The sequence below is a fragment of the Runella defluvii genome (assembly GCF_014195535.1).
GTDB classification, from domain to species: domain Bacteria; phylum Bacteroidota; class Bacteroidia; order Cytophagales; family Spirosomataceae; genus Runella; species Runella defluvii.
On sequence record NZ_JACIBY010000004.1, the window covers coordinates 188,522 to 246,192 of the forward strand.

A 57,671-nucleotide genomic window follows, 5' to 3' on the forward strand; every position below is an offset into this window, starting at 1 on the left:
AAATAGTGTTTCTTCTCATGGAGGGACAATATTCTTTAACGCAGGAAGTTCAGCTTCGACTTTGGAGTATGTTTCGATTGACAGTATGGGAGACATATGGGCTTCAGGTAAGGCTGTTGAAATAAATGCAGAGGGGGTTCGTATTGAGAAATCTACAATAAGTAACAGTGAGGCAACGGGAATTTATAATAATGCCAGTTCTTTGACGATTACTGACTCGAATATCTTTGGAAACTTAACGGGGATTTACAATAATAACGGTAAGCCGACACTTCAGGATAATAAAATTTATAGCAATGTAAATTTTGGAATTAATAATAATGGTAAAGAAACCATTGATGCCCGAAACACCTACTGGGGAACACCCACGGGACCTCTGCACCCAACGCTTAACCCTAATGGGAAAGGAAACAAAGTATCAGATAGAGTGCTATTTTCACCATGGATTGAGCAAATAACCCAAGTAGATCAAACCATCACTTTTACAGAAATTCCAAATAAATATGTGGATGACACGCTGACCTTGACGGCAACCGCTACATCCGCACTACCAGTAAGCTTTTCGATTGTTACCCAACCCGTTTCGGGGGTAGCATTACTCTCTGGAAATACGATTACTTTTCTTGGTACGGTTGGTCAAGTAACTGTGACAGCAAGCCAGCCTGGTAATCAATTCTTCAAATCGGCACAATTACAGCGTACGTTTACAGTTTCGAAACGTAATCAGAGTATTACCTTTAATGCTATCTCTGCTAAATCATTAGAAGATGCACCGTTTAGTTTGAAGGCAATAGCAACATCAGGCTTGGCGGTTAGTTTTAGCGTAGTCTCTGGACCTGCCACATTGAACGGCAATACTCTCACACTTACTGCGGTAGGTACAGTCGTTGTTGAGGCACGGCAAACTGGAGATAAAGTGTATAACCCAGCGCCTTCAGTTAGACAAAGTTTTGTGGTAGTTGAGAGTTTGAAAAAGCCAGATTTACAGATTTCACAAGTAAAGCTCGTTTCTGACAAAGTACAAGCAGGTGATGATGTCAACTATCAGGTATCCATTAAAAATACTGGGGGGACAACTGCTCCTAGCGGAACATTACTTCGGGGGTATCTGTCATCAGATAACGTCATTGATGAATCTGATATACTATTTTCTATAGACACACTTAGTGATGCCCTCCCTGCCGATCAGACAAAAATACTCACTAAATCAGTGAAAGCTCCTAGCAAACTGGGGTCGTTTAACCTGTTGTTTTGGGTGAATCCTAACGCAACGCTGGGCGAGCTCCTGTTCACCAACAATATATCAGCACCAGTCCGCATCACGATAGAACCGAGCTATACAGCTACGGCCTCAGTAGGTCCGACGTATTTTCTGCAAGGTAGTAATATTCCTGTCATAGGTTCGGCCACTAAATCGAATGGTTCGGCTGTGGCGAACGTTCCTGTGGAGGTGTACATAATTACGAAAGGAATTAGAAGAACTGTATTAGACACAACAGATGCGTCTGGTAAGTTTTCGACCTCGTTTGTACCGCTGTCAACAGAATCCGGTCACTATATTGTCGGAGCCGCTTTTCCTGGCTTAAATCAGACAACCGAACAGGATAAGTTTGATATTCTGGGAGTTCGCATTAATAAGGGGAATAACATTCTTTTTACAGTTACCCAAAATCAAACCCTGAGTGGTTCTCTGCCAGTAGAAAATTTGAGTGGTAAGAGCCTGACCAACTTTACACTGGCTCCTATCACCTTGCCAATTGGAGCTACAGTTGAGTTCTCGGTGCTGCCAAATTTAGCTGGTAACGCATCAGCTACAATTGGTTACTCGATTAAAGGTTCTGTGCTGACAAACGGAAATAATTGCGAAGAGATTAGTTTTCAGGCAAAATCAGAAGAGGGTGTTATCCAGAAGATAAATACCTATTACTACTGCCGGGCAGCCAATGCTGATATTATAGCCGATATATCGCACATTCAGGCCAATGTTTCGCAGTCCGTAGGGGAACGCCGAATCGAAGTGAAATTGATTAACAGAGGTCAAGCAGCAACGGGTGCTATTACAATCAATCTGCCTGACGTAAAATGGCTGACAAGCGTTACACCCAAGACATTGCCTTCATTGGTACCAGGAGATACAACTGTTGCCGTATTTAACTTTTTGGCCTTGACTGAAGTGCCTGTTAATAATCTTATTAAAGGAACCATTGGAATCAACGCAGCTAATGGGAACTCGCTCTCTATTCCCTTCACTTTTCAGAAAGTTTCACAAGCGACAGGAACGGCGAGAATTGTGGTTACCAACCAATATACATACAACACAAATAACGGCAATGGGCCAAAAGTAAAGGATGCGGTTGTTAAAATTACGAACTACTTCACTGGTGAAGTGTATGTGAACGGGAAGACCTCAGAAGACGGAGTTTTTACAAAAGCAGATCTACCAGAAGGAAAACATCGTATTACCGTAGAAAAAGAAAAACATTTACCGTACGAAGCTATCATTGAAATCAACCCTGGAGCGATAACAGAATCAACCGTATTTCTGAATTATCAGGCTATAACTTTTAGCTGGAATGTAGTGCCTACAACCGTACAGGATGAATACGAAACCGTGCTTGAGGCCAAATTTGAAACCAACGTTCCAATGCCAGTAGTGACGATAGAAATGCCTAAAACAATGCCTCAACTTTCAGAGGGGCAATCGTATCAGTTTATGGTTACACTCACAAATCATGGACTTATCACGGCTCTGGAAGTGGCGTTGAATTTGCCTACAACAGATAGCGAATACGAATTTATAACTAATTATACTCCCGCTGATTTGCCAGCTAAAAATAGTATTCAAATTCCAGTCATCATGCGTAGGCGAAGTGGAGTAGAGGGCGGACGTTTAAGTGCTACATCTGCTAATGCCCCTTGTACAGATTTTGTAGGTGCTTTATATTTTTATATCTGTGACTCGAAGGAATTGGGGCAAAATACTGGTGCTACTTTTAATTACACAGGCCGATCATGTCCTGGAGGGGGATTTTGTTACGGTTGTTATCCATTAGGCGGCGGAGAAGCTGTTGGTGGAATTATTCCGATTTCATTTAAGCAGGAGAAAGTAAGTTGTGTGGCCTGTATTTCAGATATAGCCCAGGCTGTATTAGGCTGTATTCCAATAGATGTTCTTGCATTCGAATTAGTAGCTGAATATACTGGCTTGCTAATATGTTATAGCGGCGAACTGATTGAGGCATCCAATACACAGGATTTGGATGCTTTTGGAAGAGGATTACAAAAATGTGCTATTGACGCAGCAGTGGAATTAAACTTAGGCCTGGCTATTAAGCAGATACCAAAAAGAATTGTAAAAAAATTGCCGATAATTAATCAGATCTTCTGTATAAAAGGAGTGTATGAGGCTATAGTAAGCTGTACTGGTATTAAAGGAAAAAGAGATGGAAGAATGAGAGCTAACGAATTACCCAATGCTGTTCTTAAAGAAGCTGCTGATAATTTATTGGCTGTGATAAATGGGTATGAAGCAAACAGAAACTGGATGGCTGAATGCTATGGTGAGCTGATTGACCGGGAAAGTTGGCCTATTTTATTTACTCTGGTTGTCAATCCTTTTTTTACCAAGCAGGAGCATATTCCTACAAATATTCAAAATGATATCATCGAATTAATGGCTGGATATGATATAAGCTCATCCGAACTCTCTGCATTTTTCACCCGATGGAACACTTCACTGGATGCTAAGTCAAAAAATATACTTGCACCTAATACTGATTACCCAAATATTATTAACTGGAATAAGGTTAAAAATTACGTGGCTACTTTAATTCAGGCACATAATTATGCGGTTAAAAAACAATTTAAAACCATTGATGAGATGTACCTAGAATCAATAAAATCTCTGAACGAAATCATCGATGGTGAACAAAAAGGTGTTTGTGCTTCAGTAACTGTTCAATTCAGTCAGCAACTGACGATGACACGGGAGGCTTTTGAAGGTACGCTGGAAATCTTCAACGGCCATCCGACGGATGCTATGGAGAAGATTTCTGTTGATATTCAAATCAAAGACGAAAATGGTGCACCTGCTAATGGGCTTTTTGAGATTCAGCCGCAAAACCCTGCCAGCCTTTCCGATATCGGTGCTGAACAGAAAGGTTCTCTCAAATTCCTGTTTATCCCGCAGGTCAACGCTGCACCCCAAACATCAAAGGTGTATAAATTTGGCGGTTCTGTAAATTATTGGGATCCTTATGCACAAGCAATGGTAACGATGCCTTTAACTACAGTCCCCATAACGGTTAACCCCAGTCCCAATCTGATGCTTCATTATTTTATGGAGCGAAATATATTGGGTGATGATGCTCTTACTTCTCAGGAGGTTGAGCCTTCTGTACCTGCTGAGTTGGCAGTTATGATTGAAAATCAGGGTTACGGATATGCGCGCGACATGACCATATCATCGGCTCAACCGAAAATTGTTGAAAATGAGAAAGGTTTAGCTATAGATTTCAACCTAATCGGTTCTAACCTGCAAGGTAAACCAATGCAATTGGGGCTGACGAATATCAATTTTGGCACGATTGAACCTTTAAAGACAAAAATCGGCCAGTGGTACTTTACAAGTTCACTACTTGGAAAATTCGTCAGTTACGATGCAAAGGTTCTTCACAAGAGCAGTTTTGGCAATCAGAATCTAAGCTTAGTGCAAGGTGTCAAACTCCATGAATTGACAAAAAGTATCCGATTGTATGGGGAACTTGAAGATGGGATAACCGACTTTCTTGTCAATGATGTTTTCGACGTCAATGACCGACCTGATATAATTTACTTCTCGCAGGGGAACAAAACAGCAAAAGTTAGCCAGGCTTCTAATGGAAGTTTCAATATCCCCATCTCGGGGCCGACGTACACCAATAAGTTGACAGTAACTCCATCAGAGGCTGGATTCAATTACATTAATCTACCTGATCCTGGGAACAAGCTTTATGAATTAGTTAGCGTTACCCGTAGTGATGGGCAGGTAATTCCTCTGAATAATGTATGGCTCACCTTTGTCACATTACCCGTTAGCCGTTCGCCGATTTATGAAAACAAATTCCATATGGTAGATAACTTTGCTACAACTGCCGCTGTTACTTATACAATTGTTTGGAAACCGAAGGATAATGGCCCCAAAATTGATAGAATCGAAGGCGCTCCAACTCAGGTATCGTCAACACAGGTAAAGAATTTAAAGGTTTACTTTAATAAGAGAATTGATCCAGCAACCTTTACCTTTGAGGACCTAAATCTTTCCTTACAGGGTGGCTTCAATATCATCAATTCGTCTGTTGTCATTACCAGAATGGACTCTGTTTCTTTTAACATAGACCTTACAGCAATCACTACCGGAAACGGGCTTTATGTATTTACTGCACAGGCTGCTAATGTTAAAGACATGTCCGGCGCTTCTGGAACGGGTGGCAAACAGGTAAGTTGGTCACAGTTTTTAACAGAGATGAGCATCCAGGGTCTGCAAAACAGCTACTGTAGCAATGCAACATCACAAGCTCTCGTTGGGGTACCTTCAGGTGGAATATTCACGGGGGCTGGCATTACAGGAAATGTTTTTGACCCTACAAAGGCAGGTGTTGGTTCTCATGTCATTACTTACAGCAAAGATGGAAAGTCGGTTACGGCGAGCGTTACAGTTAATCCTACACCGTCAGTTAGGATAAGTTCAAGCACAAACACACTGACTTGTGCAACGCCAACAGTTGAGTTAACGGCCAGCGGAGGTTTGAATTATCTTTTTGCAGGCCCAGGGATTGTTAAGCAAGGGGGGACGGATGGAAAAGCTGTTATCGATAAGGCTGGTACATATTCCGTCGAAGTAACTGATGCCAACGGCTGTATAGCAAGTGCCAGTATAGTAATTACTGAAAATAACAGCACACCACGCACAAAAATTACCGTGCAGCCCGATAGTGGTTCAGTCGTTGCAGTCGGTGCTTCAGTCAGTATTTCGCTTTCGGCAACTGGTAGTAATCTTACTTATCAATGGACTAAAGATGGGGTTGTCGTGCCAGGGGCAAGTACTAGAGTGCTTAGTCTGACAGGAGTTACGACCAGTCAAAGCGGTACCTATGTTTGTACAGTAAGTGGGGATTGTGGTAATGCCATTTCGCAGCCTTTCATTCTAACTGTAAAAGCCGACCCCATTCTGTCTGTTCAATCAGGAAATACTCCCTTTCAGATAGAGCTTTATCCTAATCCTGCTACCAGTAATAGCGTTTGGATTAAGATTAGTGGTGCAGCGAAGCAATTGGTTCATTTACAGCTGATAGATTTGAAAGGTCGAATAGTTTGGGAGTATTACGTTAATGTAACTACAATGGAATATATCGAACAATTGGATATTAGTAATCTGTCGATGGGGATGCTACTGCTAAAGGCAAGTACAACAGGCCAAATTCAGACTAGAATCCTAATGAAGCCTTAAATAGTTTTGTCTGCGCTACTAGGATGGGAACATTTCTGTTGTCAACTGAAGTTTTTTGCTCAATTGTTTGATAGAAAATGATGTATTTGATGTGTTGGCTTGTTGCCTATTTTGAAATACTTGCGTATGCCGAATATGAGCCTATTCTGAAAAATAGTTTTCAGAATAGGCTCATATTCGGCATTTTTTAAAGTTGTTTTACCGAAAATCATATTTTAAAATGTAAATAACCTACTATTAACACGTTTTAAAATACTAGTATGTTTTCAAAACGGCCGCATGGCCTTCACAAAACGATTTTTGAAGTACTTAGAAAAGAGGTTGTCTTCGCGGACACCTTTGGACGACGAAGCGTGAATGAATAGAATGTCGTTTTTGCCGCGCACTTCGGTTACAATGCCCACGTGCGAAACGTAGCCCGCTTTGCCCGCGTCGGGTACGTAGAAAATCCAGTCGCCAGGACGGATGTCGTGTACTTCCTCGACTTCGGTGCCAAATTCAGCTTGCTGCCACGAAATGCGCGGAACTTTGAGGCCCACTTCGGTATAAACCGAGCAAATCAATCCTGAGCAATCGATGCCGCCTCGGTCGTTACCGCCACTGCGGTAGGGCGTGCCCGTATAAGCACGAGCACTGCGTACAATGTCGCGCACGTAATTTTGGTAAGCACCTTTGGGTTTGGTCAGTAGGGGACGTTTGGTAGCGGGCGTTTTTGTGGTAGTTCTAGCAGGAGGAGGCGATGACTTGAACACGGCACAAGCGCTCACCAACAAACCAAAAAAAACGATTGAAAGTATGCCTACAAAACGCGTCATTCCGTACTGGGTTAGGATTTACAAAAATAACGTAAGAATAAATGAAATAGCGTGAAGATGGGGGAATTAATCAAAACCAATCCTAGCTAATATCCGTCAGGGCGATGATTTTGTCGTTTTTAAATTGGAAAATAGAGCGGCCTTCCAGCTGAATTCGGTCGTCTTTTTTGAGTCCCATTGGCAAATCCATGGCTAAAACGGCTTCGTAATCTACCTCGATTTCACAAAGGTCGTTTTCGTGTTTGAACGACGTGATGGTTTGGCAACGTTCTGAAAAATAGCCTTTTGACTGCTCCGCTTGCTGGCGAATGGCCTCTTTGCCTTCTAAATGAAGGTTGACTTCGCCATTGGCAATGTTCTCAAACTGTACATTTTCGTCGAGGTGAGCCAACATGCCTTCTACGTCAAATCGGTTGTAGGCTTCGACGTACGCTTGTATGATTTGTTCGCGTTCTTGCATAGAAATTAGGGGTAATATGAGTGCAATTTTACGTTTTTTTCAAAATTTCGTCCGTAAAATGGGCACGTAGTTTTGGTTGGGAGAATTTTTCTTGGTTAAAATCACTCGATTTTCCGCGCGGTACCGAAAGGGAAGTCCACTGCGTAGCAAGCATTTTACCGATAAATACCAGTTGGCCCACGTGGTAAGGATAATGCGCCAATTGCCGATGAATGGCTTCCGTTACGGTATGGCCTTGGTTACGGATGTAAATAATTCTAGTGAGGTCGTCAGAACTCAGAGCATCAAGGGCTTGGAAAAGACAGGTCCAGCCTTCTTCCCATTGCTCAAGTACTTCTTGGCGGGTGGTGGCATCGTTGATAAATTCAGCATCGCGGTTACGGCTTTCCTTTTCCCCATCAGTGGTCAAAAAATCGGTCCAACGCGAAAGCATGTTGCCCCAGAGGTGTTTTACAATGGTGGCTATGCTGTTACTTTCTTCGTTGTAGCTCCAAAACAGCTGTTCATCGCTGAGTTGTTGCATGGTTTTATCGCCCAGCAGTTTATAGTATTCAAATTGCTTGCGAGTACTTTCAATAAAATCGTTTTGCATGGTAGAAAGAGGGTTTATCAAACGTGATTCGATAAAAATAATGCTATTTCTGTTTTTTAATACCTTGTTTTTCAAACCATTTGGTGCATTCTAGGAAGAAAGACTGAGGTTGTTCTACAAACGGGAAATGTCCTGCGTCTTTAATGATTACTTCGGTCGATTGAGGAATCTGTTTGGCAATACGATCCGATTGAGAAATTTTGTCGCAAATAAAATCATCGTCTCCTACAACGACGAAAGTGGGGGCGTTGATAGAGGAAAGTTTCGGAAAAAGATACTCCGTTCCAAAATTGGCGGTTTGGGTATATTTGTCCACTTGGTCGTTAAAACTGCCCGCTTTTTTGATAAAAGCCTCTATGTTTTTTTCGTCGTGAAAATAAAATGGAATAATAAACTTCATAGCTTGGGTAAGCGTCATAGTGGGGTCGTAGTTCATAAGCACCTTGACTCCTGCTTCAAAATAGGGTTTTTCCTTACGTTTTAATATGGCTTTTTGAATTTCAGCTTCGTACAAGCTGTCCCGACCCGCCAAAGCACCAATGGCAACAATGCCATTAACATTGTTGGGGTGGCTAATACCGTACGAAAGCACCTGAAACCCACCCATTGAATGGCCTGAAAGCCACACTTTGGGCTGATTGAGGTAGTGCCTTAGGGCATCCATGTCCTCCATAAAAAACGAGGTAGTGTATTGCTTGGGGTCTTCGGGGCCTTTGGATTGTCCACTATGGCGGGTGTCGTAATAAACCATGGTAAAGTACTGCTCAAACGGATGAAAATAGTTTTTGAGGTACTCCATCGAAGCACCCCAGCCTGGGGTTGGGAAGAGCATAACGGGGCCTTTTCCTGCCACATAGTAGTGCAGGGTAGTTCCATTCACAGTAGCAAAGTGGCTTCCTGGCGATAAGCGATTTTGAGCGTAGCTTAGGTGAGCTATGAATAAACAAAAAACGAGTTTGGTGTAACGTGTAAGTGACATGAGTGGTTAAAGAATGTGTTGACCCAAAAATAACCAATTTTTGATAAGATTCTTCGACGTAGTTTCTAAAGTAAAATAAATCGCTCAACCCGTATTTGTTCCAAAAAATGCGCGTCGTGCGAAACCACGAGGAGCGTCCCTTGGTATTCATTGATGGCAGCAGTTAAGATGTCAATGTTTTGAATATCAAGGTTATTGGTGGGCTCGTCTAGCACAATCAGGTCAGGAGCTTGGCTTCCAATTGTGAGGCAACACAGCATCAAGCGCATTCGCTCGCCGCCGCTCAACGCACCGCAAGGCTTGTCCCAGGTTTCTTTGTCAAACAAAAACCGATGCAAGCGTATCTTGATTTCGTGTTCTTGCAGCGCCGCGCTGTTGGCCTGTTGAGCTTGCTGCAAAACGCTTAAACGCGGGTCAATCAACGAATAATCTTGGTCGATATATACCGCTTGCCCCGCCGCTCGATGCAAGGCGCCTGCCGACGGTTGGAGCGATCCCAACAGGAGTTTAATCAAGGTGGTTTTCCCCGAGCCATTCAATCCTTTCAACGCAATGCGCTCACCGCTAGTGATTTGGAAGTTTAAACTTTCCAGCCAAAGTGACTTGTGACCATAGTTGAAATTGAGTTGGTCGGCCGCAAACAAGATTTTTCCTTTGTGCAAAAAAGAGTTGTTAAACCCAAACTTCATCTTGTCGATGTCGGGAAGGGACGAGCGGAGGTCGCGTAATTCTTGGGCCAGGCCGTCAATTTTTTCACCATGAACACTTTTTAGCTTTGAGGTACTGTTTTCGGCATTGTTTCTCAGGGTATTCATCATAATACGCGCCACGCCCGCTTTTTCTTGCTTTTGTTTTCCGCGCGCGTCCAGTTTTTGTTGGCGTTCCAGCGTTTCACGTTCCTTTTCTTTGGCTTTCCGAAGCGCTTTTTCGCGGCTTTGAACGTCGTGTTGGAGGGCATTCGACTGGATTTCTTTTTGTTCGGCGTAAAAATCATAATTGCCTCCATAGACGGTAATCCCTCGCTTTCCAAGTTCGCAGACGGTATCAAGTAAATTGAGTAAGGTGCGGTCGTGGCTGACGACGATGAGCGTTTTGGAGGTGGATTCCATAAAGCCGTAGAGCAACTGCCGCGCCGCCGTATCTAGGTGATTACTAGGCTCATCGAGCAAGATAAAGTCTGGGTTATGAATGTCGATTCCTGCTAAAAATACCTTTGTTTTTTGGCCACCACTCAAAGTTGCTAACGGTTCTGTAAGGTCAATTTCGGTGAGCTGCCAATAGGCAAATGCTTCTTGAATCCGTTCTTCTAGCGTCCAATCGTCATCTAGTACAAGAAGGTTTTCTTCCGTGACGTTGCCTGCCAATATTTCTTGCAAAGCAGTTAGTTTCTGGGCTACTCCAAGTGCCTCCGCGACCGTCAGGTGGTTGAATTGACCTACTACTTGTGGTATATAATAGGGGGTTGCTTGCACCATCCGTTGACCAGTAGAAGGGGATAATTCACCCGCAATGATTTTCAACAACGTCGATTTCCCTGAGCCATTGTTGCCAATTAATGCGATTTTTTCGTGGGTATTTACGGTCAAATGAAGCTCATCAAACAACCGTGATTTGTTGGGATGTGTATAGGAAATATTCTGGAGAATCAGCATGATTTCTTTCTTTAGGAGTGAATAAAAAAGCACGTGCCGCCGCATCGCGACGGGGCTATTTATTGAATCGGAAAGAAAGTGAATCTCACATGGAAGTAATAAATTGGACGCAGAGAGGCTGGTGTATCTGACGCCGAAATGATGCAACAAAGGTAAGGGGAATTTTACTATTTAGGAAGATATCTCAATTTTTTGCCGCCAAACCGCCATCACATAACACCGCGAGTGTGGTTCATTGGGGTTTAATTCAATAAATTCTTTTTGGGTCAAAATCGCGCGATTGTAATCACGGAGAAGTCCGCGTTCATTAAAATCGTCTGGCATGAGCGTGCTTGCCATTCCCGTACAATTGGTTAAAGTACTGATTGAGTAGGCGTCATCCAGTAGGTCATAACCTATAAATTCAAAGCCATCGAGCGGTACTTGATGGCAAGCTTCGGTAGGTTCTTTTACGACTGCAATTAGTTGATAGTGAATAGATTTGGTACGCTGAAGTACGTAGTCAATGGAGCTATAAAAGCCAGTCAACCAGACGCCATCGCAAACAATATATGTCCAGTCCTCACTGCTTTTGTAGTCTGGTTCGACGACAGAGGGGTTGAGCAACGCGTCCAAAGAAACCATTTCTTTCAAATGATGTAACCCGTACCAAGCCGCATAGTCATCCCATGAATGTCCATGAGCGTGGTACTGAGGCGTAAAGGGTGCAATGGCGTTGTACCAAAAAGTCATAAGAATGTTTGTTTACAAACGATAGTCGAAAAACAATCTTACAAGGATAACAAGAAGGCCAAAGACTTTCCAAGTCTGTACTTTTTGGTAAGCCTAAACCTCCAACGTAAGGAGCGCTAAGTAGGGGTCGCCTTCCAGACCCAAGGCCAGGGCAAAGGCAGGCTCGGTCTTGTATCCTTGTCGCTTCAACGAAACAATCTGCTGCCGAAAAGCTTCGCCGTGCTGAGCGAGGAGTTTGTCTTCAACCAGCATATGGCGGTAGGCGTTTTGAGTTTTTGGGGGAATGTTTTGGCCAAATACCTCAATTTCAACCCCATCGACTATAAAATGTGCAACGACGGCTTGATGAGCGGGATTTTCCCAAAAAGTAAAATTGGGGTAATGGCCAAACAATGAATGGAGCGTTGCTGCAAAATCGCTTTTGTCTGACCACTGACAAATGATGTCAAGGTCGCTGCTTTCGATGTCAATATTGATAGGAATCGTACCAACCAACACAGGCGAAAATGGCGCGAGTTGCGTCAAAATTCGGTGGTTGGTCAGTACGTCGTAGGCGCGTTGTTGTCGCTCGTTTCCCGTTTTTAAATAGTCTATGGTGTCAAATTTCATTCAAATGAGGCATTTTACCTTGACGGTATTCGCGGTACAGTCGTACAATGTCTTCCTGCGTATCGCCAATAAATGGCCCGTGGCTGACGATGGGAGCTTGGTGAGGCTGTCCTGCGTATAGGACAAAACGAGCGCCCTGTTTGGTACTTTGAACATGGAGTTCGCTTTCCGTTTCGTTCAATGAATCCAGCCATCCGACTTGGCCTTTTTCTAACTGGCGACCGCCAACGGTTACACTTCCCTCAAGAACGTAAACAAATCCGTTGTAGTGTGCAGGAATCGGTTGGGTTACTTCCGAGGTGGCATTGAGCTGGAAATCGACCAAAGTAAAAGGGGTGTGGTTGCGCAAGGGCGAGGTGAGGCCGTGGCTACTGCCACTATATACCCGAATCGTACCTTGCTCGTTTTGGAGCGTAGGTACATTTTCGAGGGTTAATTTTTGCCAAGAAGGTTCTATCCAGCGTTTTTCGGGCGGCAAGACCAACCACAATTGCAAAATCCGCAGCGTGGTTTGCGCCGTAATCTCTTCGGTGTGAACAATTCCTTTCCCTGCCGTCATGAGTTCGAGGCTTCCTTTTTGCCATTCTTTATCATTTCCATCAACAACAAAAGTGACGGTTTCAAAACCCGCGTGAGGATGCGCCCCTCCTACGGGTGGGCCGCCAGGTAAGTTGAGCTGATCGTCCATGAGTAAAAAAAACGGGTCGGTTTGGGGGAAATGCTGCCCGTCAATGAGTGCCGCAGCGGCGTGCCCTTTTCCTAAAAAACCTTGGTGGAATTTGGGGGTAAAAGCAAATTTAATGGTACGTTGGTTCATAGCTGTAGTTGATTGAAATACTTAATGCGTTGTTAAATTAGGCGAAAATACGCGTTGGAGCAAATCGGGGAAACGCACCGCAATTGTAATCCAGAGAACGACCTGCACGCCGATGGCCATACCGACAGGTTGCTGGTGTTGGAGGTGCGTTGCGATGGCGCCGCCCATGTAGGCGATGAGAAAGAAAGCTCCGATGATGGCCGTTCGTGGAACAAGAAACAATATCAATGACGTAATTTCTACCAATCCGATGAGACGGTACGTATGGGCATTAATGCCAATGGCGCTTGCTTGGGCGATGGCGGCTTCGTTTTGGCTAATTTTTAAGAATGCACTAAACGCAAATAATAGCCCTAAAACAGCGGTTAACGCCCAGCCCGTAATTTTAATTGATTTGGATGACATGGTTTTTAAATTTTTGATTTCGGGGCAAAGTTCTTTTAAAATGCTATACATTTGTAACCTGTTACAAAAAGGATACCGATTACAAAATGGATACCATACACACAAAAGAAGCCTGTCAAAAGTCGATTTTGGCCATTCGAGATACGTTGGATGTGGTAGGGGGAAAGTGGAAACTTATTTTGCTGACCATTCTAATGACGGGGCCGCGGAGGTTTAGAGAACTGTCGCGGGAGGCGGGGATTTCGCCGAGAATATTGTCGAAGGAGTTGCAAGAACTAGAGATGAACGAGTTGGTCAACCGTACTGTCCAAAACACAAAACCGATTACGGTGGAGTATTCGCTTACGCCTTACAGCGAAAGCCTGAATGACGTATTGAGTTCGATGCAGCATTGGGGCGTCGAACATCGGAGGAAGATGATTCGCTAAAAAGCTGGGGGTAGCTTTTTACAATTTAGTGACAATGTTGGTAGCCGATTCGTAGTCCGAATCGAGTACCAACAGTTTAATATTGCCTCTCGGGCGACAAAAAGTAGAACTTGAGCCCATGTTTGGGTCTTTTAGAATGGCTTTGATTTTTACGCTTTCCAAAAGTTTTTTGGCCATTTGGCATTGTATCCAAGTTCCGCTGTAGATTTCGATAAATTCCATTGCCTTTCGATAGATAAACCTTACAAAAGTACTAAAGAGGTATATGTCGAATAACTACTTTTTATCCCTATTCAGTAATTTCAATAAGATTGTTTTCTGGATCTAAAATCACACTTTCATAATAACCATCTCCAGTCATTCTTGGTTCTCCAACTACCTGAAATTCATTTTCTTGTAGCTTTTTAGTTAGCTTGTCCACTTGCTCTTTACTTCCGACCGAAATAGCCAAATGTATAATTCCTAATCGTTGATTTTCAACTGTTTGGGATATGTTGTTTACTTCAGGCTTGTGCATCAATTCGAGGCGTGCTCCTTGCTCGAAAGACAAAAAATACGATTGAAAATTTTTGGTTGGATTGTGGTATTTGGCGCTAGAAATGGCACCAAAATAAGTTTCGTAAAAAGCCCTCATTTGTTCGAGGTTTTGTACCCAAATGGCAATGTGTTCGATTTTCATAGAGTTTGTTTTTTTTGCAATATTTTGCAAATTTGCTTATAATTGCAAAATAATTGAAGTTTTCTACCAAAAAATCTCGTACAAACATGAATTTCCGCGACGATGCCATCGAATTAGATCTGAAAAAAGCACGATTTGCCCTCAAAGCCATTTTTCTGGTGTGCGGTATTGGGATTTCGAGTTGGGCGCCAATGGTTCCTTATACCAAAGACCGACTTGGCCTCGACGACGGTAGGATGGGGGTTTTGTTGTTGTTTTTAGGCGCAGGGGCAATTATCCTGATGCCGATTTCGGGTTGGCTGATTTCCAAAATAGGCTCCCTAAAAACGATGATTGGTTCTGCCATCGTGATGTCGGTGGCGTTGCCGCTGCTGTTGCTTATGGATTCTTCGGTGGCCATGGCGGCCATGCTTTTCGTGTTTGGGGCAGGTCTTGGTAGCATCGATGTCGCCATGAATGCACACGGGGTTCAGATTCAAAATTTGTCGGAAAAACCCATCATGTCGTCTATCCACGGCTTTTTTAGCGTAGGGGGACTGGTAGGGCCGCTGGCCATTGGGCTATTGATAAAGTTGGGTATAACGCCGTTGATGGCGGCCATTTCTGTATCAGGATTAATGATGTTGATTGTACTTACCCAGTTTCGTTTTTTGATGGATGCCGCTACCGAAGTGAAAGTCAATCGCCGATTTGCGCCTGAAAAAAGCGAAGAAAGCTCAGGAGGTGCTTCTTGGCTGAATGCCCAAGTGCTTTTTTTGGGAGCGATGTGTTTTGCGGTGTTTTTGGCCGAAGGAGCCATGCTCGACTGGAGCGCCATTTTTCTCCGCGACAACCGAGGGGTAGAGGAGGCATTGTCGGGAGTAGGCTACGCGGCGTTTTCAGTTGCCATGGCGGTCATGCGTTTGGTGGGCGATAAAGTAGTTTCAAAATTAGATACCAAAACGGTAGTGTCGGGAGGAGCGTTTGTGGGTGTCGCAGGTTTTGCCCTCATTGTCGGAACACCTTGGCTTATTGGCGCTTTTGTAGGGTTTGTTTTGGTGGGAATTGGCGCGGCCAACATCGTCCCTGTGTTTTTCAGCGAAGGTGGACGACTCAAAAATGTACCAAGTTCGGTCGCCCTTGCGGCCATTACGAGCATGGGTTACGCTGGTCAATTGGCAGGCCCAGCTATTTTAGGGTTCATCGCGCAACAAACGTCCTTGTCGATAGCATTCGGTTTCACGGGCTTTTTGCTGCTGTTAGTAGCCATAGCGTATGGCAGGAAGTAGCCGTGCTGAGGGTTGCTCACAACCCGATTTTTGCCCGTGCAAAGGGTTGCTCACAACCCGATTTTGCCCGTGTTGAGGGTTGCTCACAACCCGATTTAACGCACGCCAATATTGGAAAAGGGGCGGGTTGTGAGCAACCCGCTTCACGTTTGGCTTCACGTTTGAAAATATAAAAAACCTCAAAAAATGTTAAAAGAGGAGCGTTTTGACCATATTTTGAAAGTCATAAAAGCGACCAATAAAGCTTCGTTTGAAGAGTTGGCGTTGAGTTTGAACGTCTCAGAAGATACTGTCCGTCGAGACATTGAAGTACTTGCAAAGAGTGGATTGCTAGTGAAAGTAAGAGGCGGAGCCATTAGCCCTTCGGCGAGCCCGCTTTCGTTTCAAGACCGCGCGGATATGTTTCCCGACGCTAAAAAAGTAATTGCGCTCAAAGCCCAACAACAGCTCTTGGGAGCTAAAACCGTGTTTATAGACGGAGGTACGACCATGCTGGCGTTTGTTTCAAGTATTCCGATTGATGCCAGTTTTCGGCTGATAACCAATAACATAGCCTTACTTTCGCTGTTGTCGGCGCACCATGGAATCGAAGTGATTGTATTGGGGGGAAATTATAACCGAAGTACGCAAACCAACGTAGGAGTTCAAACGTGCCTCGAAGCCCAAAAGTACCAAGCCGATGTGTATTTTATGGGAGCGTGTTCGATAGACAGTCGAATCGGAATCACCGCCTCTATCCAAGACGAGGGAGAAGTAAAGAAAATCCTGATGGCATCGGCCCGCAAGACGATTGTGTTGAGCAACAAAGAAAAGCTCGAAACCGTCGATTTTTTTAAGGTATGCGAACTTTCGGCTATCGACACGCTTATCACTGATTTACCCAGCAACGACCCCGCACTCGACAACTACCGAAAATTTGATATTGAGATTTTGTAAACAGAAGGCTGCTTACGTTTGTTGGTTTTGTATGGTTTGTAATAACGTATCAAGCTGGCTGAAACGCGTTTCCCAAATCTCCCTAAACTGCTCAAGCCATTTGTCGATTTCTTTCATTCGTTCTAGCTCAAGCGTATAGTAAATCTCGCGTCCTTTGTGTTCTTGTTTCACCAATTCACACTCGGTCAGGATGCGTAAGTGCTTCGAAACGGCCTGACGTGTGGTGTCAAAATGCTCCGCAATCGAATTGGGGGTCATCGACTGCAACGCAATCAACGCAATAATCGCCCGTCTGGTAGGGTCAGCAATGGCCTGAAACACGTCTCTTCTCATTGTTGTTTTTTATTTATGAAGCCAATTGGTTGCAAATGTAGGCGCAGCTTTTTGGTTTCGCAAGTTCTTTTTGTAAATTTTTTGGTTTTGGGGTTATCGTCCGAAGGTTTAATCCGTGTGAATCTGTTAAATCAGTGTCATCAGTGTGCTAAAATCGTCGATAATAGCATACTGATGACACCTTATTCATCCTCGTAGCCATGATACAAATACAACGCTCCGTACGTCCAATTAGGACCTTCGAGCCTAGGAAAATTGAAGCGATCCATCATCAACGCCACGTACCGAAAAGGGTATCCTTCGGGCAGTTCAACGACGTTGGGCCACACCCTCGTACCCGAAGTAGCGTCCCACGGGGGTAAATCCATTTGTAGGGTACCTATTTTTTGGAGTGTAGGATAGGAGTAAATAAATAGTTGCCGTTCCTGACTTCCCGAAAAACAATAACGTTCGTTTCCAATTTTCTGAATAGACGTTCCCGTCGAATTGTGCTGAACGGGGCCTGCAATGCGCCGATAGCCTTTGTTCCACTCATCCGATTCGAGCATAATGGCCTTGTAACCGTTTTGGTTTTCGCAGGTGAGCATCCGCCACTTACGGGCTGTGGAATCAAAAACAACGTGCGGGTCTTCGATGTCGCCCACGAGGCCAAACGGCGTGGCTTTCATCACCGAAAACCCAAACCGAGGGTCGCGTTGGCTTTCGATGGCCAACAATTGTTTTTTCTCTTCGGGCTTGGCGTAGGCACTAAATCCCGTCGTCAGTCCTCGCCAACTCTTTTCTTTTCGGTCGTAAAACAAGTGAGACGCCACCTCATTGCGGAGCAAACCGTCGTTTCGGTCAAATACAATCACGCCTTCCAATCGGAGGTCGAAGGTGGTGGGGTCGAGGCTAAATACCCCCTGAACGTGATGGGGCAAGGCGCGTCCTCGGATTGTCATGGTGTACCAAAGCCGCCCCTTGTCCAAGAGCGGACTGCCATCTTCGTAGGTGATGGCGCGGATGTCGGCCAGCCCCATGCCGCTACTAAGCACCGATTCCACTTTGTGAATAAGCACTTCTCCTCTCTGAAGCCTCACGTACAAGCGAGCTTGGAACGAATGAAGGTATTTTTTGTGGCGTAAATCTAGGATTTGACCAAAATCAAACTGCCCGATTGGGCGTGGTAAATCACCGTTTTCCAGGAAAAGCGTTAGGCCACTGCCGAGCATTTGGAGGATGATTTTGCCTTTTATTTGGGTGTTTTTGCTGTTTTTTGTGGCAATGGAAGACTCCGTAACTACCTGTGCGTTTTTTACTATTTTTTGGCGTACGTCTAGCAATTGTTCGTCCTTAAAAACCAATTTAACCACAAACTGCTCGCTTTGGGACGCATCCGTAAACTCAAAACCCATCTCACCTTGGCCTTGGCAGCGGGCGAGGTCAAGGATATAGGTAGCAAACGGATTGAAGCCGCCAAACCAAATAGACGTTTGTGTTTCGGACGTTGATTGAATGGATAATTGTTGGGAAAGCACGTTCACTTCCGCAGGCGTTGGTAAAGCATGGCGGACGGGATACATGGCCGATAAGCCGATGATTTCGCGGGGGTGCAGGGCGGCCAACGGTAGTTGCTGCGTTTCATCAAAAATAAACCGACGAACACCTTGCCGAACAAAGTTGATTTTTTCGGGGGTAACTGGCGATTGGGCCGTTAGTTTGCCGAACGAAACAAGCACCAGTACAAAAAAGAAAGGCCGATTAATTAATGATTTCACCTTTGTTGTTGTCCAATTTATCACGAAATGTTTGAATCGCCTGTGGCGTTTGTTTGCCCCATTCGGTTACTTCTCCTACAATTTTTAAAGGTGCTTGTGAGCGATAAGAACGAGTTAGATTGCCTGGGAATTTTTTATCAGTGAGGTTCGGGTCATGCTCAAAACTACCCGTAGGCTCAATGATATACACGCGTTCGGGGCCATCGCCTTTGGCCAATGCTGCCGCAAGACCTGCACCGCTGACCAGCGCCGTGAAATAAATATGATTCATTACCAGTTCAGATTGGTAGTTGGAAAGACCACCTGCTATCAACAAATCACCCAGTTGCAAATCAGCTTTTGTACCATGGTAAAAAGGGCCTTTGTCAGAAGGAGCTGCTCCATATAAAGTACTTAGTTCGTGATTCTTTTTGGCGTTTTCCACATCATCCAAGTCGTCATAGCACGCCGAAATTTGGGAATACAAAGTGGGGAGTGCGCTTTTAGTAGCTTCATTGTCAGCCTTTAAAGCATGTTCTAACGCAATGGTTAGCCAGTGTAAGCGGCCAGCGACGGTAGGTTGATGTCGAGCTACGTAATAGGCAGCAAGAAACTTTTCAAACTCATTGGTAGCTTCCTCCCAGCCTTGTCGAAATAGGTGATTGGCTTCTTCGGGATTGCCCTTGGCCTCCATTTCCATTCCTTGAAGGCAGCGTTTCACAATAGTGTTGAAAGGTGAAAATTCCATTTGCTAGTTTTGGGGGTTTAAATCGATTCTATCGCCGTGGGCTTTGGGTTCGGAGATGACTAAGAAGTGAAGGTCAGTAGCGCCTTCGTTTTTGATTTTGTGCTTTTTGTTGGCTTCTACATGACAACCTTCGTTGGTGTTTACTACAAAAACTTCGTTTTCGATTTCAAATGTGGCTTGTCCTTCCAAAATAAAGAAAAATTGCTGCGCTTTTTGATGGTAATGCAAGGCTTCAGACGTATGGGGTGGCATTCGTTCTTGAATGATACTCAGTGAGTTGGTTTTTAACAAATGCCAACCGTCGCAGTTTTGTCCCCAAGTATAATGTTCGGAGGAGTCTTTACTTCTTTTCATGGATGACTGAAAAATAAACTTTAGAGGATGGTCTGTGTATGTTAGTTTTTCTTAAAAAGTTGCTCGCCAAACATCTCGGTTTTGAAGAGACCAATGGTGTCTCTGGTATGGCCTTCTCCGAACGATTGGGCGACAATCGTTTCGTTGCCCACTTTTAAAACTAGCGAATCGCGGAAGCTATTTTGGGGAACAACATACTTGTTTTTTTGGGTAAAAGATTTATAAACTACTTTGGCTTTGAAGCGAGGTTTTTTTTGGGCGCTGGCGTAGAAAAATGAGCAGGCAAAGAGTAAGAATAACAATGGCTTTAATAGGCTTTTCATTGGTGCTGTGGTTTATAGTCCGTTTTTCATGATGTTATCGGCAAGCTTTGGCAAAAATCGGTGGATGCGCCGTAGCCATTTGGTCTTGCCGATGTAACTCTCAAATTTACCGGCCTTGAAATTACGCAAAAATTCATCGGTTAATTCCTTGGCCGTGATTTTTGATTTTCCGCGCCCTGCGGTCATGGGCGTGTCTATCAAAGCAGGAATGATTTCGAAAACCTTGATGCTCGTTTCTTCCAACTGATACCGTAGAGTTTTGCTAAAACTGTGAAGGGCGGCTTTCGTAGCACAATATACCGAGGCCGATTTTTTGGGAGAAATGAATAATCCACTACTTACATTGATAACGGCGCTGTTTGGGTTTTTGAGTAGCAATGGAAGCAATAAACCAGTCAATTGGAGGGGGGCTGTGAGGTTGGCTGACACTTCGTAGTCGATTTTGTACGTAAGATTAGGTTCATCTATAAAATGGTAATTGTACTGAACGGCGGCATTGTTGACCAAAACGTTCAGGTCGGGGTGCTGCTGCTCGATAAACAATACCAAATCGTCCAAGGAACGCTTGTCGGTGAGGTCGCCCACAAAAATGTCGATGTCGGGGTACGTGGCTTGTATTTCTTCCAATTTTTCTTGGTTGCGGCCAGTGATAATGACTTTGTTGTTGAGGGTCAGAAAACGGGTGGCTAAAGCAAGCCCAATTCCCGAAGAACCGCCCGTGATTAAGATGGTGTTTCCAGAAGTATTCATTGGATGTAAAATGATTAGTAAGATGACGTCACAAAGCTGCGGAATACCTCATCCTTTTTCATTTACATAGGTTGATAAATGCTACTTGCCCGCCATTTTTCGCCGTATTCGACTGAGCTGCGTAGGGGTAATTCCCAAGTAAGAAGCGATGTGGTACTGGGGGATTTGTTGTTCCAACTGCGGAAACTCCTTCTTGAATAGTTGGTAACGCTTGTCGGCGTCCAGCAGTACGATTTCGATTTCCCGTTGTTCTTTTTGCACAAAAAATTGCTCGGCCAATATCCTTGCTCCGCGTTCGATGTCGGGGCACGTAGGGTAGAGGTGCTGAATGTCTCTAAACGACGCCACCTGAAGGGTACAGTCGGTAAGGGCTTGTTGGATAATTTGGTTGGGGCGACCCGTGATGAGCGATGCGTAGCCACCCACGAAGCAAGGATTTACAAAAAAGTGTTTGTTATACTCGACAGCTTCGGCATTTCGGTAAAACGCCCGAAGGATACCTTTTTCCAAAAAACCGATTTCTTTGGCCACCTGCCCATCATCAATGAAATACGCTCCTTTTTGCAATGTTTTGGGGGTAAACAACGCCGCAAATCGCTCCCAACTCTCAGGCGATACAGGAGTGAGTCGCTGGAAGAATGTTTTTAACTCGGTCATGGAAGTGGGTTTCCAAAATGCTTTTTGTGTAAACTATTATCAATAGATTTCACGGCTTAATACCTTGTTTGAAAAGTAATATGATATTTTTTATCCCGCAGATAAACGCAGATTAAAATTCAACGCGGATTGGCGCAGATAAGCTCATTAGCCGAATTAATCACCCAAAATCTGCGGTTATCTGCGGTTTTAGAATCAGCGTAAATCTGCGGGTAAATTATAAAGAAACTTAATAAACAACGTACTAAATAATCGCCGAATTTGTTCTAAAGTCCTCTTTATTAGTAAAATACTCAAATCCGAGCACGAGTAGCATGGAGTAGATTAAGGTTACTTTCTGCATAATCGCCAATAAACCCCAATCGCCAAAGCCGTATAGAAACAAGGTGTAATAAAAGATACCCATACAAAGAATGCAGCCAAATTTAAAGAAATGTAGCTTCGTTTTTAGGCTAAAAACTGTTATGTAAAACAGCCCAAGCAAAGATGACGTACTGGAGAGGGTTACCATAACGTCGTGCAACGGGGTGGCAATGAGGAAGTTGAAGAGGATGTCGCTGAAGCCAACAATCGTTAAGACCAATGAGGCGTGTTTGTTAGACATCTTTTTGGCCATATTGATAAAAAATAGACCAAAGCCCACGGAATTAAAAGCTATGCCAATGGTCGCCCAGACTCTCGACGGGTTTTCGGCGCCATTGAGGGCTTTGGGTTGAAATAAATTGCTGATGAAATTTTGAGTCCAGTCGAATCCCACGGAGTTTTTGTCGTGCAGGGATCCGCCAGGATAAAGATAAGCACCCGTACAAATGAAGCCTACCGAAAGAAGAAGGCACATTAAAACCAAGTGTTTCTTCATTTTTTTGTTTCAAAAGCCTCCAGCCTGTTTAATATCTGAAGAATAAGGTCATTCTGATTTTCCAAATGTTTCAGAATCGCCTCAATTTCACTTTCTGCTTTTTTATTGATGGAAAAATCTTGTTCAGCCCTAAGTTCAGAATGCTTCGACTGCAAGTTTTGCCCAACCATAATAAGGGGCATAAGAAAAATCTGAACCATGTTGGAGATAAACAACCACAAAACAAAAGCTGGGTACGGGTCAAACCGCAAGGTGGTGGGAGCGAGGGTGTTCCAGCCAAGCCATAAGGCTGTCCAGCAGAAGATTATGAGAAAAAATCCCATACTCCCGACATGGTCAGTAATCCACAAAGCAGCCTTGTCGAGGGTAGAAAGCTTTTCTTTATGCTTCAGATTGACGTTATAAATAGGGTGGTAGTTGTTCTTGATTTCCTTAACGGATTGAATATCTTGATGTTTCATGGGCAAATCATGGTAAGTGTCGGACTACATTTTTGACGTGCTTCGGGCGTTGTTTTCGCTTACTCTGAATTTTACAATCCTTTCCATGAGTTGGTAGGGCATAGGTTGGTCAAGCGGAAATTGCACTGACCCTTTTCCTTGCTTATACGTTGAAAGCTCGGCTTGAAATTCGTCGTGCCCCGATGGCGTTGCATAAAATCCGATGTGGTTTTTAAATGCTGCAAAATAAACCAATGGTTTTTTGTGTGTCTTGTAAGCAGGCATTCCGTACGCAAACGATTCCTCTGCTTCGGGGGCATTGTCCTTTATCAATGTTCTAATGTTTCTCAAGATTTCCTGCACATTGTCGGGAAACTGCTGCATGTATGTTTCGATTTCGTTCATTTTATTTATTATGTTATTATTTGCTGGATTTTAGTTGGTTATTTTCTGATAGCGCAAGTGCGGCCGCTTGTGTCATCGAAGTGAGAAAGCTATATCAAAACAACTACAAAAGCAAAAAAGCAGGCCAAAACCTGCTTTTAGAGTAGCGCTATTCAGTCACTTATTTTGAGTACGACATTCCCCTTTTTTCGTCCTTCGTCAACATACCTATGTGCTTCTATTATTTCAGCCATTTGAAAAGTCTTGTCAATTGTCGCCTTAAAAGCTCCTTTTTCAAATAGCTCTTTTAACAGCTCTAATTGTTGTATTGTGTCGGAAGCATATTCATTTACACTCTTATAAATTCCGTTTTCGTTTAAGAGTGTCGCACATTTTTTTCGATTGAATGCCCCAACGGCATCAAAAATTACATCAAACTTTTCGGCTCGATTAGTAAAATCTTCTTTGTCGTATAAAATGATGTTTGTAACGCCTAGTTCGCCAACAAGTTTTTGCCCTCTGGAACTGCAAACAGCAGTTATATCAGCCTGATAATGTTTGGCTATCTGGATGGCTGCCGTTCCTACTGAACCTGTTGCGCCGATAATCAGGATTTTTTTGGTTGGCTTTTCGGCAATTTTTGCTTTTTCTAGAAAATAAATGGCTGTATGTCCACCAAAAACGATGGCTGCGGCTTCTTCGTAGGTAGCATTTTTAGGCATTTTAAGTACATGGCTGTGCTGGTCAACGGCTATATATTCGGCATGAGTTCCCAATTTAAACCCCCTCATCCCGAATACGTTATCACCAACTTTAAATTTGGAAACCTTGTCTCCAACCGCTTCAACAATACCCGAAAAAGTTGTTCCCAAAATCGGTTGTCTAGGTTTTGAAATACCTAAAACCAGCCGCATGATGACCTTCATAAATCCCTTTACACGAAGGCTTCTTACCCTAGCATCGCCAGAGTTGACGGTAGTAGCAACTATTTTGACAAGAATTTGGCGGCCTTTAGGTATTGGTTTGGCAACCTCCTGAAGTTGTAAAACCTCAGGAGGGCCATATTGGGGGCAGATTACAGCTTTCATTTGTTTTTTAACATTAAAAATTAAAACCAAAATCAAACCCAGGTTGAATAAAGTAGTTATTCCATTTTTGTTCTACTGCCTTAAAAGATGCAGGAACATTGGTTCTTATAGGCCAATAGCTAATTCCGATAGCTGGTTCAAAAAAGAAACGGTTTTTAAAAAACTTAAACTGGTACCCCAAATAAGAGTCCACATACAACGTGTAGCCATTTCCAATTTTTTTCCCATTCTTATCCATGTATTTTTCAAAAGCATTCAATGCTTGAACAGACACATAAGCTCCCTTCCACCAAAACCGCTGATAGCCTATGGTAGGTGCCAGTATGCGAGCATGGCCAGGGTAGTTTTCTCCTGGGGCATCAAATGACGATGAACTAAAAGGGATACCTATTGGCCAGGAATAAATGGAGCGTTTGAATCGAAAGGAAATAATATCTTTGGGGGTTATTCGATAGCCAACATTCAATTGGAAATACTCAGGGTTATTTGTTTTATCAAAATTACCCAATAACCACAAAGTGCTGCCAACCCACCATTTTTTATACGTGCTGTCTTTTTTGGCATCTTGTGCACTCATCGGCAAACTGCTTGCCAACATTAAGGTAAGTCCAATCCATAAAATCTTCTTTTGCATCTCTGTTTTCATTCATGTTAAACGATGCTGCAAAGGTAGATTGGGGAAATGTCTGACCTCGTTCACTTAAGTTAAGAAATGCACCTTTTCGGTGTAGAAAGCTATGTTTAATCAAAGTTTTGGGCGCTTCATGGCTTTGCTTTCACAGACTACGAAGGCTTTGTTATTGGGGGGCGTTGCTTTTGATTGACGGTAATGTCAAAATTGTTTCCATTCTTATAAGATGCAACCAATTTCCCAAATGTGTCCAAATGGGTCTTTCAGTTTTCCTATTCTCCAATCATCTTCAGTTGTCATTGGACAAATTTCTGTTGCACCGAACTTTAGTGCATTTTTGAATAATTCGTCAGCATTTTTAGTTTGTAGTATTATTCTAACTGGGCTACTTGAATTCTGGTCGGGGCTTAGATTACCATTGTTCGGTTCTTCGTCGCCAACATAAAATTCTGCTTTGTCAATTTCAATTACCGATGACAGTTTTTTGTCTGGCATTTCAAATCTTTGTTTTTCAATGGCCCCAAAAGCAGAAATATAAAATTCGACAGCTTTTTTTCCATTGTTTACTGTCAAAAAAGGCTTCACTGTTGTCATGTAATTATCTTTCATGAAAAAATTGTTTTTAGGTTTTGTTATCTTAAATACGTTGTTTATTAAGTTTCTTTATAATTTACCCGCAGATTTACGCTGATTCTAAAACCGCAGATAACCGCAGATTTTGGGTGATTAATTCGGCTAATGAGCTTATCTGCGCCAATCCGCGTTGAATTTTAATCTGCGTTTATCTGCGGGATAAAAAATATCATATTACTTTTCAAACAAAGTATTAAATGCTACTCGGGGTGGTAGTTTTATTTTTTATCACAGTAGCCTTTGTTATCTGTTTTCATATTTTCTCGCCCCCAGTTGTACATACTGTCAATGATGGGGAGCAACGTTTTACCATAGTCAGTGATGGTATATTCTACCCTTGGTGGAATTTCTGGAAAAATTATCCTTTCAATGATTCCATCGGTTTCCAATTCTCTTAGCTGGTTCGTCAACGTTTGCTTACTTATTTCAGTAATATTTTTAAGTAAAATACTATAGCGGTTTCTGTCTGTTCTTATCATGTGAAGAATACTTGGTTTCCATTTCCCACCAATAATATTCATACAATACACCACAGGACAATTCCCTGGTGTAAACTCTTTTGTCTTTCTAACGGCCGTATTTTTCATTAGTCTATTATTTTAGCCTATGTACATATTTTTTGTTTATACAGATTATTTAGGCAAAGGTAATAAATTTGCCCCGTTAGTACTTTAAACAGTTTTTATAATGAAAGCAATACAATACCAAACTTTTGGGGCATCAGATGTGATAGCGTTTAGCGAAGTTGCTCAACCAGAAATCAAAACGCAAGACGATATTTTAATTCAGGTAAAAGCCGCGAGTATCAACCCCTTAGATCTCAAAATTCGTATGGGATATATGCAACAAATATATCCTATTCAATTGCCATTTATCCCTGGACTGGATGCTGCGGGCATTGTGGTGGCCGTGGGCGATAAGGTGCAGAATTTTAAAGTAGGCGACGAAGTAATGGCCGTAACTATGGCGAATGCGTATGCCGAATTTGTCGTTGTGCATCAGCAATTTGTTTCTCACAAGCCGAGTAATCTATCTTTTGAAGAAGCGGCCTCTTTGGCGGTAAACATCGGCACCGCAGAAAATATATTGTTTACTGAAGGGAAATTGGAAAAAGGCCAAAAAGTGTTTATACAGGGAGCGGCTGGTGCAGTAGGTGCTACGATGGTGCAATTAGCAAAAAACCAGGGCCTTTATGTGTATGCCACCGCATCAGGAAAAGGTGTGGAAATGGTGAAAGAATTAGGGGCCGATGAAGTTTTTGATTATAAAACAACGGATATAATTGCACAAAATATTGAAGTAGATTTGGTAGCTGATTGTGCTGGAGGACAATCACAAGCCCAATTGTTTGAGTTGCTTAAAAAAGGGGGGAAATTATTGAGTATTGCAGGAATGCCCTCACCAGAACTAGCCCAGCAACATGGCGTAGAAGCCCGATTTGTATCTGCAAACCTCATGGCTAAAAATCTAGAAAATGGATTGCAGCTTGTGAAAGAAGGTAAAATTAAACCCGTTGTTACCAAAACCTTTCCATTGGAAGCAGCAGCACAAGCCCAAGATTTTCTCGCGGCAGGTGGCGTGAATGGTAAAGTAGTTTTGACGGTAAACTAATTAAGATACTGTTGGGGCGTGGCAAAATACGGCTGAATGATTCCATACAGTCCCTTCGTCAGGTTCCGTACATGGTCATTTGCTCCCCCAAAGCTCCCGCCCCGTTAGTTAACGGAATGGGCAGGGGGGGCACTACCCCCAACCCAAACCCATGCAAACAACCAACAAACAGCTATAAAAGAAAAAAAGCAGGCCCAAGCCTGCTGTGAAACCAGACCGCTGGTGCGGTAGTTGCCAGCTCGACGACTGGGGCGGTACTCCTCAACTCCGTAACAAAAGTAAAAGGTTTGGTGAGTACTCAACGACAGGCTGGTCGCCCGAGTTTCGTTCAATATCGAGCGCTTTCGGGAGCTTCATGGCTTGGCTTTCGGCTACCACGGAACGGCGGTGGTTTTTACATCAAGTTGGCTTTGGCTTTTGCAAGTTTTCCGTCTTTGAAAGTGAAATCAAACATTCCACCGATTTTTCCCTCTGGAAATTCGCCTGTAAATTCAACTTCAATATGCGCTTTGTTGTCACTAATGATTTCTAATTTGACAAGTCGGGTTTGTGTCTTGTAGCCAATGAAATAGCTCTCAAAATAATTCTTTATGCCTGAATGCCCTTTAAAAACTTGCCCTACTGATGGGTCGTCAAGTACCGCATTTTTGTGCCATTTGTCCAAATACTTTTCCGTGTAGTAAGCATTGCTAACAGCAAGCCAATCCTCTAGAAATAATTTAATGTCCATTTTATTTTAATAATTTTTCCGTTTTCGTTAGAAAGTTTTCTACTGCTTTTTCAATGTCAATATCCATTCTATCGGCTAAAACAGTCAGCCACCAAATACATTCACCTAATTTATGTTCAAGTTCAGTGTCTGTATTATTGGCGGGCCAACGTTTTTGTTGCGACATTGTGTGGCGACCAACCAAAGCAGCATCGGTTAAAAATGCCAACGCATCTTCTTCCACCGTCCATTCGCTACCGTGATGTTGTTTTTCTAATTGATGATAGGTTGCTCTAATTTTCTTTGAGCGTTCAATAACTTGTTTGATATCCATTTCTTTTTAATTGAAGGATTGTTTAAATGCTATCGGGGTGAGACTAGTTTTCTTCTTAAATAATCTGTTGAACGATTGTGGCTGTTCAAACCCTAATTGATAGGCTATTTCTGAAACAGATAAACTGGTAGCTGTTAAATACTCTTTTGCTTTTTCAATCAACTTACCATGTATATGTTGTTGTGCATTTTGCCCTGTAAGTGAACGAAGTAAATCACTTAAATAACGTGGAGAAACATTTAATTGCTCTGCTAAATATTCAACGGTTGGTAATCCGTTATTTATTGTTTCTTCCTTATCAAAATACTCGTTTAAAAGTGCCTCCATTTTTGTAAGTAAATCGTTGTTTACTGTTTTTCGGGTAATGAACTGACGTTTGTAAAAACGATTGCTGTAATTGAGTAAAACTTCTATTTGTGAAACCATAACGTCCTGACTAAAATCGTCAATCGTGCTATTCAGCTCCTCTTTTATGTTTTCAAAAACTGAAAAGATGATTTGCTTTTCCTTGTCCGATAAAAACAAGGCTTCGTTTACTGAATATGAAAAAAAACCAAAGTTTTTGATTTTGGTGCCTAGCTGATAATTTCGAATAAAATCAGGGTGGAAAAGCAACGTATAACCTGAATAGTCCTTTTCTTCTTCATTACTTGAAATAACCTGGTTGGGGGAAATAAAAGACAAGCCTCCTTCATCAAAATCGTAATAATTTTGTCCGTATTTTATCTTTCCCGTTAGGCTTTTCTTGTAAGAGATTTTATAAAAATCCAACAACAAGGCGTTGGGTAATTCCTCATAAGGTGTTTTTATATCGGCATAATTTACCAAACTCACCAACGGATGTAAAGGTTTGGGAAAGCCTAAAGCCTTGTGCAATGCCGAAATTGAATTGAATTTTTGTATTGTACTGTCGTCTTTTTTCATTGTTTCAAAGTTACAAAACACGTTAGGAGGTCTTTAATAAATAAACATTTCCTGAATTTTCCTGTATTGGGCTTCTGCTCCAATTTTTTCTCTTTCAGAGTAAAGTGATATTGCGTCTTTACCTGCTATGTAACGCAACTGCTCTTTGTTGTCGTTTGCCGCTTCATAAATTACCGAAGCAACATGTTCCGCTGTTGCAAACTGGCTTATTCTTTCGGCACTGTAACCTTCACTTACTTTTGCCATTAATGTTTGATAGGCTTCATGGTGGCCACCGTCTAACGAACGCCCTGCAAAATCAGTTTGTATTCCGCCCGGTGCAATTGTTTTTACTTTTACTCCGAAATGTGCAAGGTCGTAAGCCAAACTTTCAGAAAAGCCGTCAATGGCAAATTTGGTGGCTGAATAAACCGAACAAGTTGGATAGCCAATCAGTCCGAACATGGAGGTAACGTTGATGAACGTTCCATTTCTCTTTTCACGGAAGTGAGGGATAAATGCCTTAGTTACTCGGATAACGCCTAACAGGTTTGTGTCGATTTGTCGAGTAATTTGTTCATCTGTCAATGCTTCTATTACACCGATTAAGCCGTAACCAGCATTGTTCAATACGACATCAACAGTATATTGTTGTATAACTTTTTGAACGGTGTCTTCAATTTGTGCATTGTCAGTAACGTCCAATTTTAAAATGGTCACATTTTCAAGTTTTGCCAATTCCGTCTCATTCTCAGGTTTTCGCATCGTAGCGATTACATTCCAGCCTTTTGATTGAAATAATTTAGCAGTTGATTTTCCGAGCCCTGCCGATGCCCCAGTAATAAAAATGGTCTTTTGCATATTTTTTGTTTTAAAATTTATGATGCAAAAGTGGGCAGAAGTTGAAACCTGTATGTTGCCAAACTGAGTTAGGTTGTAGCCAAAATGACACTAGTATTTTTTAGTGGGTAATTGTCTTTCTGTTGTTAGTATGGTCGCTCTACCATTGCCGCCTTAAAGTTTCATCGCCCCCCAAATGTTGAAGTTTATACGTCAGTCCCATTGCGACAAAACCCTGCTAGCCGTAGTGCATTGCCCGTCAACACTATCAATTAAATGATTTTCTAAACTCCAAAGGCGAAAGGTTTGTCTTTGTCTTAAATAGTTTATTGAACGATTGTGAGTGCTCAAAGCCTAATTCATACGCAATTTCGCTGATGGAAAGGTCGGTTGTCGATAATTTTTCTTTCGCCTTTTCAATCAGCTTTTCGTGAATGTGTTGCTGCGTGCTTTGTCCAGTGAGCGTTCTTAATAAACTTCCTAAATAACTTGACGAGACATTTAATTGCTCCGCAACGTAGCGTACTGTCGGCAGACCCTTCGAAATCAAATCTTCGCTGTGAAAATAATCCGAAAGCAATTTCTCCAAACGTTCTAAAACCTGATGGTTGGATTTCTCTCGTGTAATAAACTGGCGATTGTAAAATCGTTCGCTGTATCTCAACAAATTTTCAATGTGCGTAATGATGATTTGTTTGCTAAACTTGTCGATGTTGCTTTGGTATTCCTGCTGGATATTTTCAATAATTCCGTTGATTGTTTTTTCTTCTTTTTCAGATAACCACAATGCTTCGTTTGCCGAGTAATCAAAAAAGTCGTATTGCTTGATTGACTTGGCAAGCTGGGTGTTCCAAAAAAAATCGGGATGAATGAGCAACAACCAGCCCGATTGAGTAGGTGCTTCTTTGTCACTTGTTGATAGACTAAAAACCTGACCAGGCGACATAAAAAACATAACACCTCTGTCAAAATCATACTCCTGTTGTCCGTATTTGAGGCTAATATTGGTGCTACGTTTAATGCAAATTGAATAAAAGTCAATGACTACACTCGTCACGTTATTTTCGGCTGGTACGCTTGCCAAATCCACCACACTTATCAATGGGTGTAAGGGCTCTCCAAAAACCCGAAGGCGGTGATATTCGCTTATTGATTTTACTTTTTTGCTTTCTTTCATCCCTGTTTCAACGTAATTGATGATAAGCTTTTGGGAAGTTTAGCCCATTCAGTTTCAAATAAGCTATGAGGAATTGCACCATTTTTACTTGCTTTGAGTAGATATGAAAAACGCAACAGAGATAAGGCAAATGGAATTTTGTCTTCGCTCGATACAATGTATGTAACTGCAACTTTATGTATATACAAGTGTTTTTGCACGATGTTCCTTTGCAGCAATTGAGAAGTTATAGTTTCCCCAAAGACAATATCCAAAGTTCCGTCATCATGTATATGCCCAAACTCTTTATTTTGAACAAAAAACGCTCTCGATACAAAATCGCCGTTTTCTGCACTTGTTTTATTCCATTGCAAAATTACGTTTTCTATTTCGGTTGGTATTTTAGATTTCATTTTTAAAATATTTCTATCAATACTGAATTTCAACATCGCTTCGGTTTACATACATTTCCCAAAATTTAGCTGCCAATATTTTTGGTGAATGTGTCGGACTGTCGGGCCGAATGGAATTATTTACTGTCAATGTACCCACATAAATATTGTCTTTTTTGAGTACTTCGTTCAATTGAAAAGCAAGATTTCGCAACGCGGCTTTTGTTATTGATAATGAACCTACCTGAACGTTGGGATGAAGAGAAAGCCCGCCACCAGTAAACAAAATGGCGCCGTTGGCTGCTTTTAATTGTGGATGCAAGGTTTTCACACAATGAAAAGCATTCGCAACCGACATGTTAAAATCATCGGTTAGGTCGGTGGCATTTTCGTCAATGATGTTTTTGAATTTCATTGCAGCTGCATTGTACAACAGTACCTCTACACCTCCGATTTTTGCGGTCAATTGAATAAGCGCATTTTCTAGCTGCAATGTGTCATAAGCATCTGCAACGGCATATTCGGCAATGACACCTTTTGCTTTAAAATCTTCAACTTGAGCTTTTAGTTTTTCTTCGTTTCTGCTTATCAATCCGATGGAGAAATTATTTTCTGCAAATTTTTCAGCAATAGCCAAACTTAAATTAGGCCCTGCGCCTACGATGATGATGTTCTTGTTCATTGTTTTTCTGTTTTTTTGTTGATGCAAAATTGCAACGACTTCAAAAAACAGATGTAGTCAAAACGACTGATGTTGTAGCCTAAATGAAATAATGGATGGGTTTGGGTCTTTCAGTTCGGGTATTACCGAAGGCGGCGATTTTTTGCACCACACTTAAACAGTAATCCCAATGCTCAAACCTACCCGCTGTCTGCTGAAAAATAAAAAGAGGTGAAGGAAAAATTAACGGATATTTTTCCTAATTCTGCTCAACGAAGATTGGGTAACCCCCAAGTAGGATGCTAAATAGGAAAGCGGAATACGATTTACAAGTTGTGGGTATTTCTCCATAAACTCCAAGTAGCGAGTAGAGGCATCCTCCGAAACCAAGGGACTTCTTCTTTCTATCTTTTGTATTAATGATTTTTTGACGATTTTGTTTACAATACTTTCCCAACCAACAATGGTATTGGCGATGTCTTCCCAATTTTGTTTGGTAAACACAATTAGTTTGCAGTCCGTAACCGCTTGCACATATCCTGAAGAGGGAATTTTGTTATCAAAACTGTCTAAGTCCACAACAAAATTGTTTTCGTCTATAAAATACTTGGTAATTTCTTCGCCTTTGTTGTTATAATAGCAAACCCGAAGAATGCCGTCTAAAACGAACCCAACTTGTTTTGCAATTTTGCCTGCTTCTGAAAAATAATCTTCTTTGCGAAGTACTAACTCCGTTGACTTACTTGAAATGAAGTCAATTTGCTGTTTGTTTAAATTTCCGAATTGCAATAAATAATTGATCAATGCTTCCATCGTTTTATTTCATTTGGCTCATTATCAGTTTGTCAAATAGTTTATCGGAGAGAATTTTTCTGAAAAATAACATCATTTTTGCTCCCGAAGCACCAACATACCTTGTTTTCGGATGATTTGATTCAATGCCTTGTTTGATCAATTCAGCAATGACAATTGGGTCGGCAGCATCTTTTTCTACTGCCGCATACATATTGATCACGCCTTTTGCCAAAGAACTGTAGGCCGTATTGCCCGAAACTCTTGACATGTATTCAGTTCCAAGCCCTGTCATTTCTGATTTTGTGCCGCCAGGTTCAATGACTATTACGTCAATTCCGAACGACTTTACTTCTTTGCGAAGTGCATCACTCAATCCTTCAATAGCAAATTTGCTTGCGTGATACCATACGCCCATTGGCAAGGTTACTTTACCGCCAACCGACGAAATGTTTACGATTTTTCCGTAATTGTTTTTTCGCATAGTGGGCAATACCAATTGGATTAAACGTGCGACACCAAAAACGTTTACTTCCAACTGATATTTTGCGTCGGACATTGGCATATCTTCCAACGCACCGTAATATCCCGAACCTGCATTGTTGATTAAAACGTTAATACTTCCTGCTTCTTTCAAAATTTGTTCAACACAAGCAACAAGGCTTTCTTCTTTAGTAACGTCCAAAGAAATTGGTTTTATGCCGTGTGTTTTTAAGTCTTGCATTTTCTCTGTTCTGCGTGCTGCACCGTAAACGTTGTAACCGTTTTGTGCCAAATAAATTGCTGTTGCTTTTCCAATTCCTGCCGAAGCACCTGTTATTAAAACCGTCTTTGCCATTATTTTATTTTTTACATTATTGATGGTGCAAAATTGGCTCAATAGAAAATGGAACTATTTGTCATTTGGCAAAAAGTGAGTTTTGTGGGGGCGTCCTGTCTTACCACCAACGTTCGAGGCATGTCACAGGGCTGGATTGTTGCTGTGTCCGCCCAGCAACTGAAGCCGATTAGAATTACTGAAGTTGAAGCTAACAACTAAATGCCAAATAGAATTCGGTCAAGCCCGATAGTAGCCGAAAGTAGTAAAGCTGCCGATTGTTATTCCGTCTGCCCGCCATAGGGACAAACCCATGTTGAACAAAACCTTCGGTAGCTATAATCGGACAAAGGGGTTAATTATAAGAGCAATGTAAGCTTAAACTATATCATGGCAAAAACGCTTGTATGTCTTGCGTCCATTCGCTTTTATATTTTGTCAAGTAGTTTTCGTGTCCTGCTTCTTGATAAATTTTTAATGTTTTATGTCCGCCTAAGTTATTGAATAGTTGGTCAATTTCTTCTCTGCTTACTTTTTCGTCTTTTGCTCCATAAAGTAAAAGAGTGGGGCAATTTATTTTCTTGGCGTATTCTGTCGGGTTGTGTCCAAATGCCCAAAACCCGTTTTGTAGGCCACCCCAAAAAACCAAAAGGCCTGCCATTGGAAATGTCGGCGCATTCATCGTTTCAAACCTTGCACAAACTGTCTTATACATAGAACCGAATGGACATTCAATGATGATTCCTTTTGGTTTAATGCCAAAGCTGCTAACAGCTTTCATTGTCGCAACAGAGCCCATTGAGGTTCCAAATAAGTAAATGTTTTGTTCTCCTTTTTCGGTCAAGTAGTCAAAACACGTTTTAACTTGTTCTGCTTCCAAAAATCCGATGGTCGTTTGGTGGCCTTCTGAACCACCTGAACCCATAAAGTCAACAATAAAAGTGTTAAAACCAAGCCCAAGGAAAATGTCTGACTTGTCAATCATTGAAGATTTATTTTCACCAAAACCGTGAAAAAGTATCACTGTCCCCTTCGCATTTTTTGTCTTGATACTCCAACATTCGATCTCTCTGTTGCTTTTGAGCCTGATTGTTTCAAAGTCGCCAGTCGGAGTGGTTACGTTTTCGGGTCTTGGATTACTAACACCCAAAATTAAAGTGTTAATTTTCTGTCCTGTTGATAGCTTTTTCGGGTCTTTGGTTTTTTCAATTTTACTGTCAGCAAAGTGAGTGAACTTGTATGAATGAAAAATCGCAACAATGTTCATCAAAACGAAAATTGCCGTCAAAGCCCAAAGGCTACGTGTTATCCATTTTCTATTTTTTGTCAAGTCGTAATTTGTTTTAGTGTCTGTCTTTTAGGGTTGCCGTTAATGGATACAGCTTGCAACAGTGGTGGAAGTTAGCACTAAACTTCTACAGAAGCAATTCCCTGTAAATAAAAACCAAATTGCCAAAAATGCACAACACCCGCCTGTACAGCAAACCGTTTTTATTGCCATTGGTCTTACGGTTAGTTTTTAAATTTCCACTCCCATACTTCTCCGTCTTCTGGGTCAATAACAACACCAACAAATTCATAACTATTTTTCTTCAAAACTTTTGTCGATGCATTTTCTTCCATAAGAGTTCTTGCCGTTACCCGTCCACGGTAAATTGTCTTCACTTGATGTTTGAAGTTTTATCATTTTCAAGCTTGCCGTCTTAACTATGGCCTTGTCTTTGAAAATCGCAGGCTCTTTTTGTGTGTCTTTATGCAATGACTGCTAACGGACGAGTATTGAAGAAGTGGGGGAACTTGAAAAACGTTTGCTCGAATTAAGCACAGCAGTAAAATAGAACGGCGTTGTTGCATGAATTGAGTAATATATTGAATATCAATTAGTTGTAAAATGATAAAATTTTTATAAATACCTGATATTCAATTGTTTAAAAATATTCACGCAACAAAGCCGTTGGAAAATAAAAAAGCAAAAATAGGACTCTCTCATTTTACAAAGAGAAAGTCCCTGATTAGGCTATTCTTTATTTCGCCACCAATTTGCTAAGGATGTTCCTTCAATTGTAATCCAAGGAATCGAAATTACCGCCGCTAAGCCAACAGTAGCAACTTTACCCATTTGCAAAGCAAGAACTGAGGCAAGTGTCGAGTTTTGAGTACCTACTTCCAATGAAATTGTTCGACATGTGGCCTCATCAAGACCTGTCAATCGTCCGCTCCAATAACCAAATAAGTAGCCGGTAGTATGGTGAATCATACAAGCCAAAAAGAGTAAAGGGCCTGTATTAAGTAAATTATCTCGACCAGATGATACAATTAAGAGAACTATCAACAGCATACCTAACATTGATAAAGTTGGCATGATTGATTGCAACCAAGAAACCCCGTTCCGAATTAATTTATTGACAACCAGCCCTAATATCACAGGAACTATAATAATTTCGAGAACGTGAAGCACCATTTTCATTAAATCAATTTCTATTAGTTGCCCAGCCAATATTTTCATTAAAAGAGGAGTCATCAGGGGAGCAATCAAAGTAGAAACTGTGGCAATTGTAATTGATAATGGTAAGTTTGCCTTAGCTATAAAAGCCATTACATTGGACGTAACCCCCGAAGGTACACAGCCAACTAGGATAAAACCTGCTGCTATTTCGGGTGGAAAACCAAAACTTTTTGCAATAATTACACCTACCATTGGCATAATTGTAAAATGACTTACCAAACCAATTATTACTGCTTTTGGTGTTTTTACTACCCCTTCAAAATCCTTCAAACTCATTTCAGTTCCCATGGAAAACATTATAATTTGAAGTAAAGGCACTACCAAAGTGTTCAGTTTAAAATCTCCAACTTTTTGAAAATATTGTGGATAAAACATACCTAAAGCTACCACTGCAAATGTCCACGAAATAAACGTGGTTTGTTTAAGCTTAGAGTTATTCATTCCTCCAATGGCAAAACAAACCAAAGAGGCAATGATATAAGGACCAATATCTCCTCTGTTATTACCCAAAATCAATATACTTAGGGCAATAAGTCCCAAAATGAAGGAGCAAACGAGCAATAGCCTGAATAAATTTTTCATTTGAAAACAATGATATACTTTCAAGGTAATTGTGTTACCCCTAGCATTTTGAGTCAATAAGGATTAAATGAATAATTATTCGTACAGATTTGGAATAAGTCGTTCGATTTTTTGCAGAAGTGTATGAAAACTGAACATTCCAGCAAGCGGATAACCAGTATCTCGACGCACTTGAAGAGCTGTTTCGCTATCAATTTTTATGGTTGGTGTATTCGTTGATTCAGCTAATATTTGAGCTTGACAACTGCGTTCCATTGTTACAAACCACCAGACAGCTTCTTCTACGCTTTGCCCAACTGTAATAAGTCCATGGTTTTGGAGAATGGCTGCTTTATTTTTACCTAATGCCTGTGCAATCCTTGCACCTTCATCTAATTCACCTGCAACACCTCCAAACTCAGTATAAATGGCATGGTCTTCAAAAAATGCACAGGCGTCTTGAGTAATGGGATCTAAGGTCTTACCCAAACAAGAAAAAGCTTTACCATAAACAGAGTGGGCATGTGCGGCCGCAATAACATCTGGACGAGCTTTGTGTACATTAGAGTGTATGGCAAATGCTGCTTTATTAACCGAATATTTACCTTCTATTACTTGCCCCGAATGATTAACCAATATCAAATCCGACAATTTAACACTCCCGAACTCTATACCAAAAGGATTTACCCAAAAATGGTCGGTATGCTCGGGATCACGAGCCGTTATGTGTCCTGCAACTCCTTCATTAAAGCCAAATTTGTCAAAAATCCGGAACGATGCTATAAGCATTTTCTTGCGGTGTTCACGTGCATCTTCCATAGAATCAAATTCCAAACGAAGTGGAATGCCTTGGGGCATAGGTATTTGAGGAGGTAGGCTTGACTTTTCCATCATTTTTAGTTTTTACAGTTGTTAATTATTTTATCAAGTTGAGTCTTTAAATTATTTATTTCTTCTAAATTAAAATCTGTTAATGCCTTTGCTCTATTTTCAATCACAATCGGGTAAATTTTTTCAATAATTTTATTTCCCTCTTCCGTAATATCCAAGACAAACTTTCTTCTGTCGTTGTTGTTAATTGTGCGTTGTATATACTTTTTTTGGGATAATAATTCAATTATTCTGGTAATAGATGCAAAGTCCTTGAATACCAGCTCTGCAATCTGATTTTGTGAAAGATTTTTATTCTCCTGCAAGGTTTTTAACACTAACCATTGGTCAATCGTAATATCATAGCCATTTTTTAAGATTTGGTTTTGAGCATATTTTCGATAGACCTTAATTGACTTTTCTAAGGTGTAAAAAATTATTTCGTCTATTTTTTCCATGTCGAGTCATTTATTTGATGCAAATATAATTGATATATCAATTAAAATGCAAAAAAACATTAAAATATAATTTTGGGTCAAAATGGAATTAGATAGCATTAACAATAACTCAGCTTTCGAAAATTTCAAACGCATAGTCCACTGCGACATTTTCAATGCGTGGTGAACGTCACACGGTATTTGCTCAAATTTCACTCTGTAAAATACTTCTGTTTGCTTTTTAACGGGGTCACCTTATCACTTCATCCACACCTACACTGTATCATTCCAGGCGGAGGTGTGGATGCCAAGGGTAATTGGCACAACTTGCGGTCAGATGGTAAGTTTTTGTTTGCAGTAAAAGCCATGAGCAAGGTGTTTAGAGCCAAGTATGTAGCTGAGCTGCGCAAAAAATTGGAGATTGACAAAGCCCTTAGAGAGGAGCTGTTTGCCAAAAATTGGATTGTGTATGCCAAGCGACCATTTGGTTCTGCGAAGTCAGTGGTGGAATATCTGGTCGGACCGCCGATGCGGCAGATACACCCATAAAGTATCCATTAGCAACCATCGCATCCAGCAGGTGGATGAGGAATGTGTTACTTTTTCGTACAAAGATTACCGCCAAAATGGTCTTAAAAAGTCCATGTGTTTGAGCCATGCGGAGTTTATCAGGCGTTTTGCTCAGCATATATTGCCCAAACGCTTCGTTAGAATACGACACGCCTCATACATGGGCGTTAGCCAACCCCAAAGCATCCGTCCTGTTAGTTAACGAGATGGGCAGGGGGATTTATGCTCTAACACTAACAAAAACCTATAAAAATGGTGCCTAAACAGCCGTAAAAGCAAAAAGCAGGTCAAAAACCTGCTTTGAAAGTAGTGGCACCTTCGATGATAACTCCATAATAAAAGGAAAAGGGTTTGGTGAGCTCTCACCGCCAGGCTAGCCGCCCGCCCGAGCTTCGTTCAATCCCGAACGCATTCGGGACTTCATGGCTTGGCCTTCGGCCACCACGAAAGCTTAGTTATTACAGGCTGGCGTTCTTGTCTTTCGTGTTTGTTATGTTTTTACAGTAGTATATTTTATATGGTTTTCATATTTATTCGTAAAAAATCTTAACTTTTTTTATTGTAGGCTTGATGATTTTAAGTATCTTTGTCGAAGATGATAACCAAAGAGCAAATAAAAAATACTGGAGCGACCTTTACACCGAAAGAACTTGCAGTTTTTTTGGCTGAAAGAATTGCGTTGTATGCTCAGCTAAAAAATAACCGTGTTCTTGACCCTGCTTGTGGAGAAGGGGAATTATTGATTGCAATGGGCGAAGTCCTGAATGAAAAAGCATTTGACTTTTCGCTAACTGGTTATGACGCTAATGAACAATATTTGAGTTTTGCCAAAGACCGTTTATTTTGTTTTGGAAAGGATAAATCTGATTTAGTTCACGAAGATTTTTTACTATCTGTTGATGTGTCGAGTGCACAAAATACTCCGTCATTATTTGATGAATGTACATCTTCTGTTAATAATTCATTTGATATTGTAATTGCCAATCCTCCTTATGTTCGCACTCAAATTTTAGGAACTGAACAAGCTCAAAGTCTTGCCCGAAAATTTAATTTGAAAGGTAGAGTTGATTTGTACTATCCGTTTCTAATGGCAATGACTGAAAGTTTGAAAGAAGGCGGATTACTTGGTGTAATAACTTCCAATCGTTACCTATCAACTAAAAGTGGCGAAAGCGTAAGAAAGTATTTGTCTGAAAATTATGAAATTTTGGAATTGATAGACTTAGGCGATACGAAATTGTTTGAGGCAGCTGTTTTGCCCGCAATCTTTATCGGGAAAAAGAAGAAACAAAAATCAGCTTCATCTGCAAATTTTATTAAGATTTACGAAGAACTTAACGGTTACAAAGAGAATTTGATTTCTGTGGAATCCGTTTATGATGTTTTAAAAAATAATCAGTCGGGTTACTTTGTAACTGCAAGCGGAAAACGTTATAAAAAATCATCAGGAGCATTAAAATACAAAGTTGGCTCAACAACTTGTTGGGAAATGTTATCAAACAATGAATCGGGGTGGATTGCAAAGATTGATAAGGCTACAAAAAACAGGGTAGAAGATTTTTTTAAGGTAAAAGTTGGAATAAAATCGACTGCGGATAAAGTATTCATCAGCGATAAATGGGAAGAATTAAACGGAACAAAACCCGAAGATGAACTTTTGAAAGAGTTGATTTCACAAGAAAACATTGAACCGTGGAACGCAACGGATAATTTTGAATTGAAAGTCCTTTATCCTCACATTTCAGTAAATGGCGAAAAGCAAACGGTCGATATTGAAAAATACCCAAAAGCAAAAAAATATTTCACACAACACGAAGAAAAATTAAAAGGAAGAAAATATCTGATTGATGCTGGTCGGCAATGGTTTGAATTGTGGGTTCCGCATCGTCCCGACCAATGGAAATATCCTAAACTTGTTTTTCCTGACATAAGTTTAAAGCCTCGTTTTTACTTTGATAATGGCGGAAAAATTGTGAATGGAAATTGCTATTGGATTGTAGCAACAAAAGAATCTGATGTCGAAAAACTTTTCTTGATTCAAGGAGTTGCCAATTCAAAACTAATGACAAAATACCACGATTTGGTGTTTAACAACAAATTATATTCGGGTAGAAGAAGATATTTTACTCAATATGTAGAGAAATACCCGTTACCCGATTTTAATTCAGAAGTTGCAAAAGAAATAATTGTTATCGTCAAAGAGTTAAATCATTCTAACGATAAAGCAGTCATTTCTGATTTGGAAAATCAGTTAGAAATTGCTGTTGCCAAATCGTTTGGAGTTGAACCTGTTTTTACTTTGGATTAAAAACGGATTTTCCATTTTGACTTTCAAAAAACGACATTGCTATCGCTCGCTGGCATTTGTAACTTTCTGCACTCACATAAGAAAACAATTCCCCTAATTTCTCGCCTGGCGAAAGTATAATTCCCTCGATTATTTCCGTTTTTGGGTTTGTCAATGCTATCAAATAACGGACATCAAAAGTTGTCAAGCCTGAATCCTCAATAACAATTTCCTCTTTTTCTGGTGAAAATTTACCCAAATCAACGGTTGGACTATCTTGAACTTTCACTTCCAAAAGTTGATTCCGAATATCAGGAAAAGCTCCATACAAAAGGTCGTTTTCATTTACTTCGTAGCCTAACAATTCAATAACTTTCTTTTCTAATGCTTGTCCTCTATTTTTGGTAGCCGCTGCATCTAATTTGAAACCAATTAGTTTTTCAGCAACCATTTTCTTCAATAAACTAATAGAAAACAAATTTTGAATACTCGGTTCTTCTACCATTCCCGATTTTGGTGGTTCGTAATCGTGTCGAATTTGATAAGAGAGTTTTTTAGAATCTGGGAATGAAAGGATTTTATCTTCTCGTTCGTAAATTTCTTTTCTTACTTTACCTGAAATTAAAAGTTGGTGTTTAATTGTAGGCTTACCAAACTTGCCAAATTTCTGTTCAATGTATTGAGGAGTAAGAATAATAACCGAAGCAATTTTGTTGTTTTCAGTATCAATTCTAACAAAAACAAAACGGACATCAGTACATTTCAGACTTTCGCCCGATTCGTATTTTACCAATAATGTTTCCGTTGCTGGAATTCTATTCCAAACTTGCAGATTGTATGATGTTCCACTTGTAACGATATATGTGTCAATAAATTCACGAGCAATTTTAGGAACGCCTTTCGCTTTTGGCGGTACAATTTCAAATTGTCCTTGTTCGGCTAATTCGGGTAATGAATGTTTTTCTAAAGTCGAAGCGATCAGTTTACGAATATTTGAGCCGTCTGTTCTCGTTTTACTTGTTAATGTGAATGGTTGTCTAACTAATTCAGAAAAGTATTCTGCTAATGTTTCTGATTTAGTCAGCATTGCAACTGACTTTGGTGGAATTTTAAAATTTTTATTCATTCTTCAATATTTAATAAAACGGGGACTTTTGTTTTTAAGGCTTTTGCGATTTTTCGTAGATTGATGACGGAGATATTCCTTTCGCCTCTTTCAACAGAACCGATATATGTTCTGTCAAGCTCGCATTCAAAAGCTAATTTTTCTTGAGATAAGTCGGCTTCGGTACGAAGCTCTCGTATTTGGTTTCCTATTCGTTCTAAATAGGCTTTTTCATCTTTAGAATATGTTGTAGCCATTTCCTGTTATTTGGGTACAAATAACTGAAATAGATGTAAATAAGTCCACGGACTATGAGTATCAAAAAGAAGATATATAAAATAGATTGTTTTGAAACTTTTTGGGAGGAAAGATTGGTCAGGTTACAGCGAAACTGTCTTTTTTTACCGTGAATGTTGAGGTTGTCAGGGTCATCCTACGCTTGCCTGTAACTCTCAAATATACGAAAGTTTTGTAGTAGTTTTTGTATTTATTTGACTTTTGTCAAGATTACATTGTACTTATGATGTAGTACTTTATGTATTGTTGTTGACTTTTTCAAAGACTAAATTGAACTTTTCTTGTCGTACTTTGTGTGTTGTTGAATACCTGTAAGGTTAAACCAAATGTAAAAAATGGTTTTCAAAAAGCCAAATTACTCCTCCTTTTTTAAATTTAAAGCGTCAAATGGGCTTTTGATGTTTTCGATTGTACGCTTACTCACGTGCGTATAACGCAATGTAGTTTTGAGGTCGTTATGCCCTAACAGTTCTTGAATCAGTTTGGTATCGGTACCTGCCTCGTGCAAGTGAGTAGCATGGGGTATAAAGTGGCATTGTTTAAACCTCACATACTGGTTGTTGTATAAGATGTTTTGAGTAAAAATAGGAAGCATCAAGTACATTTAACACCTTCTTTCTCCTACCTTCGCAGCAGATTTTATCAGTAAACTTTGAGCACGTATGCAAAGCGTTCGTTCTACTTCTCAACCCATCAGAATCGTCACGGCGGCGAGTCTCTTTGATGGCCACGATGCCGCCATCAACATCATGCGCCGCCTCATGCAAGCCTCTGGGGCGGAAGTGATTCACTTGGGACATAATCGTTCGGTACAGGAGATTGTGGAGTGTGCCATCCAAGAAGACGCGCACGGCATCGCCATCACCAGCTACCAAGGGGGGCACGTGGAGTTTTTTAAGTACATGTACGACCTTCTGCAAGAACAAGGGGCAGGACATATCAAGATTTTTGGAGGTGGAGGGGGGACTATTTTACCCTCCGAAATCGCCGAGCTGCACGCCTACGGCATCACCCGCCTCTATTCGCCCGACGATGGCCGTGCTATGGGGTTACAGGGAATGATTGATGATTTGTTAAAGAACTGCGATTTTCCCTTGGTTGATAGTCAACAGTCCATAGCCCATGGAATAAAAATAACTAAAAACCAACAGATTGCCAGAGCTATTACTGAAGCCGAATATTCCCTCCATTCTTCCTTTTTTCTCACTCCAGACTCCTCGCTTCTGACTCCTGTTTTGGGTATCACTGGTACGGGAGGGGCAGGAAAATCGTCGTTGGTGGACGAACTCATCCGACGATTTTTGCTCGATTTTGAAGATAAAACGTTGGCTGTTATTTCGGTAGATCCCTCCAAACGCAAAACGGGTGGGGCTTTGCTCGGCGACCGCATTCGGATGAACTCCCTGCACCCCGACATCGCCAAAGGACGGGTCTATATGCGTTCGCTAGCTACGCGCCAATCCAATTTGTCGCTGAGTCGGCACGTACAAGATGCCATTGATATTTGCAAAGCGGCTCATTTTGACCTAATTATCGTTGAAACTTCGGGCATTGGCCAGTCCGATACCGAAATTACCGAACATTCCGACGTCTCGCTGTACGTGATGACGGCGGAGTACGGCGCGGCTACGCAGTTGGAAAAAATCGACATGCTCGATTTCGCCGACCTCATTGCCATCAATAAATTCGACAAACGTGGCTCGCTCGACGCCCTGCGCGACGTGCGCAAACAATACCGCCGCAATCATAACCTCTGGGATGTCCCCGACGACCAACTTCCCATCTTTGGCACCATGGCCAGTCAGTTCAACGACGAAGGTATGAACACGCTCTATGCCAAGGTGTTGGAGTTGCTGGAGGGCAAGGGGCAAGGAGCAAGGGGCGAAGGGCAAGGGGCAAAGGGTAGAGTGGAAAGTGCAAATGGGCAAGAGGCGAGTGGTAAAGGGCAATGGGTAAAGGGGGATAGAAAAAGCAAAAATTCGTCATTCGTCACTCGTCCCTCGTCATTCGGCATCATTCCCTCCGACCGCGTGCGGTATTTGGCCGAAATTGTGGAAAATGCCCGTGCGTATGAGCAGTTTGTCAACGACCAATGCGCCATTGCGCGGCAGTTGTACCAGTTGGACGGTACGCTCAAAACGTTGTCAACGCTTCCAAATTTTGACAAATTGGAAGATTTTAAAGCCATCTATGGCGATTTGGAAGCTCGTTTGCATTATGACTGCAAACGCTTACTCGAACAGTGGCCCGAAACGGTCAAAAAATACCGCGCTGAAAAGTACCAGTTCAAAGTCCGTGACCGTATCATCGAACAAGACCTGTGGCACGAAACCCTTTCGCACCTCAAAATCCCCAAAATAGCCTTGCCCAAGTACCACGATTGGGGCGATATTTTACGGTGGTTGCTGACCGAAAACGTCCCTGGCGAATACCCCTATACGTCGGGTGTGTTTCCGCTCAAACGTGAGGGCGAAGATCCTACGCGGATGTTTGCGGGAGAAGGTGGCCCCGAACGCACCAACCGCCGTTTCCATTACGTCTCCAAAGGGATGCCCGCCAAACGCCTGTCCACGGCCTTCGATTCGGTGACGCTCTACGGCGAGGATCCCGACCTACGCCCCGACATTTACGGGAAAGTAGGGAACTCAGGCGTGAGTGTCTGCACCCTCGATGATGCCAAAAAACTATACAGTGGCTTTGACCTCTGCGACCCCAACACCTCGGTGTCGATGACCATCAACGGCCCCGCACCTATTGTCTTGGCGTTTTTCCTAAATGCGGCCATTGATCAGCAGTGTGAGAAGTACCTGCAAAACCCCACCCTCGGTCCCTCCCCTGTAGGGAGGGAGGTAATAGGGGAACAAAAATCCCCCTCGCCTGAAAGGAGAGGGGCTAGGGGTGAGGTTGCCTACCAAGGTGAGGTTCCCGAAGGCAACAACGGCCTCGGGTTGGCGCTCCTCGGCGCGACGGGCGACCAAGTGCTGCCTACCGACGTCTATCAAAGAATCAAAGCCGATACCCTGCGTCAAGTACGCGGAACGGTACAAGCTGACATTTTGAAAGAAGACCAAGCGCAGAACACTTGCATCTTTAGCACCGAGTTTGCGCTCAAACTGATGGGCGACATTCAGCAGTATTTTATTGAAAATCAAGTTCGAAATTTCTATTCGGTGTCGATTTCGGGTTACCACATTGCGGAGGCGGGAGCTAATCCTATTTCGCAGCTGGCGTTTACATTGTCCAATGGTTTTACCTTTGTGGAATACTACCTCAGTCGTGGTATGCACATCGACGATTTTGCGCCTAACTTGTCGTTTTTCTTCTCCAACGGAATGGACCCTGAATACACCGTTTTGGGGCGCGTAGCGCGGCGGATTTGGGCCAAAGCCATGAAAAACAAGTACAAAGGCAACGACCGTAGTCAAAAACTCAAGTACCACATTCAGACGTCGGGGCGGAGTTTGCACGCGCAAGAGATAGCATTCAACGACATTCGAACGACCTTGCAAGCGTTGTTGGCGATTTATGACAACTGCAACTCGTTGCACACCAACGCCTACGACGAGGCCATCACGACTCCTACGGAAGAAAGCGTGCGTCGGGCGATGGCGATACAATTGATTATCAACCGCGAGTTTGGGTTGACCAAAAACGAAAACCCACTGCAAGGAGCGTTTATTGTAGAAGAATTGACTGACTTGGTAGAGGAAGCCGTTTACCAAGAGTTTTTGAGCATCAACGAACGTGGGGGAGTGTTGGGGGCGATGGAACGCATGTACCAACGCAGCAAAATACAAGAGGAGTCGATGTACTACGAAATGCAGAAGCACACGGGGGCGTTGCCGATTATCGGGGTTAATACATTTTTGGACGAAAAAGGCTCTCCCACGACACTCCCCGCTGAAATCATCCGCTCGACCGACGACGAAAAACAATACGCCGTTGCGTCGAGAAAAGCGTTTCAGCAGCGCAACGAAGCCCAAGCCAAGGCCGCATTGGCGACGCTACAACAAGTGGCGTTGCAAGGCGGTAATTTGTTTGAATGCTTAATGGAGACGGTGAAAGTATGCACGCTCGGCCAAATTTCGGCGGCCTTGTACCAAGTAGGAGGCCAGTACCGCCGAAATATGTGATGTTGGAACATGATTAAAACTTCACCCCCGAAAACTTGCCGTTGTTTCGTCGCCAAATGGAGTTGTCGTTGGCGTTGATTTCACCGTCTAAGTTGAAGTCGCTGAGTTTGTAGAGCCCAAATTTGCCGTTTTCGTTGAGCCAAATTGAAGCATCGTTGGCATTCACTTCGGCAAAAGACGTTTTATAGGAATCGGCAGCAAAAAGACAGAAAACACTGCCAACTTGCAACTGCCCCGACGCGGGAAGCCCCGCAGGCACGTACGATTGGCGTTTGGTGAAGTCATAGCTAATTGTATTGTTTACGACGGCTACAGCATCGTGCGATACCGCGCCGATGTGGTTGCGGTGTTCGATGGCCACAAACAATGTTTGGGTAGGATTAACGACGGGACAAGCCCCCGTGGTTTGTACAGTACCGTCTTTAAAAAGCAGCCCCGAGGTCTTAAAGATAGTCGAACTTGCTTCTTCGGGCGACGTCCGTAGCGAAACCAATACCCAGTCAACGACATCAGGGGAATAGATTTCAGAGCCTTCGCTGCCAGGATAATTCCAAGGTGCATTTTTGTAGGGCTGACCAGCTGCGGTTTTGGTTGCCAAGGCATCCTTAGGCGTTTGCCCTGGCAATAATCCAAGTTGGTTGAGCTTGGTGTGCATGGTGGTTCCATTCATGGCACCTTCCAACAATACTTTGGTTTCGATACAAGCCGTTACTTGAGACGGCGGGCTTACCAGTACCGTAATCAACGAGCGGTCGCTTTCGCAGCCGTTTACGGTTTGGGTTACATAATAAGATGTACTTCCTATGGAGGTCGTAGAAGGGGTGGGAGCCGTCAAATTGCCCGTTCCACCAGTGGATGAACTGTACCATTTTAAGGAGCTACCAGTGGCACTCAGGGATGAGGGTGCTTGTCCTTGGGTATAACTGACCGAACCAGAAACCGTAGGCGGAGCAGGTTTGGCTTTGATGGTGACGGGTATCATGGCACGGCTACTTTCGCACGAATTAACGGTTTGACTGACGTAATACGCAACCGTGCGCGCTGTGGCCGACGAAGGGCTAGGGGCAGTACTACTGGCCGTTCCGCCTACTGCAATGTCGTACCATTTTAGGTTTGAGCCAGTGGCGCTAAGTGGGTTGGTTGCATCGCCCTGACAATAGCTTGGTGGATTAACCACCTCTGGAAGGCTAGGTTTACTGCGAATGGTCACCATCACTTGCGTACGGTTGCTTTCGCATCCGCTGATGGTTTGTGAAACAAAATAGCTCAAAATGTTGGGACTTGCAGTGGAAGGTGTAGGAGCCGTAGTGCTGCTTTCACCTCCCGTTGAAGAAGTGTACCACAACAAATCATTTCCAACCGCCGTGAGAGGTGATGCCGTTTGGCCTTGACAATACTCAACGTTAGACGCGCTAGGAGCAGTGGTTTTGGTGCCTACATTGACCTTGATTTCGGCGCGATTACTCTCGCAACCATTGAGGGTTTGGCTGACAAAATAAGAATTTGTTCCAACAGTACTTGTCGATGGAATGGGAGCCCCTGAGGAGCCAGTACCTCCTGTGGCTACAGTGTACCACAACAAGGCCGTTCCGCTCGCCGAAAGTTGCAGTGCCGTCTGGCCTTGGCAGTAATTGAGACTGGCTACCGTGTGCGGAATATCTGGTCGGTTTTTGACATTTACGTTGATTTGAGTACGACTGCTTTCGCAGCCATTCACGGTTTGGGAAACAAAATAGCTGGTCAACGTAGCGGCGGAAGTTGAAGGGGTAGGGGCATTGGTTACGCCTGTTCCTCCAAAAGGTGCCGTGTACCATTTTAGGTTTGAGCCATTGGCCGTAAGGGCTGATGCCGTTTGGCCTTGGCAGTATTCGATGGACGTGGTAGCCGTAGGTGCTGTGGCTTGGCTCGCCACTATTACGTCGATTTGCGCCCGTGTACTTTCACAATTATTGATGGTTTGGGTAACGTAGTACGACGTTGTGCCCGCGCTGCTCGTTGCTGGGGTAGGAGCGGAGGTGTTGCCAGTGCCGCCCGTTGCTTGGGTGTACCATTTTAGGCTTACGCCACCTGCGGAAAGGGCAGAAGCGGTTTGCCCAATACAATAATTGACAGGTGAACTCACGGTTGGTTTTGTCACCGAGGCACAATCGGCGGGTTCGTTGGCCAAGGCACCCACGCGTGGAATGTTGGCATCGAGCCAGCTGAGGCGTTGTTCTGTCCAGTTTTTAAACCAATCAATTTCTTCTTGGTAGGTATTTCCCCAGTAGTAATTGGGCCAAATCCATTCTCCCAACAGTGGCCAACGCTGAAAATTACGCACTTGAGACTCGCCAAGGAGCGCCACGTTTTGGTTCACAAAGCTGCTAATGTTGCTGTTGGTCCATTGATTTTGTCGAAGTTGCTGCCAGCGTTCACGGACTTTGAGGCAAAACTCACGGTCTTGAAGCAAACGTGCCCACCAAGTAGGAGTTTGCTTATCGTCTTGGGGACAAAACTCTCGCACAAAATCATACGCCCAGTGATTGGTTTCCCAGCCTTTGCAATAATTAGCGTTGCCGTATGAGTGGTCATAATCCCAAGCTGGCCCCATCTTAATTTTAGAATCGCGGCTATCGCGGTCTTTGTAGAAAAAAACACTTAGGCGGTAAGCATCAATGTTGTAGGTGAGTTCGGTAAGCAAAAAATAATCTACAAAGGTATTGACGTCAATGTACTTGGCATATCCATTGGTCGGGTCTTTAAAATTGGGGCCGTTGAGGGTATGCTCAAAATTGGTAAAGTGGTTTTTGATGTATTCAAATTGCGCGGTGGTAATATCATCTTTCTTGGGGTATTCAAGCATGATGTTGATTTCCATCAGGTTGTTGGCAGGATAAGGCGATTTCCAGTAAGCGTCGGCACTGCCCGTATTTTTATCTACTTTCAGGATGTAGCCTCCCGTAAGGGCATCGCCTGAATTATCAGCGGGTTTGAGTGAGGCAATGTTGACCCGATTCGCATCCCGTTTTATTTTTTCCATCAATATATAAACGCCTTTATAATCGCCATCAATCACCAACTCAACAAACTTGGTACGCGTAGCATACATCCCCATTTGGTTCGACAAGTGGTACGTCAGTACGTCGCGCATGAGGGTTTTGTCGGTGTAGCTGGCATTCAGAATCCAGTCGCTTTCTTTGGGCATTCCCAACAAAGAGACCTTGAGGTCGTCGCCTGTTTCGGTACGGGTTTCAAAACCGTAGGGTTTTTTGGGAAAAAATTGGGAAGATGAGCCACGGTGCTCAATCCCTACCGTTCCGTTGAAATTATTGAAAGGGTCGGGTTGGTTATTATTGGCAGGGTTTCGGTAATAATTTCGATTCCCTGGCCCATTGTCAATAATGCCCATTTTGACGTTTACCTTGGGGTTATCGGCAATCGTTTGCCCTTCGGTCGAAACAACAATAATGGGGAGATTGGAAGATGTAAATGTTTGACCAAAGATATTGGAAAATGAGCCAATTATCAGAAAAAGTATTCCAAATGTGTAGAATTTAGGCATGGTCGCTGAGTGATCTGATTTGCTATTTTAGCTCTTGAACAAAAACCGTACCACTTTCGCGTTTTAGAATTTTGTACCTTTGCAAAAAAGATGGAAAGTACGTTCCATCGACCTATATGTATGGAATCGAAAAGACAACAAAAAGTGGCGCGTCAAATCCAAAAAGATTTGAGCGATATATTTCAAAAAGAAGGCCGTTCGTGGTTTGACAATGCCTTTATTACAGTGACCGTCGTGCGTATGTCGCCTGATTTGAGTGTTGCAAGGGTGTATTTGAGTTTTTTGGCTGCCAAAAACAAAGGATTATTGCTCGAACAAATCCAAGAACGCCACAAATCCATTCGTCAGCTGTTAGGAACGAAAATTCGCCACCAACTTCGCATTGTACCTGAGTTACACTATTACCTGGATGACACTGCCGAGTATGCTGCCAAGATGGACTCACTCTTTGCGGGACTGACTATTCCACCGCCTGTTGATGGCGAAACACCTGACAACGAATAATATACTATTTGTGTTGGCCGCTCTTCACTGACCACTAACCGCTGTTTTGTTTTTTAACCCAACCAAAAAATGACTTTAGAAGACATCCGTCGAGAAATTGATGCCATTGATGATCAATTACTTATTCTCCTCAATCAACGAATGCAGTGGGTGCATAAGGTAGGAGAATTAAAACGAGCTACTAAGACGGTGATTTATCGCCCCGAACGCGAAAAATCAATTTTGGATAGGCTTAACAAACAAAACAAAGGGATGCTGACGCCCGAGGCAATCGAGGCGATTTATCTGGAGATTTTTGCCACGGCTAGAAATATTGAATTGCCCGAACGAATTGCCTATTTGGGACCCGAAGGAAGCTTTACCCACCAAGCGGCCGAAAGTCGTTTTGGTGGAATGAGTGAGTACATGACCCTTCCAACGATTAAATCGGTGTTTGAGGCTGTGGATACAGGGCGGGCAAAGTTTGGGGTAATTCCCATCGAAAATAACCAAGAAGGGATTGTGTATGAGACGGTTGATTTGCTCAATGAAACCAATATTAGTATAGCTGCTGAGCTCAAAATTCCTGTGCATTTTGCCCTTGCCACAGAATGCGAAAATCCTTCTAAAATCAAGCGTATTTACTCAAAAGACATTGCTTTTCGCCAGTGTCGTGGGTTTTTAAACAAGTATTTTGAACAAACGCAGCCCGAAGAAATTCAGGTAGAATCGACATCGAAAGCGGCTAAATTGGCTTCCGAAGACCCCGAAAGCGCGGCTATTTGCTCCGTGATTGCGGCACGTTTGTTTAGTTTACCTGTACTTTTTGATAACATCGAAGATAACAGTAACAACCGCACTCGCTTTTTTATTTTGGCCAAAGATTTTATCAATCAGCCGAGTGAAAATGATAAAACGACAATCATTGCACGTTTGCCTGATACCGAGAAACCTGGGGTGTTGGCGGGCTTTCTTCAAGATTTTAAACGAGCGAATATCAACTTAACCAAAATCGAAAGCCGCCCCTACAAAGGAAGCGAGGATTTTAATTTTTGGTTTTTTATTGAATTAGAAGGGTATTTCAAGGACGAGAATGTACAGAAAGTGTTTAAAAAACACCGCAGTTATATCAAATTACTTGGTAGCTACGTTAAGAACACGTAAAAAATAGCGACAATGGATATTTCGTGGCAAGAGTTTGAAAAAGTGGAACTTCGCGCAGGAACAATTGTGCAGGTGGAAGACTTTCAAAAAGCGCGGAAACCAGCCTACAAAATTTGGGTTGATTTAGGAGTCGAAATCGGGACAAAGCGCAGTTCGGCGCAGGTAACGAAGCTTTATTCAAAAGAAGAACTGCTAGGTCGCCAAGTGATTTGTGTGACCAACTTTCCCCCAAAACAAGTGGCCGATTTTATGTCGGAAGTACTCGTGACGGGATTTGTGCTGCCCGATGGCGAAGTGGTGCTGTCTCAGCCCGAGCGCCCCGTCCCCAATGGAGCCCGTTTGGCCTAATTCAAGAACGAAAAAGGTGAAAAAAGTTTGCTTGTATCTGTGGTTAAGCGTAGCAAGTTGGGGGGCAGCCTTGGCGCAGTCAACCTACCCGATTGTTCCCAAACCAGCGCATTTAGTGCCTAAAAATGGCCATTTTATTTTCCCCAAAACTTTGCTGATTGCCGTCACTAGCACCGACCCGCACTTGCGCCACTTCGCAGAAGAGTTTGCGCAAACCATTGGGCTGGTGTCGGGGCATGATACGCGCGTGTTTGCGGGCAATTTTCGCGTCAAAGAAGGCATCAATCTTGTACCAGGCAAAGACCTGAAATTAGGCCATAAAGGCTACTTTTTGGATATTTCACCCCAGCGTATCGTCATTACAGCCGAGCAGCCGCAAGGATTTGCTGCGGGTATCCACGCCCTGAAGCAACTCATGCCACAGGCCATTATGGGTGCCCAGCGCGTACAAGGAGTTGACTGGAAAATACCCTGTTGTTACATCGAAGACCAACCTTAATTTAACCCAAAATAACGCGTGCTTTTGCACCTAACTGCCATGCTACAAAAACAGCCATTTGTCACCTGTTTTCGCCTTTCAAAGTCGTTGCTTTTTTTACCCGTAGTTTGTTTTTTAGTATTAACGGGGTGTCAGCCATCCACCACCACGCAGCCCAAAGCACCTACTGAATCGTATAAACACACGAACATGGATATTCAGAGTGAAAAACATAGATCGACGGTTCACGTTCCCATCGAATTGTCGATTGCCGAACTGACGCGCCACCTCAATACACAAGTGCAAGGTTTGATTTATGAAGATAACGACCGCCAAGAAGGGTTTAAAATAAAAGTGTGGAAACGGGCGCTCATCGTAGCGGAAGCCCGTGATTCGCTATTGTACTATACTGTTCCGCTGAAAATTTGGGGAGAAAAATCGTACCAAGTTTTAGGAATTACGGGTGCACAAGCGACCGAATTTCAAATCAATCTCAAATTTATGACGCGTTTTGGCGTTGACCCCGACTGGAAAGTACGTTCTCAGACGGTATCTGCGGGGTTTGATTGGGTAACCAAGCCGAGTATCAAAGTGGCTAACATCGAAATCCCAATTACGGGCATCATCAGCCGTAAAATTTCCGAAAACCTTGAGACATTTTCCAAGGCCATTGATAAAAACATCCAAGAGAGCATCGAAGTAAAACCATACGTAGTGCAGGCATGGAACCTCATCAGAGAGCCGCGCCAATTGTCGGAAGAATACCGTACTTGGCTGGTTGTTACTCCGACGGACATTTTAATGACACCGTTTCAAGTTGATAAAGGAAAAATTAGCACAAGTATCGGCATCAGGGGCTTTACCCAAACCCTTACGGGGGAAAAGCCAACCATCAAACCTGCGACCGAAATTCCTAATTTGATGATTGTGAAAGATATTCCCAAAGGCTTTCAGATTGGGTTAATTGGGGTGGTTCCTTACGAGGAAGCGTCGAAGCTGGCAGCCACGCAATTTGTAGGAAAACGGTTTGATTTTAAAGAAGGAAAATACAAAATTGAGGTGACGAGTGTTGATATTTATGGTCAGAACGATAAGCTGATTATCAAATCGGGGGTGAAAGGAAGTATCAATGGCGTCATTTATTTAAAAGGGATTCCGCATTATGATGCAGCGTCACGAACGTTATCGTTAAAAAATGTTGATTATGATTTAGACACCAAGAATGTGTTATTGAAAACGGCCAACTGGCTCTTACAAGGAAAATTTGCCAAACAGATAGAACAGCAGTTTGTGTTTTCGGTAGGTGATCAGGTGGATGAAGCGCAAAAAGCTATTCGCCAACAGCTTACCAATCGGAAAGTGGCCAAAGGAGTTGCATTTGGAGGGCGATTAGACCGTCTCGACCCTGATCAAGTCTATCTAACACCGACCTCTTTGGTGGCATTAATTGTGGCAAAAGGACAGATTGATGTCAAAATAGACGGCTTATTGTAGGGTAAAAAGCGCCCCTATTCATGGTATTTACGATTTTTTTCTTTTTATTTGATTTTTAAAGAGGCGAACTCTTTATAGCTTTGTACCCGATAGCGTTATCGAGGCCGTCTTATCGTTCTGCTCTCGCTTAGGTTGAAAGCAGGAAGGAAAGTCCGGACAGCGCAGAGTACCGTACTTCCTAACGGGAAGGCAAATAGTTGGCGACGGCTATTTGACAGCAAGTGCAACAGAAAATAAACTACCGTTTCTGAATAAGAAATGGAAAAGGTGAAAAGGTGGAGTAAAAGCCCACCGCTCGGCTGGCGACAGACGGGGCACGGTAAACCTTACGGGCTGAAAGACCAAATAAGTGTCGATTTTAGAGCTACTCGTTCTAATTCTCTTCGGAGGTGTCGGCATGGGTAGGTTGATAGATTTCAACGGCAACGTTGAAGCCAGATAAATGATAAGATTGTCAAGTTAAATTGATAAACAGAATCCGGCTTATAGGCCCGATTACGCTATTAAAAAAAAAGTTTTGTAATACTATTTTGCAGTAAACAACACTCATTGCCCATGAAAAAAATTAATTTACTGTCCACTCTATTTTTGTTATCGTTGGCTGTAGCAAAGACCAATGCGCAGTCGCCTAGCCCTAAAAGCGCGGGCTACGAAGGTCCAAACAAGTTAAATACATGGGCACTTACAATTACCCCGGCTCTTACCCAATTTTATGGGGATCTTCGTCAGTATGATTTTAAACTCGGCCCCGAAGAACATTTGACGGGTGGCCTTGGGCTTGCACTCCACAAGCAAGTAACGCCTATTTTTGGCGCTAGTCTCAATTTTTGGACTGGCAACCTGAATGGTTCAAAAGAGCGTATTTACAATGCCCATTTTGAAAGCAAAGGGTTTTTACAAACCACAATCAACGCCCACGCAAACCTCAAGCCGATTTTGTTTGGATACAATAAGCTGAAACGCTGGAAGTGGGATGTGTATGCTGGGTATGGCTACATGTGGTTCAACTCGCGGGTGTATCGCTTAGGTACTGGCAAATCCGTTGAATTGATTCGTACCAATACCAACCGAAGCTCTAAAACAGCAGGTGAGTGGGAACGCGACGGTTCGACTTATACCCGTGAAATTGTTTTCCCAATCGGTTCGGCCATTCATTTTGAAGCATCTCCTCGAATCGACATTGGGTTAGACTTTACCCTCAATCACGTAAATACGGAGAAATTAGACGTAACTTACGGTGGCGGTGGTTCAGAACAATATCCTCGTCAAGATATTTGGTTGTTTAGAAAAGGCGACTCAAAATTAGACAAGTGGGGAAGCGTTGGCCTCTCTCTAACGTATAAAATAGGCAAGAATGCTGTGATGGCGAAAAAAGATGCCAAAGGAAACTGGGTGCATGACCCTGCCAAAGGCCGCTACCACTTGCGCTACACCAACCCATTGGATTTGATTGCGCCGCCGTATAATCCTACCATGAACGACGCGGACTCGATTGCTAAAGCAAATATGCCTAAGCCAGTTGATCCACGCTTGTTTACCGATACAGATGGTGATGGTGTCGCTGACTTGTTTGATAAAGAACCGAATACACCAGCCAACAGCATCGTGTCTGGAGGTGGGGTTGCGATGGATTTGGAAAAATACGTGAAAGACATCATTGCGAAAAATTTGCCTAAAGAAGAGTGCGAAGCGATGTTTGGTAATATTGAGTTTGATACTGATAAAGCCATCATCAAAGACCCTTCTCAGCAAATCTTGAAGCAAGTGATTGACCTCTTGAACGTGCGTCCAAACTGCCGCGCGGTGATTGTAGGCCATACCGATGCCCGTGCGTCTGATAATTATAACTTCCAGTTGTCGAAGCGTCGGGTGGAAGCTGCTAAACGTTATTTGATTCGTAACGGTATGCAAGACCCAAGCCGCGTATTGGTAGAATACTACGGAGAGTTACGCCCAGTGTCAGATAATAAGTCAGTGGAAGGAATGAGCCGTAACCGTCGGGTAGAGATTCGTATTTTGCCAATGAACTCCATTCGTTCTTCTTATCCTGCAGGTTTCCGTACGGGTAAAAAGAAAGATCAAGAGCCTGGTAAAGTAGCCAAAGAGCCTAGAAAGAAGAAATAATCGGTAACGATTCTTATAAAAATAACGGATGGGCATTGCTTTTGAAGCAATGCCCATTTTGTTTTTTAAGGAAAATCGCATACTTTTGCGCCCACGTTACACACGAAGGACGTGTTCCTTCATATAGTAAACTGAACAAAAACAATGGTAAGAATTCGTTTAGCGCGTCGCGGACGCAAAAAAGGAGCAATGTACGACATCGTCGTAGCAGATGCTAAAGCACCACGTGATGGTCGTTTCATTGAAAAATTGGGTACGTACAACCCAATTGCTAACCCTGCAAAAGTTGTTTTGAACGTTGATAAGGCGGTAAAATGGCTTTTAAACGGTGCTCAACCTACAGATACAACTCGCGCGCTTTTGAGCCACGAAGGTGTAATGTTGCGTAAGCACTTGCAAGTAGGGGTAAGAAAAGGGGCAATCACTCAAGAAGTTGCTGATGCTCGTTTTGAAGCTTGGAAACAAGAAAAAGCTTCACGTAATGATGCCAAATCTGACGGCTTGACTCAAAAACAAGCAGACGAGAAATTGGCAAAACTAGATGCAGAACGCAAAGTGAATGAAGCACGTGCGGCCGCTATTGCAAAGAAAAACGCAGTGGCAGTAGCAGAAGTTGAGGCAGCAGCCGAAGAGGCAGCCCCAGCCGAAGGAGCAGCTGAATAATTTTCTCTTTTTACAAATGGTATGGGTCTATTCGTTTAGCCCCATACCATTTTTTGTTTTTTAGACATCATGCAGCACAACGATTGTTTTCAACTAGGGCACGTCACTCGTACCCATGGGACGAAGGGGGAGGTGGTTATCTTCTTAGACGTTGACTTTCCTGACGACTACGAGCAGATGGAGTCTGTCTTTGTCGAAATAAAAGGACAGTTAATTCCTTACTTTATCCAACAAATCAACATTCAACGGGGAAATAAAGCCATCGTGAAGTTTGAAGATATTCATTCCATCGAACAGGCTACTCCGCTGATTAATTGCCCACTATTCTTGCCAGAAGATACCCTTGATGAGCTGGATGGGTCGAAGTTTTACTACCACGAAATTGTTGGTTTTAGAATTATAGACGCTACTTTGGGCGCCTTAGGCTTGGTGACAACTGTCTATACCATGGCTACCCAAGACCTGATTGCGATGGAGTATCAGGGACAAGAAGTGCTCATTCCCGTCAATGATGACATTATCAAAGGCGTAAATCGCCAAGAAAAAGTGATGAATGTGAGCCTTCCCGAGGGTTTGGTGGATGTTTATACCGAAGGAACG

57 protein-coding genes, 1 other RNA gene and 2 pseudogenes (1 of these 60 cut by a window edge) are annotated in these 57,671 nt (G+C 42.6%); 17 read left to right on the top strand and 43 right to left on the bottom strand.

Features of this window, described 5'->3' with window-relative positions; genetic code table 11:
• Positions 1–85 precede the first annotated feature (85 nt).
• Complete coding sequence (locus FHS57_RS11060; protein ID WP_221225605.1) at positions 86–6,487, top strand: immunoglobulin domain-containing protein; 6,402 nt, start codon at positions 86–88, stop codon at positions 6,485–6,487.
• A 266-nt stretch (positions 6,488–6,753) separates the two neighbouring features.
• Here FHS57_RS11060 and FHS57_RS11065 read toward each other — a convergent pair whose 3' ends face one another.
• The 9 genes from FHS57_RS11065 to FHS57_RS11105 all read right to left on the bottom strand — a co-directional run bounded on the left by FHS57_RS11065 (position 6,754) and on the right by FHS57_RS11105 (position 13,548).
• Positions 6,754–7,302: a C40 family peptidase gene (locus FHS57_RS11065; protein ID WP_183973522.1), complete on the bottom strand. Its 549-nt coding sequence runs from the start codon at positions 7,300–7,302 to the stop codon at positions 6,754–6,756.
• Positions 7,303–7,384: 82 nt separating this feature from the next.
• A complete protein-coding gene (locus FHS57_RS11070; RefSeq protein WP_183973524.1) occupies positions 7,385–7,762 on the bottom strand; it encodes a nuclear transport factor 2 family protein in 378 nt (125 codons plus the stop codon).
• A 28-nt stretch (positions 7,763–7,790) separates the two neighbouring features.
• Complete coding sequence (locus tag FHS57_RS11075; protein WP_183973526.1) at positions 7,791–8,354, bottom strand: DUF1572 family protein; 564 nt, start codon at positions 8,352–8,354, stop codon at positions 7,791–7,793.
• A gap of 43 nt (positions 8,355–8,397) precedes the next feature.
• On the bottom strand, positions 8,398–9,333 hold the full coding sequence (locus tag FHS57_RS11080) for an alpha/beta fold hydrolase (protein WP_183973528.1): 936 nt from the start codon (positions 9,331–9,333) through the stop codon (positions 8,398–8,400).
• A 65-nt stretch (positions 9,334–9,398) separates the two neighbouring features.
• The gene (gene abc-f, locus FHS57_RS11085; RefSeq protein WP_183973530.1) at positions 9,399–10,985 is read right to left on the bottom strand and encodes a ribosomal protection-like ABC-F family protein; all 1,587 of its coding nucleotides are present in this window, start codon (positions 10,983–10,985) and stop codon (positions 9,399–9,401) included.
• Between the two features lie 171 nt (positions 10,986–11,156).
• A complete protein-coding gene (locus tag FHS57_RS11090; protein WP_183973532.1) occupies positions 11,157–11,717 on the bottom strand; it encodes a hypothetical protein in 561 nt (186 codons plus the stop codon).
• A 93-nt stretch (positions 11,718–11,810) separates the two neighbouring features.
• A complete protein-coding gene (locus FHS57_RS11095) occupies positions 11,811–12,326 on the bottom strand; it encodes a DUF4269 domain-containing protein (RefSeq protein ID WP_183973534.1) in 516 nt (171 codons plus the stop codon).
• Complete coding sequence (locus FHS57_RS11100; RefSeq protein WP_183973536.1) at positions 12,316–13,143, bottom strand: pirin family protein; 828 nt, start codon at positions 13,141–13,143, stop codon at positions 12,316–12,318. Before FHS57_RS11100 ends, FHS57_RS11095 begins: the two co-directional genes overlap by 11 nt.
• 21 nt (positions 13,144–13,164) lie before the next feature.
• Entirely contained in the window at positions 13,165–13,548 is a 384-nt protein-coding gene (locus tag FHS57_RS11105; RefSeq protein WP_183973538.1) for a DoxX family protein, read from the bottom strand.
• An 86-nt stretch (positions 13,549–13,634) separates the two neighbouring features.
• Here FHS57_RS11105 and FHS57_RS11110 point away from each other — a divergent pair, with 86 nt between their 5' ends.
• Entirely contained in the window at positions 13,635–13,976 is a 342-nt protein-coding gene (locus FHS57_RS11110; protein ID WP_183973540.1) for a winged helix-turn-helix transcriptional regulator, read from the top strand.
• Between the two features lie 18 nt (positions 13,977–13,994).
• Here FHS57_RS11110 and FHS57_RS11115 read toward each other — a convergent pair whose 3' ends face one another.
• Together FHS57_RS11115 and FHS57_RS11120 are read right to left on the bottom strand one after the other, a co-directional pair.
• On the bottom strand, positions 13,995–14,198 hold the full coding sequence (locus FHS57_RS11115) for a putative signal transducing protein (RefSeq protein WP_122931786.1): 204 nt from the start codon (positions 14,196–14,198) through the stop codon (positions 13,995–13,997).
• Positions 14,199–14,265: 67 nt separating this feature from the next.
• Positions 14,266–14,655, bottom strand: a complete 390-nt coding sequence (locus FHS57_RS11120; protein ID WP_183973542.1) for a VOC family protein — start codon at positions 14,653–14,655, stop codon at positions 14,266–14,268.
• A gap of 86 nt (positions 14,656–14,741) precedes the next feature.
• On the opposite strand from FHS57_RS11120, the gene FHS57_RS11125 reads away from it, so the two are divergent.
• A complete protein-coding gene (locus FHS57_RS11125) occupies positions 14,742–15,923 on the top strand; it encodes an MFS transporter (RefSeq protein WP_183973544.1) in 1,182 nt (393 codons plus the stop codon).
• 186 nt (positions 15,924–16,109) lie between these two features.
• Positions 16,110–16,859, top strand: a complete 750-nt coding sequence (locus tag FHS57_RS11130; protein ID WP_183973546.1) for a DeoR/GlpR family DNA-binding transcription regulator — start codon at positions 16,110–16,112, stop codon at positions 16,857–16,859.
• A gap of 12 nt (positions 16,860–16,871) precedes the next feature.
• On the opposite strand, the gene FHS57_RS11135 is transcribed toward FHS57_RS11130, so the two are convergent.
• The 14 genes and pseudogenes from FHS57_RS11135 to FHS57_RS11200 all read right to left on the bottom strand — a co-directional run bounded on the left by FHS57_RS11135 (position 16,872) and on the right by FHS57_RS11200 (position 26,382).
• Positions 16,872–17,192, bottom strand: coding sequence for an ArsR/SmtB family transcription factor (locus tag FHS57_RS11135; RefSeq protein WP_183973548.1), 321 nt, complete (start codon positions 17,190–17,192; stop codon positions 16,872–16,874).
• A gap of 182 nt (positions 17,193–17,374) precedes the next feature.
• Positions 17,375–18,949, bottom strand: coding sequence for a hypothetical protein (locus FHS57_RS11140; RefSeq protein WP_183973550.1), 1,575 nt, complete (start codon positions 18,947–18,949; stop codon positions 17,375–17,377).
• Positions 18,933–19,373 (bottom strand): NAD(+)--rifampin ADP-ribosyltransferase, encoded by a 441-nt coding sequence (gene arr / locus FHS57_RS32160; RefSeq protein WP_374757997.1) that lies wholly within the window; start codon positions 19,371–19,373, stop codon positions 18,933–18,935. Before arr ends, FHS57_RS11140 begins: the two co-directional genes overlap by 17 nt.
• 306 nt (positions 19,374–19,679) lie before the next feature.
• Positions 19,680–20,030 (bottom strand): cupin domain-containing protein, encoded by a 351-nt coding sequence (locus FHS57_RS11150; protein WP_183973554.1) that lies wholly within the window; start codon positions 20,028–20,030, stop codon positions 19,680–19,682.
• Positions 20,031–20,077: 47 nt separating this feature from the next.
• Positions 20,078–20,233: pseudogene (locus FHS57_RS32065) on the bottom strand (subclass B1 metallo-beta-lactamase); the annotation flags it as partial.
• A gap of 132 nt (positions 20,234–20,365) precedes the next feature.
• Positions 20,366–21,103 carry an SDR family oxidoreductase gene (locus FHS57_RS11160; protein WP_183973557.1) on the bottom strand — a complete coding sequence of 246 codons (738 nt, stop codon included), beginning with the start codon at positions 21,101–21,103 and terminating at the stop codon, positions 20,366–20,368.
• An 81-nt stretch (positions 21,104–21,184) separates the two neighbouring features.
• The gene (locus FHS57_RS11165; protein ID WP_183973559.1) at positions 21,185–21,760 is read right to left on the bottom strand and encodes a Crp/Fnr family transcriptional regulator; all 576 of its coding nucleotides are present in this window, start codon (positions 21,758–21,760) and stop codon (positions 21,185–21,187) included.
• A gap of 244 nt (positions 21,761–22,004) precedes the next feature.
• Positions 22,005–22,619 (bottom strand): hypothetical protein, encoded by a 615-nt coding sequence (locus tag FHS57_RS11170; RefSeq protein ID WP_183973561.1) that lies wholly within the window; start codon positions 22,617–22,619, stop codon positions 22,005–22,007.
• Positions 22,616–23,080 carry a DUF1003 domain-containing protein gene (locus FHS57_RS11175; RefSeq protein WP_183973563.1) on the bottom strand — a complete coding sequence of 155 codons (465 nt, stop codon included), beginning with the start codon at positions 23,078–23,080 and terminating at the stop codon, positions 22,616–22,618. Before FHS57_RS11175 ends, FHS57_RS11170 begins: the two co-directional genes overlap by 4 nt.
• 24 nt (positions 23,081–23,104) lie before the next feature.
• On the bottom strand, positions 23,105–23,464 hold the full coding sequence (locus tag FHS57_RS11180) for an iron chaperone (protein ID WP_183973565.1): 360 nt from the start codon (positions 23,462–23,464) through the stop codon (positions 23,105–23,107).
• A gap of 152 nt (positions 23,465–23,616) precedes the next feature.
• A complete protein-coding gene (locus FHS57_RS11185; protein WP_183973567.1) occupies positions 23,617–24,531 on the bottom strand; it encodes an NAD(P)-dependent alcohol dehydrogenase in 915 nt (304 codons plus the stop codon).
• A 13-nt stretch (positions 24,532–24,544) separates the two neighbouring features.
• Positions 24,545–25,177: a hypothetical protein gene (locus tag FHS57_RS11190; RefSeq protein WP_229601317.1), complete on the bottom strand. Its 633-nt coding sequence runs from the start codon at positions 25,175–25,177 to the stop codon at positions 24,545–24,547.
• 204 nt (positions 25,178–25,381) lie between these two features.
• Positions 25,382–25,771 carry a VOC family protein gene (locus FHS57_RS11195; RefSeq protein ID WP_122934436.1) on the bottom strand — a complete coding sequence of 130 codons (390 nt, stop codon included), beginning with the start codon at positions 25,769–25,771 and terminating at the stop codon, positions 25,382–25,384.
• A gap of 242 nt (positions 25,772–26,013) precedes the next feature.
• The gene (locus FHS57_RS11200) at positions 26,014–26,382 is read right to left on the bottom strand and encodes a winged helix-turn-helix transcriptional regulator (RefSeq protein WP_122931774.1); all 369 of its coding nucleotides are present in this window, start codon (positions 26,380–26,382) and stop codon (positions 26,014–26,016) included.
• Positions 26,383–26,482: 100 nt separating this feature from the next.
• On the opposite strand from FHS57_RS11200, the gene FHS57_RS11205 reads away from it, so the two are divergent.
• The gene (locus tag FHS57_RS11205) at positions 26,483–27,406 is read left to right on the top strand and encodes an NADP-dependent oxidoreductase (RefSeq protein ID WP_183973568.1); all 924 of its coding nucleotides are present in this window, start codon (positions 26,483–26,485) and stop codon (positions 27,404–27,406) included.
• Positions 27,407–27,800: 394 nt separating this feature from the next.
• Here the strand turns inward: FHS57_RS11205 and FHS57_RS11210 are convergent, their stop codons facing one another.
• The 14 genes from FHS57_RS11210 to FHS57_RS11275 all read right to left on the bottom strand — a co-directional run bounded on the left by FHS57_RS11210 (position 27,801) and on the right by FHS57_RS11275 (position 38,405).
• The gene (locus FHS57_RS11210) at positions 27,801–28,136 is read right to left on the bottom strand and encodes a nuclear transport factor 2 family protein (RefSeq protein WP_183973570.1); all 336 of its coding nucleotides are present in this window, start codon (positions 28,134–28,136) and stop codon (positions 27,801–27,803) included.
• 1 nt (position 28,137) lies between these two features.
• Complete coding sequence (locus FHS57_RS11215; RefSeq protein ID WP_183973572.1) at positions 28,138–28,449, bottom strand: nucleoside triphosphate pyrophosphohydrolase family protein; 312 nt, start codon at positions 28,447–28,449, stop codon at positions 28,138–28,140.
• A 6-nt stretch (positions 28,450–28,455) separates the two neighbouring features.
• Complete coding sequence (locus FHS57_RS11220) at positions 28,456–29,373, bottom strand: helix-turn-helix domain-containing protein (RefSeq protein ID WP_183973574.1); 918 nt, start codon at positions 29,371–29,373, stop codon at positions 28,456–28,458.
• 33 nt (positions 29,374–29,406) lie between these two features.
• Positions 29,407–30,213 (bottom strand): SDR family oxidoreductase, encoded by an 807-nt coding sequence (locus tag FHS57_RS11225; RefSeq protein WP_183973576.1) that lies wholly within the window; start codon positions 30,211–30,213, stop codon positions 29,407–29,409.
• A 247-nt stretch (positions 30,214–30,460) separates the two neighbouring features.
• A complete protein-coding gene (locus FHS57_RS11230; protein WP_183973578.1) occupies positions 30,461–31,369 on the bottom strand; it encodes a helix-turn-helix domain-containing protein in 909 nt (302 codons plus the stop codon).
• Positions 31,366–31,761, bottom strand: a complete 396-nt coding sequence (locus FHS57_RS11235) for a luciferase domain-containing protein (protein ID WP_183973580.1) — start codon at positions 31,759–31,761, stop codon at positions 31,366–31,368. The genes FHS57_RS11230 and FHS57_RS11235 overlap by 4 nt, the downstream gene beginning before the upstream one ends.
• A gap of 16 nt (positions 31,762–31,777) precedes the next feature.
• Positions 31,778–32,422: an SDR family NAD(P)-dependent oxidoreductase gene (locus tag FHS57_RS11240; RefSeq protein WP_183973582.1), complete on the bottom strand. Its 645-nt coding sequence runs from the start codon at positions 32,420–32,422 to the stop codon at positions 31,778–31,780.
• Positions 32,423–32,644: 222 nt separating this feature from the next.
• A complete protein-coding gene (locus tag FHS57_RS11245; protein WP_183973584.1) occupies positions 32,645–33,214 on the bottom strand; it encodes a Crp/Fnr family transcriptional regulator in 570 nt (189 codons plus the stop codon).
• A gap of 4 nt (positions 33,215–33,218) precedes the next feature.
• On the bottom strand, positions 33,219–34,031 hold the full coding sequence (locus FHS57_RS11250) for an oxidoreductase (protein ID WP_183973586.1): 813 nt from the start codon (positions 34,029–34,031) through the stop codon (positions 33,219–33,221).
• 367 nt (positions 34,032–34,398) lie between these two features.
• Positions 34,399–35,340 carry an alpha/beta hydrolase gene (locus tag FHS57_RS11255; RefSeq protein ID WP_221225606.1) on the bottom strand — a complete coding sequence of 314 codons (942 nt, stop codon included), beginning with the start codon at positions 35,338–35,340 and terminating at the stop codon, positions 34,399–34,401.
• A gap of 182 nt (positions 35,341–35,522) precedes the next feature.
• Positions 35,523–35,675, bottom strand: a complete 153-nt coding sequence (locus FHS57_RS11260) for a hypothetical protein (RefSeq protein WP_183973588.1) — start codon at positions 35,673–35,675, stop codon at positions 35,523–35,525.
• A 352-nt stretch (positions 35,676–36,027) separates the two neighbouring features.
• Positions 36,028–37,098, bottom strand: a complete 1,071-nt coding sequence (locus tag FHS57_RS11265) for a bile acid:sodium symporter family protein (RefSeq protein ID WP_183973590.1) — start codon at positions 37,096–37,098, stop codon at positions 36,028–36,030.
• Between the two features lie 75 nt (positions 37,099–37,173).
• Positions 37,174–37,971 carry a class II aldolase/adducin family protein gene (locus FHS57_RS11270; protein ID WP_221225607.1) on the bottom strand — a complete coding sequence of 266 codons (798 nt, stop codon included), beginning with the start codon at positions 37,969–37,971 and terminating at the stop codon, positions 37,174–37,176.
• A gap of 2 nt (positions 37,972–37,973) precedes the next feature.
• A complete protein-coding gene (locus FHS57_RS11275; protein WP_183973592.1) occupies positions 37,974–38,405 on the bottom strand; it encodes a MarR family winged helix-turn-helix transcriptional regulator in 432 nt (143 codons plus the stop codon).
• A gap of 225 nt (positions 38,406–38,630) precedes the next feature.
• Between FHS57_RS11275 and FHS57_RS31770 the strand changes: the two are divergent.
• Positions 38,631–39,117, top strand: a pseudogene (locus tag FHS57_RS31770) (IS91 family transposase); the annotation flags it as partial.
• Positions 39,118–39,549: 432 nt separating this feature from the next.
• Entirely contained in the window at positions 39,550–41,262 is a 1,713-nt protein-coding gene (locus tag FHS57_RS11290) for an N-6 DNA methylase family protein (protein ID WP_183973597.1), read from the top strand.
• Here the strand turns inward: FHS57_RS11290 and FHS57_RS11295 are convergent.
• From FHS57_RS11295 to FHS57_RS11305, 3 genes are all read right to left on the bottom strand, one after another.
• On the bottom strand, positions 41,249–42,367 hold the full coding sequence (locus tag FHS57_RS11295) for a nuclease (protein WP_183973599.1): 1,119 nt from the start codon (positions 42,365–42,367) through the stop codon (positions 41,249–41,251). The two genes, FHS57_RS11290 and FHS57_RS11295, sit on opposite strands and share 14 nt — an antisense overlap.
• A complete protein-coding gene (locus FHS57_RS11300; protein WP_183973601.1) occupies positions 42,364–42,603 on the bottom strand; it encodes a helix-turn-helix transcriptional regulator in 240 nt (79 codons plus the stop codon). The genes FHS57_RS11295 and FHS57_RS11300 overlap by 4 nt, the downstream gene beginning before the upstream one ends.
• 395 nt (positions 42,604–42,998) lie before the next feature.
• Positions 42,999–43,247, bottom strand: a complete 249-nt coding sequence (locus tag FHS57_RS11305; protein WP_183973603.1) for a tyrosine-type recombinase/integrase — start codon at positions 43,245–43,247, stop codon at positions 42,999–43,001.
• A 58-nt stretch (positions 43,248–43,305) separates the two neighbouring features.
• Between FHS57_RS11305 and FHS57_RS11310 the strand changes: the two genes are divergently transcribed.
• Complete coding sequence (locus FHS57_RS11310; RefSeq protein WP_183973605.1) at positions 43,306–46,776, top strand: methylmalonyl-CoA mutase family protein; 3,471 nt, start codon at positions 43,306–43,308, stop codon at positions 46,774–46,776.
• 13 nt (positions 46,777–46,789) lie between these two features.
• On the opposite strand, the gene FHS57_RS11315 is transcribed toward FHS57_RS11310, so the two are convergent.
• On the bottom strand, positions 46,790–50,317 hold the full coding sequence (locus FHS57_RS11315) for a CotH kinase family protein (RefSeq protein ID WP_183973607.1): 3,528 nt from the start codon (positions 50,315–50,317) through the stop codon (positions 46,790–46,792).
• A gap of 120 nt (positions 50,318–50,437) precedes the next feature.
• On the opposite strand from FHS57_RS11315, the gene rbfA reads away from it, so the two are divergent.
• The 9 genes from rbfA to rimM all read left to right on the top strand — a co-directional run.
• Positions 50,438–50,821 carry a 30S ribosome-binding factor RbfA gene (gene rbfA / locus FHS57_RS11320; RefSeq protein WP_183973609.1) on the top strand — a complete coding sequence of 128 codons (384 nt, stop codon included), beginning with the start codon at positions 50,438–50,440 and terminating at the stop codon, positions 50,819–50,821.
• A gap of 69 nt (positions 50,822–50,890) precedes the next feature.
• Positions 50,891–51,964 carry a prephenate dehydratase gene (gene pheA, locus FHS57_RS11325; RefSeq protein ID WP_183973611.1) on the top strand — a complete coding sequence of 358 codons (1,074 nt, stop codon included), beginning with the start codon at positions 50,891–50,893 and terminating at the stop codon, positions 51,962–51,964.
• A 12-nt stretch (positions 51,965–51,976) separates the two neighbouring features.
• The gene (locus FHS57_RS11330; RefSeq protein ID WP_183973613.1) at positions 51,977–52,312 is read left to right on the top strand and encodes a tRNA-binding protein; all 336 of its coding nucleotides are present in this window, start codon (positions 51,977–51,979) and stop codon (positions 52,310–52,312) included.
• A 16-nt stretch (positions 52,313–52,328) separates the two neighbouring features.
• On the top strand, positions 52,329–52,811 hold the full coding sequence (locus FHS57_RS11335; protein ID WP_028525285.1) for a glycoside hydrolase family 20 zincin-like fold domain-containing protein: 483 nt from the start codon (positions 52,329–52,331) through the stop codon (positions 52,809–52,811).
• A gap of 189 nt (positions 52,812–53,000) precedes the next feature.
• Positions 53,001–54,284, top strand: a complete 1,284-nt coding sequence (locus tag FHS57_RS11340) for a DUF4403 family protein (protein WP_229601319.1) — start codon at positions 53,001–53,003, stop codon at positions 54,282–54,284.
• Between the two features lie 95 nt (positions 54,285–54,379).
• Positions 54,380–54,786, top strand: an RNA gene (rnpB, locus tag FHS57_RS11345) — RNase P RNA component class A.
• A gap of 53 nt (positions 54,787–54,839) precedes the next feature.
• A complete protein-coding gene (locus tag FHS57_RS32275) occupies positions 54,840–56,408 on the top strand; it encodes an OmpA family protein (protein WP_183973617.1) in 1,569 nt (522 codons plus the stop codon).
• 144 nt (positions 56,409–56,552) lie between these two features.
• Positions 56,553–57,071, top strand: a complete 519-nt coding sequence (locus FHS57_RS11355; protein WP_183973619.1) for a 30S ribosomal protein S16 — start codon at positions 56,553–56,555, stop codon at positions 57,069–57,071.
• A 69-nt stretch (positions 57,072–57,140) separates the two neighbouring features.
• A protein-coding gene (gene rimM / locus FHS57_RS11360) for a ribosome maturation factor RimM (RefSeq protein ID WP_183973621.1) crosses the window boundary here: on the top strand, positions 57,141–57,671 show its 5' portion. The gene runs 42 nt beyond the window's last position; the window shows 531 of its 573 coding nt (coding positions 1–531); its start codon is at positions 57,141–57,143; its stop codon lies beyond the right edge, outside the window.

Bases quoted from the DNA above. Each gene is read 5' to 3' on its own strand.
- FHS57_RS11060 (WP_221225605.1), top strand. From the start codon at position 86: ATGGGAGACATATGGGCTTCAGGTAAGGCTGTTGAAATAAATGCAGAG.
- FHS57_RS11065 (WP_183973522.1), bottom strand. From the start codon at position 7,302: ATGACGCGTTTTGTAGGCATACTTTCAATCGTTTTTTTTGGTTTGTTG.
- FHS57_RS11070 (WP_183973524.1), bottom strand. From the start codon at position 7,762: ATGCAAGAACGCGAACAAATCATACAAGCGTACGTCGAAGCCTACAAC.
- FHS57_RS11075 (WP_183973526.1), bottom strand. From the start codon at position 8,354: ATGCAAAACGATTTTATTGAAAGTACTCGCAAGCAATTTGAATACTAT.
- FHS57_RS11080 (WP_183973528.1), bottom strand. From the start codon at position 9,333: ATGTCACTTACACGTTACACCAAACTCGTTTTTTGTTTATTCATAGCT.
- abc-f (WP_183973530.1), bottom strand. From the start codon at position 10,985: ATGCTGATTCTCCAGAATATTTCCTATACACATCCCAACAAATCACGG.
- FHS57_RS11090 (WP_183973532.1), bottom strand. From the start codon at position 11,717: ATGACTTTTTGGTACAACGCCATTGCACCCTTTACGCCTCAGTACCAC.
- FHS57_RS11095 (WP_183973534.1), bottom strand. From the start codon at position 12,326: ATGAAATTTGACACCATAGACTATTTAAAAACGGGAAACGAGCGACAA.
- FHS57_RS11100 (WP_183973536.1), bottom strand. From the start codon at position 13,143: ATGAACCAACGTACCATTAAATTTGCTTTTACCCCCAAATTCCACCAA.
- FHS57_RS11105 (WP_183973538.1), bottom strand. From the start codon at position 13,548: ATGTCATCCAAATCAATTAAAATTACGGGCTGGGCGTTAACCGCTGTT.
- FHS57_RS11110 (WP_183973540.1), top strand. From the start codon at position 13,635: ATGGATACCATACACACAAAAGAAGCCTGTCAAAAGTCGATTTTGGCC.
- FHS57_RS11115 (WP_122931786.1), bottom strand. From the start codon at position 14,198: ATGGAATTTATCGAAATCTACAGCGGAACTTGGATACAATGCCAAATG.
- FHS57_RS11120 (WP_183973542.1), bottom strand. From the start codon at position 14,655: ATGAAAATCGAACACATTGCCATTTGGGTACAAAACCTCGAACAAATG.
- FHS57_RS11125 (WP_183973544.1), top strand. From the start codon at position 14,742: ATGAATTTCCGCGACGATGCCATCGAATTAGATCTGAAAAAAGCACGA.
- FHS57_RS11130 (WP_183973546.1), top strand. From the start codon at position 16,110: ATGTTAAAAGAGGAGCGTTTTGACCATATTTTGAAAGTCATAAAAGCG.
- FHS57_RS11135 (WP_183973548.1), bottom strand. From the start codon at position 17,192: ATGAGAAGAGACGTGTTTCAGGCCATTGCTGACCCTACCAGACGGGCG.
- FHS57_RS11150 (WP_183973554.1), bottom strand. From the start codon at position 20,030: ATGAAAAGAAGTAAAGACTCCTCCGAACATTATACTTGGGGACAAAAC.
- FHS57_RS11160 (WP_183973557.1), bottom strand. From the start codon at position 21,103: ATGAATACTTCTGGAAACACCATCTTAATCACGGGCGGTTCTTCGGGA.
- FHS57_RS11165 (WP_183973559.1), bottom strand. From the start codon at position 21,760: ATGACCGAGTTAAAAACATTCTTCCAGCGACTCACTCCTGTATCGCCT.
- FHS57_RS11170 (WP_183973561.1), bottom strand. From the start codon at position 22,619: ATGAAGAAACACTTGGTTTTAATGTGCCTTCTTCTTTCGGTAGGCTTC.
- FHS57_RS11175 (WP_183973563.1), bottom strand. From the start codon at position 23,080: ATGAAACATCAAGATATTCAATCCGTTAAGGAAATCAAGAACAACTAC.
- FHS57_RS11180 (WP_183973565.1), bottom strand. From the start codon at position 23,464: ATGAACGAAATCGAAACATACATGCAGCAGTTTCCCGACAATGTGCAG.
- FHS57_RS11185 (WP_183973567.1), bottom strand. From the start codon at position 24,531: ATGAAAGCTGTAATCTGCCCCCAATATGGCCCTCCTGAGGTTTTACAA.
- FHS57_RS11190 (WP_229601317.1), bottom strand. From the start codon at position 25,177: ATGAAAACAGAGATGCAAAAGAAGATTTTATGGATTGGACTTACCTTA.
- FHS57_RS11195 (WP_122934436.1), bottom strand. From the start codon at position 25,771: ATGAAAGATAATTACATGACAACAGTGAAGCCTTTTTTGACAGTAAAC.
- FHS57_RS11200 (WP_122931774.1), bottom strand. From the start codon at position 26,382: ATGAAAAATACGGCCGTTAGAAAGACAAAAGAGTTTACACCAGGGAAT.
- FHS57_RS11205 (WP_183973568.1), top strand. From the start codon at position 26,483: ATGAAAGCAATACAATACCAAACTTTTGGGGCATCAGATGTGATAGCG.
- FHS57_RS11210 (WP_183973570.1), bottom strand. From the start codon at position 28,136: ATGGACATTAAATTATTTCTAGAGGATTGGCTTGCTGTTAGCAATGCT.
- FHS57_RS11215 (WP_183973572.1), bottom strand. From the start codon at position 28,449: ATGGATATCAAACAAGTTATTGAACGCTCAAAGAAAATTAGAGCAACC.
- FHS57_RS11220 (WP_183973574.1), bottom strand. From the start codon at position 29,373: ATGAAAAAAGACGACAGTACAATACAAAAATTCAATTCAATTTCGGCA.
- FHS57_RS11225 (WP_183973576.1), bottom strand. From the start codon at position 30,213: ATGCAAAAGACCATTTTTATTACTGGGGCATCGGCAGGGCTCGGAAAA.
- FHS57_RS11230 (WP_183973578.1), bottom strand. From the start codon at position 31,369: ATGAAAGAAAGCAAAAAAGTAAAATCAATAAGCGAATATCACCGCCTT.
- FHS57_RS11235 (WP_183973580.1), bottom strand. From the start codon at position 31,761: ATGAAATCTAAAATACCAACCGAAATAGAAAACGTAATTTTGCAATGG.
- FHS57_RS11240 (WP_183973582.1), bottom strand. From the start codon at position 32,422: ATGAACAAGAACATCATCATCGTAGGCGCAGGGCCTAATTTAAGTTTG.
- FHS57_RS11245 (WP_183973584.1), bottom strand. From the start codon at position 33,214: ATGGAAGCATTGATCAATTATTTATTGCAATTCGGAAATTTAAACAAA.
- FHS57_RS11250 (WP_183973586.1), bottom strand. From the start codon at position 34,031: ATGGCAAAGACGGTTTTAATAACAGGTGCTTCGGCAGGAATTGGAAAA.
- FHS57_RS11265 (WP_183973590.1), bottom strand. From the start codon at position 37,098: ATGAAAAATTTATTCAGGCTATTGCTCGTTTGCTCCTTCATTTTGGGA.
- FHS57_RS11270 (WP_221225607.1), bottom strand. From the start codon at position 37,971: ATGATGGAAAAGTCAAGCCTACCTCCTCAAATACCTATGCCCCAAGGC.
- FHS57_RS11275 (WP_183973592.1), bottom strand. From the start codon at position 38,405: ATGGAAAAAATAGACGAAATAATTTTTTACACCTTAGAAAAGTCAATT.
- FHS57_RS11290 (WP_183973597.1), top strand. From the start codon at position 39,550: ATGATAACCAAAGAGCAAATAAAAAATACTGGAGCGACCTTTACACCG.
- FHS57_RS11295 (WP_183973599.1), bottom strand. From the start codon at position 42,367: ATGAATAAAAATTTTAAAATTCCACCAAAGTCAGTTGCAATGCTGACT.
- FHS57_RS11300 (WP_183973601.1), bottom strand. From the start codon at position 42,603: ATGGCTACAACATATTCTAAAGATGAAAAAGCCTATTTAGAACGAATA.
- FHS57_RS11305 (WP_183973603.1), bottom strand. From the start codon at position 43,247: ATGTACTTGATGCTTCCTATTTTTACTCAAAACATCTTATACAACAAC.
- FHS57_RS11310 (WP_183973605.1), top strand. From the start codon at position 43,306: ATGCAAAGCGTTCGTTCTACTTCTCAACCCATCAGAATCGTCACGGCG.
- FHS57_RS11315 (WP_183973607.1), bottom strand. From the start codon at position 50,317: ATGCCTAAATTCTACACATTTGGAATACTTTTTCTGATAATTGGCTCA.
- rbfA (WP_183973609.1), top strand. From the start codon at position 50,438: ATGGAATCGAAAAGACAACAAAAAGTGGCGCGTCAAATCCAAAAAGAT.
- pheA (WP_183973611.1), top strand. From the start codon at position 50,891: ATGACTTTAGAAGACATCCGTCGAGAAATTGATGCCATTGATGATCAA.
- FHS57_RS11330 (WP_183973613.1), top strand. From the start codon at position 51,977: ATGGATATTTCGTGGCAAGAGTTTGAAAAAGTGGAACTTCGCGCAGGA.
- FHS57_RS11340 (WP_229601319.1), top strand. From the start codon at position 53,001: ATGGATATTCAGAGTGAAAAACATAGATCGACGGTTCACGTTCCCATC.
- FHS57_RS32275 (WP_183973617.1), top strand. From the start codon at position 54,840: ATGAAAAAAATTAATTTACTGTCCACTCTATTTTTGTTATCGTTGGCT.
- FHS57_RS11355 (WP_183973619.1), top strand. From the start codon at position 56,553: ATGGTAAGAATTCGTTTAGCGCGTCGCGGACGCAAAAAAGGAGCAATG.